Below are 57,671 nucleotides of genomic sequence, written 5' to 3' on the forward strand. Positions count from 1 at the left end.
GACGAGACCGTCGCGCTCGAGTTCATCGATGATATTGGACACTGTCTGCTTGGTCAGCCGCGTCGCCCGCGCCAGATCGGCGCGGGAAAGCGCACCGTTGACCCTGAGGGCATCGATCATCACGCGCCGGTTATGCGCGCTGGTGCCTTCGTGATTGGTGCCGCTCTTGGCCCGGATCGGGCGGCTGTCATTCATGTGCAATTCCCTCTTGACTCCAATAGAATGTTGAAGAAGTAATAAGTCAAGACACTTGACTTAATAAGGAACCGGAGAGTTCCAGGGAACGCAGGAGCCGGGCACCGGCTCTGACGACGCTCCGAGACAACAAACCGGCACGCTTTTCGCGCGTGCCCTCTCGAACACCGATGGCGGAAGACCGCCCTCGGCAATGCGTAAATGTCAAAAACTGGAGGCTGCAATGCTGAAATCCTTTAACAAGACGCTTCTGGGTGCGGCCTTGATCGGCGCATCCTTTGCTCCGCACGCTTTCGCCGAAACGACGCTGAACGCGCTGTTCATGGCGCAGGCCGCCTATAGCGAGGCCGATGTGCGCGCCATGACCGGCGCCTTCGCCAAGGCGAACCCCGATATCAAGGTCAATCTCGAATTCGTTCCCTATGAAGGCCTGCACGACAAGACGGTGCTGGCGCAGGGTTCCGGCGGCGGTTACGACGTCGTCCTCTTCGACGTCATCTGGCCGGCCGAATACGCCACCAACAAGGTGCTGGTCGACGTCACCTCTCGCGTCACCGACGAGATGAAGAAGGGCGTGCTGCCGGGTGCCTGGACCACCGTGCAGTATGACGGCAAATATTACGGCATGCCGTGGATCCTCGACACCAAATATCTGTTCTATAACAAGGAAATCCTCGAAAAGGCCGGCATCAAGGCTCCGCCCAAGACCTGGGACGAACTGACCGAGCAGGCAAAGACGATCAAGGACAAGGGCCTTCTCGCCACGCCGATCGCCTGGAGCTGGTCGCAGGCCGAAGCCGCGATCTGCGACTACACCACACTCGTCAGCGCCTATGGCGGCGATTTCCTCAAGGACGGCAAGCCGGCCTTCCAGACCGGCGGCGGCCTCGATGCGCTGAAATACATGGTTTCCAGCTATTCCTCGGGTCTGACGAACCCCAACTCCAAGGAATTCCTGGAAGAGGACGTCCGCAAGGTCTTCGAAAACGGCGATGCCGCCTTCGCGCTGAACTGGACCTACATGTACAACATGGCCAACAATCCGAAGGACAGCAAGGTCGCGGGCAAGGTCGGCGTCGTGCCGGCGCCGGGCATTACCGGCAAGAGCGAGGCTTCGGCCGTCAACGGCTCGATGGGCCTCGGCATCACCTCGGCCAGCCAGCATCCTGATGAGGCCTGGAAATACATCACCTTCATGACCTCGCAGGCGACGCAGAATGCCTATGCCAAGCTTAGCCTGCCGATCTGGGCGTCGTCCTATGAGGACCCTGATGTCACCAAGGGCCAGGAAGAGTTGATCTCCGCCGCCAAGATCGGCCTTGCTGCGATGTATCCGCGTCCGACGACGCCGAAATATCAGGAACTCTCGACCGCGCTGCAGCAGGCGATCCAGGAATCGCTGCTCGGCCAGTCCTCTCCCGAGGACGCGCTGAAGTCCGCCGCCGAAAATAGCGGCCTCTGATCAAGCATGAAGACCCGGGCGGCGCCTGCCGTCGCCCGGTCTCCAAAACCTATAATGAAGAAGGGTCGCCTCGATGTCGGGCACTTGGCTGACAACCCGCGCGTGGCTTTTGATGCTGCCGCTTCTCGTGGTCATGATCTCAGTCATTGGCTGGCCTCTGATCGATACCGTCGGCCTCTCCTTCACCGATGCCAAGCTCGTCGGCACGGAAGGAAACTTCGTCGGCATCGACAATTACGTGAAGATGATCTCCGGCTCGAATTTCCAGCGCACGCTGATCACCACCGCGTGGTTCGCGATCGTCTCGGTCGCCGCCGAAATGGTGATCGGCGTGCTGGCAGCCCTGCTGCTGAACCAGCAGTTTCGCGGCCGCACCGCGCTTCGCGCCCTGATGATCCTGCCCTGGGCGCTGCCGACCGTCGTCAACGCCACGCTCTGGCGGCTGATCTACAATCCGGAATACGGCGCACTGAACGCCGCGTTGACCCAGCTCGGTCTGCTGGAGGCCTACCGCTCCTGGCTCGGCGAACCGGGCACGGCGCTGGCGGCCCTCATCGTCGCCGATTGCTGGAAGAATTTCCCGCTTGTTGCGCTGATCGCGCTGGCCGCACTCCAGGCCGTGCCGCGCGACATCACCGCCGCCTCGCTGGTCGACGGCGCCGGCGCTTTCGCCCGCTTCCGCTTCGTCATCCTGCCCTATCTGGCCGGTCCATTGATGGTGGCCCTGGTGCTGCGCACGATCGAAGCCTTCAAGGTGTTCGACATCATCTGGGTCATGACCCGCGGCGGCCCGGCCAACAGCACGCGCACGCTGTCGATCCTCGTCTATCAGGAAGCCTTCTCCTTCCAGCGGGCAGGCTCCGGCGCCTCGCTGGCATTGATCGTCACACTCCTGGTGACGCTGCTGGCTGCCGGCTACGCTGCCCTGGTGCGCAAGACGGCCGGGAGCGCTGCCTGATGGAACGCCAGAGCCCGCTTTTTTCCGCCTTCATCCACCTCTGCGCGCTGCTGCTTGCCGCCGTCATCCTGGCGCCGATCCTGTGGCTGTTTATCATGAGCATCTCGCCGGCCTCCGACCTTGCGGCAAAGCCGCTGCGCTGGTGGCCGCAGACGGCGGATTTCTCGCGCTACGGCGTGCTGCTCTCGACGCTCGAAAACAGCGCCGGCGCCGCCTTCACCTCGTCGCTGCGCAATAGCATCGAAGTCGCGGGCATGGCGACGATCGCCGCCATCGCGTTGGCCATTCCCGCGGGCTGGGCAGTATCACGCACGCCGTCGGTCGGCTGGTCGCTGTCGATGGTGATCGCCACCTACATGCTGCCGCCGGTGGCGCTCGCCGTGCCGCTCTATATGGGGCTTTCCCATCTCGGCATGCTGAACAACGTCTTCGGCCTCGCCCTCGTCTATCTCACCATCCTTGCACCTTTCACCACCTGGCTGATGAAATCCGGCTTCGATTCCATCCCGCGCGAGATCGAATCCGCCGCGATGATCGACGGCGCCGGCCTGTTCCAGACACTCAGGATCATCACGCTGCCGCTGGCCGCCCCCGTGGTGGCGACGTCAAGTCTCTTTGCCTTCCTGCTTGCCTGGGATGAATTCTTCTATGCGCTGCTCTTCACGTCGGACCAGCGCGCCAAGACGCTGACCGTCGCCATTGCCGATCTCGCCGGCGGCCGCGTTTCCGATTACGGACTGATCGCGACGGCAGGCGTGCTCGCCGCCCTGCCCCCAGTGCTGATCGGTCTCGTCATGCAACGCGCCCTGATTTCGGGGCTCACCAGCGGCGGCGTCAAGGGATGAACATGACAGAAGAAAGAAACCGGCCGGCCGGACTTGCCGCGATCGACCGCGAAATGGCGCGCCAGCATGCCGATGCCATCAGCTCCTATGAAGCGGCCCAGCCGATGGCGGCGAGGGCCGCTGCTTCGCTGAAAAAGACCGGCAGGCTGCTGCTCATCGGCATGGGCGGCTCGCATGCCGTCAACCGCGCCGTCGAGCCGCTCTACCGGGCCCTCGGCGTCGATGCCGTCGCCTTGCCGCTGTCCGAACAGCTCGGCCAGCCGCTGCCGATCGCCGGCAGGACGATCTTCGTCACCTCGCAATCCGGCGAAAGCGCCGAGGTCGTGCGTTGGTTCAACGAGACCGGCGGCACGGAGGAGACTTTCGGCCTGACACTCGAAGGCAATTCATTCCTCGCAAGAACCGCTCCGTCGCTGGTGGGCAGCGGCGGCACCGAGCTTGCCTTCGCCGCGACCCGCAGCCTGACGGTGACTTTCGCCCTGCATCTGGCGATCCTTTCCGCCCTCGGCGAAGATCCTGACACCGCACTTGCCGCCCTCAAGGCGCCGGAAGATCATGACATCGCCGCCACTCTCTCGGCGCTCGAAAACGTCGCGACCATTGTCACGTCAGGCCGCCGGCTGCAGGGTATCGCCGAGGCGCTCGCGCTCGGATTGACCGAGCTGTCGCGCCGTCCCTGCTTCTCGCTCGAAGGCGGCCAGCTGCGCCACGGTCCGATGGAAATGCTGGGGCCGGAAATCGGCGTCGTGCTGTTCCGCGGCATGGACGAAACCGCCGACCTGGTGACGGCAATGGCGACATCCGCCGTCGAGACCGGCGCCCCGGTCATCCTGTTCGACGCATCCGGGCAAGCGCCGGTCGCCGGCGCGGTGACGATCCGTTTTGCGCCTGCAACCGGTCTTGCCGCGATCTTCGCCATGCTGCCGGTCGCCCAGCGGCTGATGATCGCCTTTGCCGATGCCCGCGTGGAGAATGCCGGAACGCCGGTTCGATCCACCAAAATCACCCGGAGCGAATGAATGCGGCCGCTTGCAGTCATCGGCAACGTCAATGTCGACCTGATCCTTGGCCCGGCCGCCCCCTGGCCAAAGGCCGGGACGGAAATCATCGTCGACCATGACGAGTTGCGCGTCGGCGGAGCCGCCGGCAACAGCGCGCTCGCCTGGCAAGCGCTCGGCGTCGAATTCGAGATCGCCGCCAATATCGGCGGTGATCAGTTCGGCCGCTGGCTGAGCGAAGCCTTCGGCCACCGTTCCGACAAGTGGCCGGTACGTCCTGAGAAAACGACGCTCTCCGTCGGCATCACCCATCCGGACGGCGAGCGCACCTTCTTCACGACGAGGGGCCACCTGCCGCGTTTCAGCCTGGCAGATGTCTTCGCGGTCCTCGACGGCGCACGCCTCGCCGGCGGTTACACCCTTCTCTGCGGCTCGTTCCTGACCGACGATTTGACGGCGGAATATGACGCCTTCTTCGATTGGACCGACAGCCATGACATCATCGTCGCGCTCGACACCGGCTGGCCGCTCGACGGCTGGACGGACGAGAATTGCGCAGCGACGCGCGCCTGGCTCTCCCGCTGCGGCATCGCGCTTCTGAACGAAGTCGAATCGACGACGCTTGCCGGCATCGCCGATCCGATCGAGGCCGCGCGTCACATCAGGTCGCATATGCCGGCGGGTGCGATTGTCGTCGTCAAACGCGGCCCGGACGGCGCTCTCGCGATCGGGCCGGACGGCAGCTTGGTTTCGGTGGCAGCGCCCGTTGTCGAAGTCGTCGATACGATCGGCGCCGGCGATGTCTTCAACGCCGCCTTTCTCGCCGCGCTCGCAAGCGGTGAGCCGCTGGTTTCCTGCCTGATGGCGGGAACCGAGGTTGCCTCGCGCGCCATATCGACTCTTCCCCGCAACTATGGCGGCCCGACATCTCTTCAGGAGCCCGTGCGATGAGCGCGCTCGAAATTCAAAACATCCGCAAGACCTATGGCGACGTCGAGACGCTGAAAGGCATCGACATCTCGTTGGAAAGCGGCGAGTTCCTGGTGCTGCTCGGCTCCTCCGGCTGCGGCAAGTCCACGCTGCTGAACATCATCGCCGGCCTTGCCGAGGCGAAGAGCGGCGATGTCAGGATCGGCGGCCGCTCGGTACTCGGCGTGCATCCGAAGGACCGCGACATCGCCATGGTCTTTCAATCCTACGCGCTTTATCCCAATCTGACGGTGCACCGGAACATCGGCTTCGGCCTGGAAATGCGCAAGGTGCCGGCGCAGGAGCGCGACAGGGCCGTACACGATGCTGCCAAGCTCCTGCAGATCGAAAACCTCCTCGACCGCAAGCCGAGCCAGCTTTCCGGCGGTCAGCGCCAGCGCGTCGCGATCGGTCGCGCGCTGGTGCGCAAACCTGAGGTATTCCTCTTCGACGAACCGCTCTCCAATCTTGACGCCAAGCTGCGCATGGAGATGCGCACCGAGATCAAGCGGCTGCATCAGATGCTGAAGACCACGGTCGTCTATGTCACCCATGACCAGATCGAGGCGATGACCCTTGCAAGCCGCATCGCCGTCATGCGCGACGGCCGCATCGAGCAGTTGGGCACGCCGGAGGAGATCTACAACCATCCGGCGACGCTCTATGTCGCGACCTTTGTCGGCGCGCCGCCGATGAACCTGCTGAAGGCGACGGCGCGCGACGGTGGCCTGGCGCTTTCAGGCTCCGATGCGATCCTGCCCCTGCCCGCCCGTTTCCGCCAGGCGGCCGGCAATGGCCGCGACCTTATCCTGGGCATCCGTCCCGAGGCGCTTCGCACGGACGGCACAGGGCTGTCGATTGAGGCAACCCTTGAGGTCGCAGAGCTGACCGGCCCGGAACTCGTCGTCACCGCCCTTGCCGGAAATCAGCGCCTGATGGCCTGTCTGCCGCCACGCACACCGATCCGCGACAACGAGAAGCTCACCCTCTTTTTCGACGAGGAAGCAATGCATCTCTTCGACCCGGAAACCGGTCTCAGCTGCGGCCGTTAGAGCATGATGCCGAAAAGTGTGATCGGTTTTCGGACGACATCATGCTCTCACTATATAATGTAGAACAGGATTCAGATTTTAGGCCGACCCGGCCTAAAATCATCCTGTTCTAGAGCATGTCGCGCAAAAGTGTGCAGCGGTTTTGCGACAACGACATGCGTAAAAACAAGGACCTAAAGCGCGAGGAGCGAATCTGAAAGATCGCGACGCGCTTTAGCGACGGAACGCTATCCCCGACAGTTGTTCAATTCGCCGCGTCAGTAGGCTTCCGCTGGTAGACGTGAATATAGTCGACGAGCAGAATGGAAGGATTCGGCGTTTCATCGATCGGCCAACCCGAGCCGAGTGCCAGGTTCACCAGCGGATAGAACGGCATGTGGAATTCCTTCGGCGTGTCGAAGCTCCAGATGAACTGACGGTCGAAGTAGAAGCTCGTCTTGTCGGCTTGGATATCGACGCCGTAGGTGTGATATTCGCTGTTCAGAATTCCGTCCTGGACGGTTTGCCAATGGCCGCCGGTCGTGTTCTGGCCGCCTTGGCTCTGACGCCAGATATGAAAGCCCATGCTGAATTCGTAGGGTGCGCGCCCATAATATTCCAGGACGTCGATCTCGGCGGTGTATTTCGAGCGGTCGAGCCCGATAAGCCAGAAGGCTGGCCAGACGCCCTTGCCCGGCGGCAGCTTCATCCGTGCTTCGAAATAACCGAATTGCTGCGAGAATCCTTCGCCTTTCGGGTTCACCGACGACAGCAGGCCCGAGCGCCAAGTTCCATCGGCCTCCTTGCGCGCTTCGATCTTCAGAATTCCCTGATCGGTGGTAAATGGAAAGCCGGGGGCCGGGTCTGTGAAACGGGCGTCACCGAAATCGCCGTTCCAGGGCGTATGGGCGATCCAGCGGGAGCTTTTCTCTCCCCAGGCCGAGACGTCGAGACTGTCGAAACTCTCCTCGAACGTGAGCTGGTAGGCATTGATATTGAGTGGTTCCTGAGCCACGCTGGGTTGGCCTGGCAACGCCCCCAGACCAAGAACGATAAGCAAACCCAGAGCCTTAGAAGATATCCCGTAACGCATTCTGCTCCTCCGAAAACGCCAAACCAATCGTTGGGCTGCACTTGTCTCGATCATGAGATGAGAACTCCGTTTCGTCGCGGCATGAGCCTTTGGACGACGATGGTCTCGATGCCGTCGGGCCTTCCGACAACCTGCCACACGAGCAGCGCGACGGCCCAGAAGATCGCCACTGCCGCCCCGCCGCAAAGCGCCAGGCTGACGATCAGGTTGATGCCGACAGGCATGGCAGCGAGCATCGGCTCCATCCACAGCAGGAAAGCGATCATCGGCACGCTCGCGGCCAGAGGCCTTAAAAAGGCGTGCAACTGAGCGGCAAACGTCGCGCCGATCAGCCGCCGCGTGATGATCAGCGATGCGGCATAGGCGACAAGCACCGCCACGATCCGCGCGCCCAGTGCTCCTGCTACCTGAAAATAGACAATGCCCAGGATAGTGACCGGAACCCTGACGGCGAACTCGGCAAACATCCGGAGAGCGAGATAACGGGTTTTGTTCAGGACCATAGCCAATGGCGGCATCATGTTCGTCGGAAGACCGAGCAGACTGCCGATGCACAACCACTGCAGAATCGGCGCGGCGGATGCCCATTTCTCGCCGACGATGATCCGCACGGCCGGCTCGGCAAGCAAAGCGAGCGCGATGAGGATGGGCGCTGCCACGAAGGTGATCGCGTTCGTCGCCTTCAGATAGGCAGCGATCAGATTACGACGGTCATCGACGGTCGAGAATGCCGCCATCAGCGGACGCAACAATGGCCCGACGAAGGTCTGGTATGGAATACCCGCGATATTGTCGGCGACGCTGAAGGCGCCGAAAGTCGACAAGCCCGTAAAGCGCGGCAAAAGCAGCCGGTCCAGTTGCCAGTTGATCGAACTCAGCACCTGCGAGACGGTGTTCCAGCTGATCATGTCCTGAAAGTGTTTCCACTCGGATAGGCTGAACCTCGGTCGCATCGGCGCAAAGACATAGGAGGTAATCGCCGCGGCGGTCGGGCCCGCAACCGCGCCGATCGCCAGTCCCCAATAGCTGCCGGTCGCAACCGCCACCCCGACACCGAACAGCAGTGTCGACCCCTTGGTGATGAGATCGAGTGCGAATTCGCGTTTGAAATCGAACCGCTGCATGAACAGAACCATGCGCGGGCTGATCACACTGCGCATGGCAGGCGCAATCGAGAGCACGGCGACGAGAGAGAAAAGCCGGGAATCGTCATAGATCAAAGCCATCGGCCAGGAGATGATCATCATCAGCATGCTGATGGCCACGCCTCGAAGCAGGCTGAGGGTAAGGGCGGTGGCAAACATATCGTCCGAGGGCGACGGTTGGCGCATCAGGGCCTGCGTCAGCGGCAGGTCCAGGATTGTCTCGACGATGATCAGAACCGAGGTCGCGATGGCGACAAGGCCGAAATCCGCCGGGCTCAAAAGCCTTGCGAGGATCAGGAGGCTGACGAAATCGAGCAGTCGCGCCAGAAACTTTCCGCTGATGGTCCAGATACTCGCCGTCGCCGTCCTCTGAGATACGCTTGACATGATCTATTTTCTATTCCTCGTCGACAGTTTCGGTCGCAGCGGCAAGACGGGCAGCTCCGTTCCTTGCCCTCAGCCTGGCCGTCTTCTGAAGACCTCGGCGGATCGGTCGCCTTGGTCCGACAGTTGCTGCTCGATCAGGCTGGACAGACGGTCGCGGAAGACGGCGGAAGAGAATTTCAGCGAGTGCGCGCGGATGGCATGCGGATCGATATCGTCCTCCACCTCTTCGAACGCCGCCATCGTTTCCAACAGAGCTTCCGTGGTCTGCTGCGCGAAGCGAAACCCGACCTGCGGCGAGGAAACGGTTTCCCTGGCGCCGCCGGCGTCGAAAGCCAGAACCGGCCGTCCTGATGCCATGGCCTCCACCGGCAGGATGCCGAAATCCTCCGTGCCAGGAAACAACAGGGCACGGCATCGAGACAGGTGGTCGCGCAGAACGTTGAAGGGCTGATGGCCGAGGAACTGGACGGTCGGTCCGGCGATCGACTTCAGATAGGCCAATTGATCGCCCTCGCCGATCACGACCAGTTTTCTGCCGGCCTCGGTGCAGGCGCGAACGGCGATATCCGGCCGCTTGTAGGTGGTCAGCTGTCCTGCATAGAGATAGAATTCGCCCTTCCCCTTCCCCACCGCAAAATCGTCGGTCGCCACCGGCGGATGGATGACGATGGATTCCCGGTCGTAGAAGCGGCGGATGCGGCTTGCGACATAATCGGAATTGGCAACGAACACATCGACCCGCGAGGAGGTCGTCACGTCCCAGGCGCGCAACATGGGTGCGGTGATCGACATCATTGCGCGACCCACCCAGGGCAGGCCATGGCGGTAGACATGGAACTGATCCCAGATGTAGCGCATCGGCGAATGGCAGTAGCAGACATGCAGGGCGTCAGCGCGCGTGATGATGCCCTTGGCAGGTCCGGATTCGCTCGACAGCACGAGGTCGTAATCCTGCAGATCGAACTGCTCGAGCGCGAAGGGCATCAGCGGCAACATCTTGGTATAATGCCGCTTTGCACCGGGGATCTTCTGCAGGAAGGATGTGCGAATGTTCCGCGTCTTCAGAAAATCGCTGATGCGATCCCGGTTGCAGACGAGGGTGAAGATGTCAGCCTGCGGAAACATGCGGCACAGCTCTTCGACGACCTTCTCGCCACCGCGCATCGAGACGAGCCAATAATGCACGATGGCGACGCGAAGCTGCTTGGTATCGCCCACGCTTCCGGCATCAGTGACACGTCTTTTCGCCATGACAGGCGCATCGCCGAGAAATGCCCTCGCGTCGGGAAGAGAGGTTGTTGCCTTAAGGGTCAACTCAATACTCCTTGTATCGCCACACCGTCTGTCAGCTCGGGAACCGCATTCGTCGAAATCAGGCTGTGGTATTCGGAAAGAAGCGCGTCACGCCATTCCTCGTGTGTCGACGCAAGATCCGGCGACAGCCGGAAAGCCCGCTCGCTCATGGCGCGGACCTCGTGCCTCGGCATTTGGCTAAATCGCGTCAAAGTATCGGCAAAGGCGCTTTCGTCAGCCGTATCGCAGGCGATCGCCATGCCGGCTCTTTGCATTTCTTCGGCAAGAAAGGCGCTGCGCGACATGATGACCGGCAGACCGCTCCTGGCCGCTTCGATAGCGACGAGGCCGAATGGCTCGGGATAGCGAGACGGCATCAACAGTGCACGCGCCTTGCGGATGGTCGGGCCGATCTCCGCATGCGACTGCCAGCCGACGGCCCTGACGTGATCTCCCGAAGCCGCAACCAGCGGCATCAGCGGCCCGTCCCCGATCACGCAGAGCCTGACGCCGGCTTTGCGTGTGGCGGCCACCGCGTCCTCTATGCCCTTCTCTTCGTCCAGCCGCCCGATGAAGACGAACTCCTCGTTCGCCTCCGCCTCGATGCGTTTGATGGAGAGCGGAGCGACGGGATTGCGGATCGTCGTCAGGCGTTCGGGCCGATATCCGGCGCCGACGAGGAAGCTTGCCATCTTCTCATGCAGCAGGATGATCCGGCCGAAATCGGCCTGATCCTTCAGCCGTCGGAGGATATTGGAGCCGCGGGCAACCCGCCACAATTTGTGCGAATAACTTCTCTTGTCGCAGGCCGTCGCAATGCAGCCTCCGCCGAGCGGGCGTCGAAGGCAGACTTCCTGCGCCTGATAGTCGAAGAAGGCGCCGTTGGGGCAGGCCGTGAAGAAATCATGCGCGTGCACCACACATCGTCTGGCGACCGGCATCAACGCCCTGAAAATCGCCGGAGACAGGATCTGGTGCCAGCCATGCACATGGTAGACGGTATTGGCGGTGTCGTTTGCGGCAATCCAGTTCGCGACCATACGGACGGCGGCGCCATTGTGAATGCCGGTCACGAAAGCCTTCGCACGCTCGGCACTGAGCAGATCGCGGCTGTTCAGCCCGACCATCAAGACCCCGAGTGCGACGAGCTCCGCATTGGCGGCGTCATCTCCGCAAATATAGGTCACGGGGATGTCGAGGCCCCGAAAAAGCTTGGCGGACAGCACCGCCAGCGCCGTCGCACCGCCTCTGGCGACCGAATAGTCGTCGATGATGACCACGCGATCGATCTTTGTCGTGCCGGGGCCGGGAAACCGGCCGACGTTTGCGGCGGATCGGAGGGCCTCGGGAAGCGACGGGCGCATCACTTCACCGAAACTGCGCCGTTGGCACAGGCCTCCAGCGCCTTGCGGTTGAGGATGCGGATCTTGCCCTGGCCCCCGTCGATGATCTTGCCTTCCCGCAGACGCCGCAGGCATTGATTGACCTTCTCGCGGGACGCCGGCAGCGTCGCGGCCAGATCATTTTGCGAGATGATCAGTTCGTCGCCGCTGTTTGCCGAATCTTTTCCATAAACAGTGGAGAGCCGCAGCAGCGTGCTGGCCAGCCTCGATTGCAGGCCCGACGCCGCATTCGCAATGATCCGAAGTTCAAGCTCTGAAATACGCGCCAGTGCCCTGGAGAAGACCTTTTCGCGAAAGGAGGGATCGCTGGCATACATGTCGCGCAGCAGCCGGCCTTCGAAGAAATGCAGCTCGCAGGCGGAACCGGCACGGTATTCGAGGCTCAACGTCTGCCTGCGCAGAACCTCGAGCTCGCCGATGAGGCCGGATTTCGGAATGATCTCGACGATGAATTCCCTGCCGTCGGGCAGCATCGTGCTTGCGCTGACCACCCCCGAATGAACGCGCGCGAACGTATCGACGAGGACGCCGGCCCCGGCGATGATCTCGCCGCGCCGGAAACGCCGGACGCTCGACCGGCAGGAAAGGAATTCGTCGTCGATGACGATGCGGCTGTTCAGATGAATGCCGCCGTTAGCCGATATCGCCGCCTTGCCGATGCCGGCCCTGCGATCTGATGCGTGTGTCGCCCCATCCATGCGCATAACTCCACTCGATAACCATAGGCAATGCTGCACTGCATCATTTATATTGTCTTAATATGAGAGTCAAATAACATCACGGAGATATGACGTAAAGATAAAGTATACATTTAACTTCAAAACAAAATATACACCGTAAAAAGGACCAAAAATCTCAGAGGAGCCAAAAAACAGCCACGCGATCGAAGATGACTGCCTATTAAAATGGCTTACTGAATAAAAAGCGGCAATAATCAAAGTGATGACATCAAAACGGATAAATAGGCATCAGCAGATAATCACCATGAATTAGATTAGATTGTCGTTTTAAATGAAAATAAGGCCATCAAAGTGTATTCCGAATTCTCGATTGCCCGTTAGTAGCATAAAGAATTTGTTAAGGATTATGACCTTGGTAACAGACAACCAGAGTGCGGCGCAGCAAACTTTGAACGGTTCTTAATCGGAATATTTTGGAGACCACCCATGACATGGGAAGCACATAGTTTCGAGGCTTGGTCGCGTGTCGGACGGTCCGCGAAAGGCGCCGATCTTCATTCGTCCCGGCCTCGTGCGGCAGGCAGATCGTCGAAGCGCGCGCTAGACCTTGTCATCGCCGTCACGGCGCTGATCCTGCTTTCGCCGCTTCTGTTGATCGTCGCAATGATCGTGAAGATGAGCGACCGCGGCCCGGTTTTCTATTCCCATACGCGCATCGGCGTCGGCGGAGCACCGTTCGGATGCCTCAAGTTTCGCACGATGAAGACCAACGCAAGTGCTCAGCTTGCCGAATTGCTGCAAAACAACCCGGCTGCGCGAAGCGAATGGGAAGAGACACGCAAGCTGAAGGACGATCCGAGGATCACGGCCGTCGGTGATATCCTCAGGCGGTCGAGCATCGACGAGCTTCCCCAACTGATCAATATCGTGCGTGGCGACATGAGCCTTGTCGGCCCCCGGCCGATCACGGCCGAGGAATTGCCGCGCTACGGCGAGCATATATGGGCCTACATGGCCGTCCGCCCGGGCCTGACCGGTCACTGGCAGACCAGCGGGCGCAATGATGTCAGTTACGAGTACCGGGTTTCCCTCGACGTTCACTATCTCAACAATTGGTCGCTCGGCCGGGACTTTATCATCATTGCCAAGACCATTCCCGCTCTGTTTTCGCAGCGTGGCTCGTATTGAGCATTCATGGGGAGAGCCGCCGATCATGCCTGGAATCGGAAGACACGCTACTCCCCCGTCCCTCCAAGCTGCCACTACCCGGTTACTCCGTGATCTCGCCATTTTGGATTAGGACGACATGACCTCAAGCACGATCTTCAGCGGTGTTTCTCCGATATCTCTGCCTGCCGCAGCCACCGGCGGGAATTCGCCGCTCACCTTGCGGGATATGCTCTTCTTTCTCAGAATGCGCTGGCTGTGGATTGCGGCGACGACTTTCGCTTTCCTCGTAATGGCAGGGAGCTACGTGCTGACCGCCGAACCGACGTTCGTTGCCAACACGCAACTTGTGATCGTCCCCCAGGTCAGCGGCTCCGAAGCACAGAGGGCTTTCGCGGAAGACGCGTTCATCGAGGGACAGTTGGAGATCGCCAAATCCAGCGATGTCGTCGGTGGAACGGTAACGGCACTTGGTCTCGATACCGATCCTGACTTTGTCGATCAGACGCCTTCGCTGCAGGATAGGGCAAAGAACTGGTTGATGGGGGTTTCTTCCGAACCGGATACGGCATCGCAGGAAGCGGCAGGCCCAGGACCGCGTGACACACAGCCGCAACAGCAGATCGAGGACGCGCGGATCCACGATCGGGCGGTCGCCACGCTGCTGAACATGATGGGAGTACGCCGGATCGGGAGTTCGACGATCATCGAGATATCGGCTGCGGCGTCGACCCCGCAGCAGGCCGTCGATATCGCCGACACGCTGGCCAGGCAGTATATCCAGAAGAATATCGCGATGAAGGCCAATGCGTCCCGGCAATACAGCGAATGGCTGACCAGATTCGTAAGCGAGCAGCAGCGCGGACTGGCCGAAGCTGCCAGTGCCCTGGCCAGCTTCACGAGCAATCCGCGCGATCAGTTCAAGCTTGCGGAGCTGCAGAGCGCGACTGACGCCCGCCGCACCCTCTATGAAAATACCTTGAATCAGCTGACCGAAGCCAGGCAGCGCATCACCTACCCGGTGTCGGATGCCACGATCGTCTCTCGGGCCACCCTGCCTCTTTCGAAAGCCAGACCACGCAGCACGCTCATCATCGCCTTTGCGGCGGCGGTTGGTCTTGGCGTCGGCTTCGCACTCGCCATGATAAGGCACGCCGGCGATCGCCGGATCGTCCGGCCCCATCAGATCGCGGAAGCCGGTGGGCTGCCCTTTGTCACTTTGCTGGCGACATCGAGGACCCGCAATGGTCCCTCTGCGCGTTTCCTCGCCGCCGGTACCGGCAGCAGCGGCACCGCAGCCGCCTATCCTATTATTCCAGGCATGGCGGAGCTGAGCGCGACAGTCGTTGGTCTTCGGCGCAAACGCCGGGTCGTCATTGGAATCGTCGCCGTCAATCCCGGCAGCGGCGCATCGACCATAGCATGCGAACTTGCGGTGCTCTCGTCGATATCAGGAGCGCAGACGCTGCTGATCGATGCAGCTGCGCAGAAATCGTCGCTCAGCAAATCGATCGCACCCCATAGTTCCACAGGCCTCGTCGATGTTCTCGACAATGGCGAACTGATCCAGACGGCGGCATTGCCCCTCACCCCGACGCTGAAATTCCTACCCCTCGGCAAAGTCGAAGCGGTGACGCCGGCCATTCGCCTTAGTTCCCGCCGCACGCAGTTGAGCTTCGCCGACCTGAAAAAGGAGTTCGACGCCATATTCGTCGACATTTCCGCATTCTCTGCTTCGCCGGATGCCAATGCGATCGCGCCGGAACTGGACGGTGTCCTCGTGGTCACATCGCACGGACACACCTCGATCGACGATACCATGCACGTCATCGAGACCCTGCGGAATATCGGCGCGGAGATCCTCGGCGCGATCATCAATCATGCACCGAAAAGAATAGAGTCATGACTTCACCTTCGGCAGAAGCAACCAGGCAGGACAGCCCGATCGGACCGACGCCTGTTCCTTGCGGCGCTGAAGCCATGGCGGGCCGCGCGCGCCGCCCATTGCGACTGGCTGTGGGGATTGCTTCGGCAGGCCGCCCCTCGATACTCAAGGAGACCGTCGATTATCTGACCGCCCTGCCGGACCAGGCCGAGCGGCTGATCGTCTGCGTGCCCGTGATCGACGACGCCGCCGGCCTCGCCGACCGTCTCGATGTGGAAGTCATCGTCGGCAGCCGTGGCCTGACCTCCCAGCGCAACAGGATCATCCAGGCGGCCGCCGCCGATACGGATATTCTGATCTTCCTGGATGACGACTTTATTCCCGCCGCGACCTTCCTGTCGCGGATGGCGGCTGTCTTTGCAGCAAACCCCGACGTGGCGATCGCCACTGGCGAAGTCCTGGCCGACGGCATCCTCGATGGCGGCCTCAGCATGTCAAAGGCTTTGAAGGTTCTTGAAACTGCGGGCGAAAGGGCCGGGCATGTGACGGAGGTCTATAACGCCTACGGATGCAACATGGCGGTTCGCCTTTCACCCGTTGTCGAGCACGCGCTGACCTTTGACGAAAAGCTGCCGCTCTACGGCTGGCTCGAAGATGTCGATTTCAGCCGGTCCATCGCCCGCCACGGCAGGTCCGTGCGTGTCGAAGGCGCTCGCGGCGTGCATCTCGGCGTCAGATCCGGGCGCCAGCCCGGCCGAAGACTCGGCTATTCGCAAGTTGCCAATCCTGTCTACCTGATCCGGAAGGGCACGATGTCGAAGGGCCGTGCTGTCGCACAGATCGGCCGCAACATCCTGGCGAATACGCGGGGCCTATTATTCAATGACCGCTTGATCGACCGATGGGGACGCTTGAACGGCAATTTGCTGGCGCTTTCCGACCTTCTTGTCGGCCGCGTCTCTCCGTCCCGCATCCTGGAATTCGGCAATCCCGCGCCGCGCGAGATGCCTTCGCCGTCGATCACAACGAAACGGAGATAGCAGACAATGCAGCGCACATCCTTGTCCGGTCGCCTCATCTCCATCGTCCTTGCCTTGCTGGTATTTTCCGGCGTGACCGGCTGGAGCGTCGCCCATGCGGAAAACTATACCCTCGTGCCGGAAGATCAGGTGAGACTGCGTGTCGTCGAATGGCGATCGTCGGATTCCCGGTATGCCAGTTGGGAAGCCCTCGGCGGAACATATACAGTCGACGATGCCGGTAATCTGGCGATTCCGATCGCCGGCCAGGTGCAGGCGATCGGCAAGACGACGGAGCAGGTTTCCGATGCGATCGCCACTGCGCTCTCCGAAAAGGCCGAACTGCCGGGAAAGCCGTTCATCGCCGTGGAAATTGCCCAGCATGCGCCGATCTTCGTGACCGGGACCGTGCAGACCCCCGGGCGCTATGCTTTTGAGGCCGATATGACGGTCATGAAGGCCGTCAGCATCGCCGGCGGCTTCCTTCGGGAGCGCGAGGAGAATACCGTCTTCGAGCGGGACCGGATCCAGGCTGCCGGCGCCTACCGAACGGCCATTCTCAACCGGCGCGATCTTCTGATGCGCCAGGCGCGGTTGCGCGCCGAGATCGCCGGCGAACAGAGTTTCGAGATCCCTGCCGAACTCGCCGGAACACCCGATGTGGACAAGCTGAAAGCGCAGGAGTTGAACCTGATGCGGCTGCGACGCGTCGATATCGAAAGCCAGATCGAAGCGGCAAGCGACCTCGCCCGTCTCTACGGCCAGCAGGTCCAGTCTCTCGAGGCCAAGATCAATTCGCAAAAGCGGCAGATCGACCTTGCGCAAAAGGAACTGGATAATGTCAACAGCCTGGTGAGCAAGGGTCTGGTCAGCAATTCCCGGCAGATCACGGTCGACCGCGGCGTTGCGGATGCACAAGGCACCCTGATCGATCTCGAGGTCGCCCTGACCACGGCTCGCCAGGGGCTCAGCGAAGCCGATCGCTCGAAGATTAATATCGTCAACCGGCAGAACAGCGAAAACCAGGAGCTGCTCAACCAGGTCAATCTCGCGATCGGCAGGGCTGCGATCGACATTCAGGTGGCCCAGCTTCTGGGCGAACAGGCTGGCTACAGCGCTCAGCTCGCCCAGATGAATATGGACACGCCGGGTCTCGGCAGAGCGCAAAAGAACTACAGGATCGTGCGTCGCAACGACGATGGCACTTATCGCAATATCGAGGCGGATGAGACGACCACCTTGCGGCCGCATGATGTCGTCGAAATCGGCATCGACACGGACCTCCAGACGCCGTCGCCACCGCTGCAGCTGCAGTCAGCGCCACAGCAGCAAAGCTCGGCAGTCCCGCTGTCTAATGTAGCGGGCGACAATCAGACGGCTCCCGGCTGGATATCCCAGACGGGATCGAATTAGGGGGCGGTCGTGACCATTAACGACAGCTGGCGGCTTTCACCTCGGCATTGCGTTGGAAGGCGGATGCCGGTTTTCGGCAAACCCGATGCCTCCGCCGCTCCGTCTGGATCGGGATCTGAAGCATGTCGATAGAACCGATCGGCTTCATCGTTCTGCTGCTTGGCCTGCTCAGCATGGTCAACGGGGCGCGTTTTGCGATCACTACCCTTTGCCTGTCGACGCTGCTCGGAGCAGCAGCGGCTCTGCAGTTGCCCGCGCTCGGCGGCAGCAGCATCCAGCCAAGCCATCTTCTCGTGCTTTTTCTCGTGGTGGCCGCCCTGTTGCGCCCGGCTCAAACACAGGCGACGCTCGCCAGCATGGCCTATCCGGGTCCCGGTTTCTGGTTTGCCGCCTACATCCTGTTTTCGGTGGCATCGTCTTTCTTTTTGCCGCGCATCTTTGCAGGCGCGACCCTCGTCTACTCCTCTGCGCGAGACACGACGGGCATGATGTCGACGGTGGCCGCTCCCCTGTCGCCGGGTTCGTCCAATCTCAGCCAGTCTGTCTATCTGCTCGGCGACCTCGCCTGCTTTGCCGTCGTCTCGGGGCTTGCCAGGCTCGGCTATGCCCGTTTCATCGCACTGCAGTTAATCATCGCCTCGATCGCATGTTTTACCCTGGCACTGATTGATATCGGAACATTCCTGACCGACCAGTCCTACCTGCTCGATGTCATCAGAAACGCGAACTATACGATGCATACGGCCGAGACAATCAGCGGCTTCAAACGCATCGTCGGCCCGTTCCCCGAAGCAAGCACTTATGGCGCAGTCGCATTAGCCTATTTTTCCTTCACGCTGCTGCTCTGGCTGGAGCGCGTCCAAAGCCGTATGGCAGGACTTGCAACGCTTTTCATCGGCCCGACGATCGTCCTCTGCACATCGACAACCGCTTATATTGCCGGCATTTTCGTTGTCTGCATGTTCGTTCTGTTTTGCCTGAAACGACTGATCAGCGGCCCCGCCAAGACCCCGCATGTGACTTTCCTGGTGATCACGCTGTTTTTGATTCCCTGCGCCATCGTCGCACTCAGCCTTGTCCCCGATGCGTGGAATTCCATCGCCGGCCTGATGAGCACCACCTTGTCGGACAAGCTCCAATCGCAATCCGGTGAAGAGCGCACCGCCTGGAATACACTGGCATTGATCGCATTCGTCGATACCGCCACCTTCGGCGCCGGGCTCGGCACGGTTCGGGCCTCGAGTTTTATCGCTGCGTTGCTCTCCAATGTCGGATTGACCGGCACTCTTCTCTTCGCCGCCTTCCTGTACAGCCTTGCAAGGGCCTCCGGCCGGCACATGTCAGGCGATCGGGAGACGCAGGCGATCGGAAACGCTGCGGTTATGGCATCCATCGCGCAGGTCGCCTCGGCGGCGATATCGGGGAGCGGCACGGATCTCGGCTTGCTGTTCAGCACCACAGCAGGTCTGGCGGCCGGCTGCCTGGCAACCAATACCTCTCCCCGGCGCGCGACCCGATCGCTCGCCAATCGAACCCCGCTGGAGACATCGACATCTCTGATGAGAGCGCCGATGTTTTCAACACGATGACGCCCGCTTTGGAACTCCGCCACGGCGCGGGATGGCAATCTCGTCGAGGCATCGGCGTGCCCGCATTGGGCCGAAGCCGGCCGACCGCACTGCATCTTTCAAGGATCGCCTGTAAAAGCCGTCCATCCGACAAACACCGTCCTGCGAGGCCCGTCGCAGAAGGCTATGCTGCGGGTTTTATGTCGACATCAGCCTTGCGGCCGCTCGCTGGTGGTCGCGACGCTATCTGCAACGGAATTGTTTTCGCGCAGCTTGGCATTGCGCCGCAAAAGCCCCGACAGGAACACGCCTGCCAGATAGCCGATTTCCATGAGCACGAGGATGGCGATACCGGAGAGCATGGCCGCGATCACGGAAGACCCGTCGGCGAAAGCCACGCCGCCGAAGCCGATTGCCACCAGGATTGCAAAAATCGCGAAAGCCCAGGCGCGGATGGAAGCCCCGGCAGCGATCGAAATCACGGCTGCCCCGAGTGTGGTGATCAACATGACAATCCCCCTTCCCTCCGCATTCCGACAAGGGTCCCGGCACCAATCGCCGTACCGCGAAACAACATGTCGAAACATAGCCTTATGACAGGCAAGGCACTCTTCATGGTGAATATCTCAACAATGAAACATACAAATCCGCCGGCAGCCAGACACCGATTCAACACCAGCACGCTGGATGCTGGCCTATATATACCGAACAGGGCCTTCATATGACAGACCCGTCGGCTCAATTCACAACTGGTCCCTCGCCTCGCAAAGACAATACCGATTCACTTGTATTGCGCACAATCGGAAAGGTGATGACATGAACAACCAGTGCGTCGTCTACGTCACGGATGTCGAGTATTCATTTCCGACCATTCTCTCGGCGCTTCAGGCTCGGAAATTCGCAAGCCCTGCGACCGATGTCTGCGTTCTGATGTCGGAACATCTCGACAATTTCGAAGAGCTGAAAGCCCTGCTCGCAAGGAGTGGGGTCATATTGACCGATGCGACCGAAGCGCTGCAGGACTCGCTCGGCAAGCTCGATAGTTCGCATTTCCAAGGACGCATCAGCGTCAGCACAATGGCCAAGCTGGTCCTTTGCGAGATCCTGCCTTCCAACTATACCCAGATCATCTACCTCGATGGGGATACGCAGATCGTCAGCGATCTCGGTGCGTTCGAAAGTGCCACTGTGCCCGAAGGCAGGTTTTTCGCGGCGCGCGATTACACGGCGATCCATGACTTCCTCGACACCGGAAAGGACAGCCACTATTTCAACGCAGGCGTCCTGAAATTCCATCGAAACGGCTGGATCGGGCAGGAGGCGCTCGAGCTTTTCGCTAGAAATCCCGAGGCCTGCGAGGGCAAACATGATCAGGGTGCATTGAATTATGTCTGCGGTTCATCACTCATCCTGGTATCGAACCGCTGGAACTTTCCCAAACAATTCCTTCATCTGGTGAACATGTCCTCCTTGTCGATCGTCCATTATATGGCGCATCCGAAGCCATGGCATGGAACTTTCTTTCCCTGGACCGATAAGGAAAGCCAAGTGTACGTCGACCTGCGCAAAGCACATCCGATTTACAACTCGCTGTATCGCGGAATAACCTTCGATCGGAAGATGCTGTATAAATACCGGTCGATACGGGCGCGCATCGAGCACGCAGTTGAGAAAGAAGGGCCTAATCCCAGGGTCCAGAGTCTGCTGGTTGGCGACTACGCCGTATGATGGTGTATTGTTGGTCCGACTTGAATGTCCGCGTGACTGAACTCAGCGTCGCCGGTCGAGCCGTGGATTTGCAGACGGAAGCGCAAGGTATTCATCCATTCATTCCAGGAATGGATAATCTTCAGGACAGAATATGAGTTATAGGGCTTCCGCCGCCAGTATCTCGCATTACGTGAAAGCCCGTCTGCGCCGGTCGCTCAAGGCTCGGCAGGTTCGCTATGACCTGCTGCGCAACGGGCTCAAGCAGGCGCGCCACGTCGTCATCTGCGTCATCCGTGACGAGGGGCACCGGTTGGCCTTCTTCCTTCAGTATTATCGCGATCTCGGTTTCGAGCACTTCATCTGTATCGACAACGGCTCGACCGACGGCACGGCCGAGTTGCTGTCCGGCTTCGACGATGTCTCCCTTCTTTCGGCTCATGGTTCCTACAAGGCGGCGAGGTTCGGAAACGACTGGATCAACGAAGTCATCAACCGCCACTGCCGGGAGAAGTGGGTCCTGTATGTCGATGCAGACGAGTTCCTGGTCTATCCGCATTGCGACACACGGCCGATCGATCAATTGACTTCCTATATCGATTCCATGGGCGGCCATTCCCTCCGCTCGGTCATGATCGACATGTACAGCCCGCATCCCGTTCTCGAAAACATATGCGAACCCGGTCGCAACCCGCTCGAGGTCTGCAATCTCTTCGACCGCTCCGGCTATGTGGCGCATTTCGACAAACGCAACTGGACGATATGGATCAAGGGCGGCGTTCGCGGGCGCGTCTATTTCCACGACCGGCTCTGGGACGGCCCCGCGCTCAACAAGATACCCCTCGTCTATGTGGCGGGTGAACGTCTGTTTCTCAAATCATCGCACCAGGTCTGGCCGCTCTCCCTGAATTTGGGCGACATGCGCGGAGCGCTCGGCGTATCCGGCGCCCTTCTGCATTTCAAGTTCCTGTCGACCTTCGTGCACAAGGTCGCCGATGCGGCACACCGGTCCCAACATACGGAAGAATATACCGTATACTCCTCAGGCAAGGACATGGATGACTTTGTCTACGACGATACGGGCACCTACAGAAGCTGGAAGGACCTGTCCGATCACGGGCTCATACAGGGTGAAGGCTGGAAATACTGGAAGGATGCTTCCGAGAGCGACGTCTAGAGCAATTCCAGGAAAAGTGCGAAGCGGTTTTCCGTCCGGAATTGCATAAAACAAAAAGTTAGAGCGGTTCTGCGTTTCCATGAAAAGCTGAATCGCTCTAAGCATGCCACGCCAAAATGCGCAGCGATTTTGGGACGACGCGCATGAAGACAAGAGCCAACACGCCAACCCGATCTTTCAGCCTGCTTCGTCTGACTATCAACTCGCACTGTCATCAAACACAAAACCCGCCGGCGGCGGGTTTTGTCGAGGCTTTCTGCCGTTCCGCTTTTTATCGCGGCGCGCCTCAGGCGAGACCCGCCCCCTCGGCATAAGCCTCCAGCGCCTTCCGATTGAGAATGCGGATTTTGCCCTGTGTCCCGTCGACCACTTTGCTCTCGCGCAAGCGCCGCAGGCATTGGTTGACCTTTTCACGCGACGCCGGCAGTGTCGCGGCCAGCTCATGCTGGGAGATGATCAGCTCGTCGCCGCTATTTTGCGCATCCATTCTGTAGAGGGCAGAAAGACGCAGCAGAGTTCTTGCAAGTCTCTGCCTTAGACTCGATCCGGCATTGGAAATGATCCGCAGTTCGAGTTCGGAAACACGCGCCAGCGCCTTCGACAGGATCTTCACCTGAAATTGCGGATCGTTCGCACACAGGTCCCGCAGCAACCGACCGTCGAAGTAATGAAGTTCGCAATCCGACGAGGCCCGATATTCCAGGCTGAGAGACTGCTTGCGGAGCACCTCCAATTCGCCGATCAAGCCGCCTTTCGGAACGATTTCCACGATGAACTCTCGCCCATCGGCAAGCGGGGTGCTTGCGCTCACCATTCCGCGCTGTACCCGGGCGAACATGTCGAGGACGACGCCGGCGCCGGCAATAATCTCACCGCGGCGAAACTTTCGAACACTCGAGCGGCAAAACGGGAACTCGTGATCCAAATCCGCCCGGCCGTCGTAAACAATACCTGCAGACCCGCAAGTAACCGCTTCGCTTGTTCGCGCTGCGTTTCCTCTAGGTCTGTTGTCTCTGGTGCTGATCGCCCCGTCCATACGCACAACTCCACGCAGACTAATCGATTTATTATCTTGAGCGACATTCGTAATAGGTTAAATTAGAAAGTCAAACAATAATAAAATAAAAACTTCGTGTTAAAACTATACATAATTATGACTGATCCTCATGTTTATATATCATAAAATTCATATTGAATTCTATCGCAAACAAATCTTTGAGGCTGCATGACGCTTTTTATACAATTTATGACAATTGCGCGTCCCAAGAATACATCCGACAAGTATAACAACAACGCCGAATTTTAAAATAAAACTAAATAACATTTCTATTATATAGTTAAAATCAAAGGTAATATTTTAATATATGCAAGAATTTCTTTAGAGTATAAAGAATTTACTCATGATTATGACCTCGGTCACAGACATCAAACTTGCATTAAAACAAAGCTTTGGCTGTGATTTCTGGAATTCGTCTAACGGAGACGCAGGTGGCGGGAAAAAATCAGGGCATCAACCCAACCGGACCTTGGCGGGATTTTGCCACGGCTCGACAGGAAAGGCGTCCATTCAATTCGTCACAACCGCGTCTGATCAGCAGAATTCTGAAGCGCGCATTGGACATCATCATTGCGGCAAGTTTCTTATTCTTTCTGTCGCCGCTCCTTCTGTCGGCAGCAGTCATCGTCACGCTAAGTGATTGGGGCCCTGTTTTCAATTCTCATCGCAAGATCGGTTATAAGGGAAAAGAGTTTGGTTGCCTCAAGTTTCGGACGACAGGATCCGACGCAACGACCGACGCGCACGTCACGGTCGTCGGCGATATTTTGAGGCGATCGAGCCTCGACAAGCTTCCGCAATTGATTAACGTGTTGCTGGGTCAAATGAGCCTCGTCGGGCCTCGCGCCATTACCAAAGAAGAGCTGCCGCGTTACGGCGAACATGCCTATGCCTACATGGCCTTCCGTCCCGGCCTGACTGGCCATTGGCAAACCAGCAGGCACAACGACGTCAGCTATCGGAATGGAATTTCCCTCGACGTCGAATATTTGTCCAAATGGACGCTCAGGCTGGATTTCGTGATCATGGCAAAAACGCTGTCGGCGCTGCTTTCCCGGCACGCGTTGCTGCCCAAAGTCGATTCCTAAAGCATGTCGCGTAAAACTGTGTTGCGGTTTGCGATAAAGATGTGCGCAAACCAAAGACCAAGGCGCGGCAAGCGAACCTAAAATACTGCGACGCACTTTAGACACCCTGACATGGCGCAACCGAGCATCCTGCCGCCTCGGTCATGTCATCACCCATGAGGACGCTTGCCCGTGACATGGGAGCGCTCAGCAATGGAGTTCTTTTTCCGGCGCTTTTGAATATGCCACAAGGAGAAGGCGAATAGACCCGCCAGATAGCATATCTCCATCAATACAAGCACTTCGACGCAAGAAACGACCGCCTCCGTCAAGGAGGAACCTTTCAGCATGATCACGCCGCCCAGGGCCGTGACCACCAGAAATGCAAAGATTGCAAAGGCCGAGGCGCGAATGGTCGCTCCGGCGGCGATAGAGACGACAACCACGACGAGCGTGCTCTTCAGCATTAATCTGATCCTCTCTTCACACCTCCTTCAAGCCACCGTCAGCCCTCAATGACATGACAAAACCCAAAGTCGAAACGAAGTCCGATCAAAGTATTTTACCTATTACGGTTAAAATATTGCTAATAGCAGTCCAACAAGTCGACGGAACAATGCCGGAGAATATTCGACTATTCATCCAGCAGGGCCGTTCCGCCGATTAAACCCAAGAAATCCTTGGATGTTGCAGTCAGAAAGATCCAGGTATCGGAGGCTTATACAGGAGCGAGCAATGCAGCTACGGCGTTCTCTCGCCGAACTGAACGTTCATTTGTTGTTTCTGAAAAGATGAATTTGGCCATAGGCTTACGTGCGCAGCAGCCTACGGAAAACTCGGCCCCTGCGATGGACCCGGATATTTATCTGAGGTGATCGGCACGCAATAACGAAACAAGGCCCGCCGCTATAGCGAGCCCTGCTGATGTCCTTGCCGGTTAAGCACCTGCGATGGAATTGCCGGCATCGAGGCCGGTATCGACAAACCTATTTCGAGACCGCGCCGGCCAGTTGCCGTTTTGCGCCGCGTTGGAGACTGAGGTTTTCCAGCCAGGTGACTTGTTTCCTCAATTTCAACGCCGGCTTTTCGATGAATCTCCACGAGAAGGCGGCAAAGCCAGCGACAACAATGCTGCAGACGATGCCGTTCAACCACCAGTTATGCGCCCAGGGGCCGAGCGCTACGAACGCCTGTTGGATCGGATAGCCATAGAGGAAGACGCCGTAGGAGTAGTCGGCCCCACGCAGGACGCCGAGCTTGCGGGGCGAGGTAAGACCAAGGAAGACCGTGACATATCCCATGGCCGGAATGGCAATGAAGTCCCCAAAGGAGGTGAACCAGTAGGCCCACAATATCATTGCCACAGAGGCGAGGAAAATTCGGATATCCCAAAGAACCTTGTCCTTGTAGAGATAGAAGGTCACCCCCACAAGAAAAGCACAAATGAGCAGATTGCCAGACGCGGTAGTCGGCATAGTTGCCCAATCGCTTTCATGTTTCCAATATCTTGCAATACCGAAGGCTATGATCAAAGCCGGCGTGGCGATAAGGGCAATCACCCGCCGCCTGACCACGCCGAGCAGAAAGAGAACGGCGATCACGGCATAGCACTCAAGCTCGAAGGGCACCGTCCAGAGCTGCCCGTTCACCATTGCGGCGTCAGGATTATCCAGGAATACCCCGGGGAGATTGAAGTGAATGTGCCCTGTGACATTCATCAGATATGTAAAGAACTGAGGATCGGTGAAATAGTCACGCAGGTCATACTCAGTGTAGATCGCTCCGAGTATAAAGGCAGCCAGCAATACCTCTACCGCGAGAGCGGGGTAGATCCGGATAAATCGATTGCCGAGAAAGGAAATCAATGTCTTCGATCGTTCAAGACTGCCAGCCACCAGGAACCCGCTCAGGACAAAGAACATGGGCAGCACTGATTTGATAAAAGGACGGAATGACGACTCCCAAAGAAACAGGTCGTCGCCATAGGTGACGCGGGCCGTGTGTATCCAAAGCACTGAAAAGGCTAACAGTAATCGCATATAGTCGAATCCTGTCGGTCGCCCGTTCGCTAGATCAAGCTTTTCGCCGAGAACCATCTGTGCCCCTTTCAGAAGTATTGACTCGATTTGGAATGGCAAGCCGTTGCCGCAGAGCGGCGGCGGCATCATTGCCGGGTCGGGGCCGCGTGTCAGTGACCACAGGTACATCAGTTAAAAATTGAACGAGAGAGCAGCCCTCTCCCGAAGACACGTCTCTGACCATCAACCCATGGCCCTGTGCTTCCCGAGGGCCATGCGACGGTCGGAGTTGGAATCCAGGTGATCGGGCGGCGGATTGGATGAGGAGACTATGAAATTTCTGGCCACCCTGTTCTGTATTGTTCTCGCCCTTATCGGATTGGGGCTGATCGGAGGCGGCGCCTGGCTGCTGCGCCTCGGCGGCTCGCCCTATTACGCAATCGTCGGGCTTGCCTATCTGGCTGCCGCGCTTCTGCTGTGGCGCCGGAAGACGTCAGGCGGGCTGATCGTCTTGGCTGTCGCCGTTTTCACCCTTCCCTGGGCGCTATGGGAGTCGGGTCTCAATTTCTGGGCGCTGTTTGCCCGCTTGATGTCCCCCATCGCGCTGGCGGGCTTTGCCCTTCTCTTTGCACCATCGCTTTCCCCGGCCGCCAACCGGAAGCTTTTTTATGGTGGCGCCGTGGTGACCGCTCTCATCTTTGTCGCGGGTTTCGGTCTCAGCTTCGTGCCGCATGGGATCATCCACCCCTCCGCCGACATCACCGCCTATAAAACCGCCAAGGGTGACAACTCTCCCTCCGACTGGACATCCTATGGCCGCACCACGGCAGGAGATCGTTATTCCCCATTCGATCAGATCAACCGCGGCAATGTTTCCAAGCTCGATCTCGCCTGGACATATCGCACCGGAAAAGGCGATGGCGCCGATCAGAACACGCCTCTGCAGATCGGCGATACGGTCTACACCTGCACGCCGACAGACGTGATCGCAGCGCTCGATGCAGATACCGGCAAACCCCGCTGGACTTTCGATCCCAAGGCGACGGCGCCTTATTGGCAACGCTGCCGCGGCCTCGGTTACTACAAGATGCCAACGGAAGCCCAGTCCGCCGATGGTCTTTGCAACGAGCGCCTGGTGCAGACGACGATCGATGCCCGTCTCCTGGAGATCGACAGCAAGACCGGCGCGCCCTGCAAGGACTTCGGAGACAATGGCACCGTGCAGCTTTCCCAGGGCATGGGCGAAGTCAAGACGGGCTATTATTTCCAGACATCGGCGCCGCTGATTGCCCGCAACCTGATCGTCGTCGGAGGCTGGGTCACGGACAATCAGGAGGTCGGCGAACCCTCTGGCGTCATCCGTGCGTTCAACGTCGTCACCGGCGAGCTCGAATGGGCATGGGATCTCGGCAACCCGGGGATCACCAAACTTCCGCCGGAGGGCCAGACTTATACGCGGGGCACGCCCAACATGTGGACGACGGCCGCATTCGACGACAAGCTTGGCCTCATCTATGCACCGCTCGGCAATACCACGCCGGATTATTACGGCGTCAATCGCCCTTCCTTCGCCGATCAATACAATGCGACATTGGTGGCGCTCGATGTGACGACGGGTCGGAAGAAATGGAAATTCCAGACCGTGCATCACGACATCTGGGACTATGATCTGCCGGCCCAACCGGTCCTGGTCGACCTGCCTGACGGCAATGGCGCCGCTGTGCCTGCTCTGCTGCAGACCACCAAACGCGGGCAGCTTTTTCTCCTCGACCGCCGAACCGGCACACCGCTTGCCGAAGTTCAGGAGAAGCCGGTGCCGCAGCAAGGCGGCGTGCCCGAAGAGAAACTCTCCCCGACGCAGCCCTACTCCGTCGGCATGCCGACAATCGGTGCGGAGCGCGTGACGGAGCAGACGGCCTGGGGCCTGACGATGTTCGATCAGCTGGCATGCCGCATCGCCTTCCGCAAGATGCGCTATGACGGCGATTTCACCCCGATCGGCACGCAATATGCAATCCAGCAGCCGGGAAATCTGGGTGGCCTCAATTGGGGAAGCGTATCGGTCGATCTGCCCAACAACAGGGTCTTCATGAACGATATCCGCGTCCCCAGTCTCTTTGCACTCATCCCACGCGAGGAGTATGTCGACTTTGCCCTCACCACGACTGCTCACGGCCCCTCCGCCCCGCAGCGCGGGACGCCTTACGCCATGGCCACCGAGATGTGGACATCGAGGCTCCGCGTTCCCTGCACGCAACCGCCCTTCGGCACCGTCACTGCAGTGGATCTGAAGACGCGCAAGATCGCATGGCAGGTTCCGGCCGGGACAGCCGAAGAACTCGGGCCGTTCAAGATCAAAACCAAGCTGCCTATGCCGATGGGACTGCCGAGCTACGCCGGCACGTCTGCGACCGCCGGCGGCGTCGTCTTCTTCGCCGGCTTCCAGGACTATTATATCCGTGCCTATGACGCTGAGAACGGTGCCGAGCTCTGGAGATACCCCCTGCCGGTCGGCTCGAGCGCAACACCCATGACCTACGTCTCACCGAAAACAGGCAAGCAATATGTCCTGATATCGGTTGGCGGCGCACCCTATTCGAAAGACGTCGGCGACTACGTCCTTGCCTTCTCTCTGAAAGACGGAGCTTAGCCGCGGATATCGCGTAAGCTTCACCGACTATCTTCAAGTCCAAGCAGCCGGCCACCGGACCGCTTCTTAGCGAAGGCAATCGGATTTGGCGGCGTTGCCGGTCACACTGTGTTATTTTGGTCCGACGAGGAATTGGGACTGACGAGCGTGACGCGAAAACTGGCGGCGATCCTGGTCGCAGATGTGGTCGGCTACAGCCGCCTCGCCGGTGCGGACGAGGATCGCATACTGGCGCGGCTGAGAACGCTGCGCAGCGACCTGGTCGATCCGACCATTGCCGTGCACAATGGCCGGGTCGTCAAGCGTACCGGTGACGGAAGCCTCATCGAGTTTCGCAGCGTCGTGGACGCCGTGCGCTGTGCGATCGAAGTGCAGACCGCCATGGTCGAGCGCAATACCGGCGTGTCGCCCGAGAATCGCATCGAGTTCCGGGTGGGGATCCATCTGGGAGATGTGGTCGAGGAGAACGACGGCGACTTGATGGGCGACGGCGTCAATATCGCCGCGCGGTTGGAGGGAATTGCCAAGCCCGGCGCCATCTGTCTTTCCGAAGACGCCTACCGCCAGGTGAAAGCGCGGCTCGATCTTGCCGTCACCGATCTCGGCAAAATTGAGCTCAAGAATATCGCTGAACCGATGCAGGTCTATTCGCTTCAGATCGGAACTCCGCGGCCGAACCCGGTACCACAGGTGCGGCCCGCAATCGACATGCCGTCAGTTCCGGCCGTTCCCGACAAGCCGTCCATCGCCGTACTGGCGTTCAACAACATGAGCGGCGATGCCGAACAGGAGTATTTCTCCGACGGTATTAGCGAGGACATCATCACCGATCTCTCGAAGCTGTCCGAATTGCACGTGATCGCCCGCAACTCATCCTTCGTCTACAAGAATGTAACAGCCTCCGTGCCTGAGATGGCCAAGGCGCTCGGCGTCCGCTATGTCCTCGAGGGCAGCGTTCGCAAGGCTGGCAACCGCGTGCGTGTCACCGCCCAATTGATCGACGCCAGCAACGGCGGACATATCTGGGCCAGCCGCTTCGATCGCGACCTCACCGACATTTTTGCGGTTCAGGATGAATTGACGCAGGAGATCGTGGCGGCGCTCAGGCTGAACCTCACGCATGGCGACCAGGATCGATTGGCCCAAGGGCGCGCACTCAATGTCGACGCTTACGAGTTGCTGTTGCGCGGCCGCGAGCAGGCATCGGCCCATACCCGAACCGGAAATAGAGCCGCCCGCAGCCTGGCGGCCGACGCCATTGCCATCGATCCGCAATATGCGGCCGCCCAGGCCCTCATTTCCTTCACCCACGTGCTGGACTACGTCAACGCCTGGAGCACCGATCCGGAAGGCTCGCTGCGGATCGGCATGGATCTCGCGCAGCAGGCCGTGGAAATGGCCGAGGAACAGCCCAACGGCCGCTTCGCACTGGGCATGGCTTGCATGTGGAACCGGGAACTGGACCGGGCGCAGGCGGAGGTGCAGCAGGGCCTCGCGCTACAGCCCAACTCCGCCGAGCTCCTGTTGCTGATGGCCCATATCCAGATATTCTCCGGCGATCCCGCCGGCGCCCTGGAAACACTCGATGCATCGATGCGGTTTGACCCGCACCATCCGGAAATTCTCTTCCAATTTCGCGCCGATGCGCACTTTTCTCTCGGCGAGTATGAACAAGCGATTGCAGCCATCGAGCAGCGGCTCCAACAAAACTCCCAGTCGGAGACCGCCTACGCCCTGCTTGCCTCATGTTATGGGCACCTCGGCCGGCCGGAGGAGAGCCGGCAGGCCTGGAAAAAGGCACTCAGGATCAATCCTGATTTTTCTGTCGAGCGCCGCCGGCGGGTTCTTCCATTCCGAAACCCCGAGGACTTTGACCGCCGTGTGGAAGGACTGCGTAAGGCAGGACTTACAATAACGAGTCTTGGTCCTTGCTGAGGGGAGGAACTGTCGGGCCAGTACGGCGGACAGCTCCGTCTATGGGCGGACGCGCGACAAGCCTCTCAGATCACGCCCTCTCCACGGGAGCTTTTGACCGGCAAACGTGATGCCGCTTTGGGCAACTGTAATGGCAACGGCACGGCACCTGCTGTAAGATATCGGTTAGCGGATCGGACACCCGGAAAGAGCTGGTATGGAGCGCCGTCTTGCAGCAGTCCTGATTGCGGATGTGGTCGGTTACAGCCGCATGAGCGAGATCGACGAAGAGGGAACGCGTATCCGCTTCCACACCGACCTCCACGAACTCTTCGAACCGAAGATCGCCACGCACCACGGCCGCCTGATCAAGACCATGGGCGACGGGATCCTGGTTGAGTTCCATAGCGTGGTGGATGCCTTGCGCTGCGCCGTCAAAATCCAGCAGCAAAAGGCGGAACGCAATGCGGCCCTACGGCCCGAGCAGCGGATGCTTTTCCGCATCGGCGTCAATCTCGGCGATGTCATCGTCGAAGGGGAGGACATTCACGGAGACGGCGTCAACATAGCCGCGCGGCTGGAGAGCCTTGCCCCACCCGGCGGAATTTGCATATCCGGCACCGCATTCGATCACACCGTACACAAGGCTGAGGTCGGCTTCTCGGCTCTCGGTGAGCAGCAACTGAAGAACATAGCCGATCCGGTTCGCGTCTACCGTGTTCTGTTAGATCCCTCCGAGGCAGGCAAGGTCGTCGCCTCTCGTCGGCCGCGCCGCCGGGCGATCATTCTGGCCACGCTTGCAGCGCTGCTGATCGCGACCACTGCGATTGTCTTCGCATGGCAATGGCCGTTTGTGCCGCAACGTCCATCTGTCGCCGTCCTTCCTTTCGCCAATTTGAGCAGCGACGCCGGCCAGGATTATTTCACCGATGGCATTACCGACAGCCTGATTGCCGATCTGACGATGCTTTCGGATCTTGACGTCATCGGTCACAATTCGGTGTTTGCATACAAAGGCAAGCCTCTCGTTTTGGCCGACATCGGACGCGATCTCGGCGTGCGTTTTGTCGTTGAGGGCAGCGTGCAACGGATCGGCGATCAAATCCGCGTCAATGCGCAACTGAGCGATGCCGCAAGCGGCGACCATCTATGGGCCAACCGATTTAACCGCGCCGCGGCGGATGTCATGGCTGTGCAGGATGAGCTCAGTCGGCAGATCGCCGAAGCGCTCGGCCTGAAACTCACTCAATCCGAGGCGGAGCGGATTACCCGTCCGCCGACCGCCAATCTCGAGGCCTACGACTACTACCTTCGTGCCGAGCAGGCGACGCGCACCGGCCGCCGTTCTCGGCTGCTCGAGGCACTGGCGCTCTTTGACAAGGCGGAGGCGCTCGACCCCGGTTTTGCAGAGGCCTTCGCAGCCGACGCGCACGCGACCGCTTATGTCTGGCGAAGCGCGTACGACGACGTTCTCCAGAGCGCGCTGGCGCGAAAAAGGGCCTACGAGAAGGCAAGTCGCGCGCTGGCGCTCGACCCGGTTCTTTCATCGCCATACGCCGTTCTTGCCGTCATGCAAGTCGTGGACCGCCGCTACGAGCAGGCGGTTGCCTCGGCGCAGCAGGCAGTGTCGCTTGGGTCTGCCGATGCCGAAGCTCATATGGCGTTGGCATACGTTCAACTGTTCTCCGGTAATCATGCCGAGGCCGGCGCGGCCGTCGAGACAGCGCTCAGGCACGATCCGAACCTCTCCGCCATCAATCGATACACGGCTGGCCTGGTGTTTTATTTGCTGCGCGACTACACGAAGGCCATCGACAACTTCGAACGCGCGCGCGATGGTTCTCCGGGAAACGGCGATTTCGTTACCCCACTCGCTATGGCCTATGCCCGTGCCGGTCGCCTCGACGCCGCCCGTGCGACTGTCGCCGAAGGACTTCGCTTTCTGGCTGGGCGCGATTCCCTGGCGGGCTGGCATATCAGCAATGCCCATTTCCGCAACGAGCAGGATTTGGCGTTTATCCTCGATGCCCTACGCGAGGCCGGCCTGCCGGAATGGCCATTCGGTTTCAAGGGCAATGAGCAGGAACGGCTGCACGGTGACGAAATCGCAAGCGCCGTCATGGGCAAACTCCTCCGGGGCAAGACCGAACCCTCAGGAAGCCCTGCACTCATGCAAATCGAACGTGACGGCAAGGCGGCCTTCCGCTCGGCGACGCAGATGATCACCGGAACGGTTTTCGTCAATGGCGACATGCTCTGCGAGCAGAGCGAAAACGCATTTGGACGAGCCGATTGCGGACCGGTCTACAGACCTGCAAACTCGCCCGCTGAAACCAGCTATGCTTACGTGAACTCCACCAAGGTCTTCTATTTTTCGCCCGTCAAATAGCCGCGCTCCACCCGCGATCAGTGATACTGATCCCGTTCGAGATCGGCTGCGACCTTCGGCCAGTTTCTATCGGCTTTCGGCACTGCTTCGGCCACATGAGCGGCAAACCCTTCCGCCGATCCCTTGTCGTAGATCAGGTAAAGCTTGCCGTCGATGATCTTGAATGCCTCTGGATCGACGTTGATCGTCACCGATCCGAGAGCCACCTCGCCCGCGCAGTAGCCGCCATACTGAGGCGCATATTTGATCGGCTCGCTGATGAACATTTCACGGTGTTTGGCATTGGCAAAAAGCCACGGCGTCCCCAGCCATTCGTGGGAGAATTCCTCGGAGCCCTTCACCGCTTTGCCTTCGGTGAAATAGGCGACGGGGTCATATCCCATGATTGCCACCCCGCCGAAGTACCCCGTGTTAACCGAGTCGTCGGCGAAAGCCCGCGATCCACCGACAGCTGCCAAAGCCACAACGAACACCGCCACAGAGCGACCAATTCCTCGCGCACCGCTTCTGGTCCCTGCATGCATCTGTGCCTCCTATTCAATCGTGGATTTCCATGCACTTCGCGTATTCTTTCTCGCCGATGCGGCTGGCCGGAGGGCAAGGCGCACCATGCCGCTTGAACAGTCGCACGATGTCCGAGTTGCCCTTCCAGATCGCTCGCGTGATTGGCGTGTAGCCGTGAACCTCCGCACGACCTACGTCAGCCCCCTCAGCGAGAAGAAACGTGGCGAGAGCGACGTGGTTTTCCTCACCGGCGACCATCAGCGGTGTCACGCCCGCTTTATTGGCCGCGTCGTCGAGCGTCGCGCCATGGTGGAGAAGCAGTTTGCTGATCGGCAAGCTGCCGGAAAAGGCCGCGGCATGAAGCGGCGTAAAGCCGCCTGAATTCCGAGCCATGACATCGGCGCCTTTGCCGATCAGCAATTCGGCTATGGCGAGCTGGGCTCCGAGCGCGGCATTGATGAGAGGTGTTGCCTGATCGCGTGTCCGGCTGTCGACTTCGGCACCGGTAGCCAGAACCTGCTCGACGACGGCGGTGTTTCCAGTGGCAACGGCATCGAACAAGGGGCTCCCCGCAGCGGCCACCGTCGCTGTGAAAATCAACGCCACCGATGCAAGCAGCCCACGCATGGCCCAGCTCCCGAAGGTTGCCAAGGAAAATAGCACAAGCCGCGGGTTTTGGGTAGGCATCGAGGACTGTAGGAGGTTGAATTCCCCTGCATCAAGCTATCGGCAACGCGCCGGCCGGACAGGATGCAAAAATCTATCGTGACCACCGGGCGATGATTTCGTCGGTATTTGCCAGCGCCTTGCGGACTGCGTTGCGCGCCATGTTCGGTCGCTGCAGTCGAATGCTTTTCTCAATATTTTCATGAAGTTTCAGCGCGTACCGCAAATTGTCTTCCTCCCGCGTCACATGGGCGAAGAGGTGGTTCAGCGCCGATTCGATCAAGACGCCGAGCGGTACCAGCAGATCATTTCCCGAGGCGCGCAAGATCGCGATGTGAAATCGCGTATCGGATTCTGTTCGCTGTTGGAGCGATGTCGCCTGATCCATGTCATGCAGGGCCTGACTGATCTCATCCATCTGCTCCTCAGTCCGGCGCTCCGCAGCAAGTGCCGTCGCTTCCGGCTCGATCATATGTCTGAGTTCTTGCACGGCCCTCAGAAACGACTCGCGATCGGGAGATGCGGCGTACCAGCCCAAGACATCTCGATCCAGCAGGTTCCAACGCTCCCTGGGTTCGACCCAACTGCCGATTTTGGGGCGAGAAGAAAGCAGGCCCTTGGCCATCAGCATCTTGATCGCTTCGCGCACCGCCGATCGGCTGACGTCAAAGACTTCCGACCATTTTGCCTCATTTGGCAGAATCGTGCCCGGCGGATAGTCGCCGCGCACGATTCGCAGACCGATCTCGCCTGCTAAAGACACATGAACACTCGCCCCAGTCATGCGGGGAGAATTTGGGCGCCTTGTGGTGGCCGAGCGGTCAACCGTCACCACCTCGACCGCAGCCGTTGGCTTTCCCGATTTTTTGTCAGGCATTTATTTCTACTGCCTCAGCATTCTTTCGACTGTCTGCACGTATGATCAAAACAATCGTAATAACGAGGAAGTCGCCTGCGATTGACGCCGGCACAAAGCGCGGAATTCAGGGCGCGTCAAGCCCAGCGGATCTCTCGATCCGTCTCTTAAGGACAGTCGGCGCACCCTGGAACCGGGTGCGCCAAACCGTGAACCTACTTTTGAATGCAGGTGTCGACTGTATCCTTTGTGCACTCATCGAGCCCGGTGAAGACCGGATCTTCAACCGGCTTGCCGGCAATCAGATCCATCATCACCGACGGTGCCTTGTAGCCCATCTCGAACGGTCGTTGGCCAACGAGCGCCGTCACCAGTCCTTCCTTCGCAATGGCGACCTCGTCGCCGATCGTGTCGGCGGCACCAATGACGAAATCGTTGCTGGCGATCTTGTCGGCCAGCGGCTTGAACAGGTCGCGATAGGGTTGCGGTGCACCGAACAATGGCCAGCCACCCATAATGCCGAATGCGTCCAAATCGGGATTGGCCGCGAGGATATCGGTCATTGCCTGAACGCCCTTGGCACCGTCGTCATTGGTGAACACCGGGCAACCGGCGACCTCGGTCCAGCCACCCTCGCCTTTCAGCTCGGTCAAGCCTTTCTGGCCAGTAAGCGTGTCGCGCATTCCTTGTGCGCGGCGTAGAATATTGTCCGCTCCCGGATTGCCTTCGATCGTGCAGATCTTGCCGCCCTTCGGCTTGCCCTTCTTGATGTATTCGCCGATGCGGGCGCCCATCAGATAGTTGTCGGTGCCGAGATAGGTCTTGCGCAACGCTGCATCCTCGGCGGCAAGATCGGCATCAAGCGTCATCACCGGAACCGTCGGATTGGCCGTCTTCAGGGTCTGGGCAATGAGCTTTGCATTTGACGGCGAGATTGCGATTGCAGCCGTGTCTGCCTTGCCCAACATATCCTGAACGATCTGCGCTTCGCCGGCTTCATCGGATGTCGATGCCGGACCGGTGTAGAAGCATTCGTATTCCGCCGTGGGGTTCTCCTTGTTCCATTTCTGGCAACCTTGATTGATTGCTTCGAAGAACGGATTGTCGAGGCCCTTGACGACGATGACGAGTTGCTTCTTGGCCAAGGCCTGCCCGGCGGTCAGTGCTAAAACTGCGGCTGTAAGTAGTAATGCCTTCCTCATAGTTTCCTCCCTTGAAACAGACGGACACCGCGTGCCCGCCATACGAAATCAACCCGGATACCAGACGATGCGAGGCTCCTCCTTTGAACGCTCGTATTGCCAGGCCGAGTTGATAAGCATTTCGAGATCGTAGTTTGGCTGCCAATCCAGCAGGTATTTGGCCTTGCTGTTGTCCATCCAATTGGAATGGAAGCGGCTCGGTATGTCGACAGAGCCGAAATTGCGCGTGCGCAAGAGATAGGCGGCGACTTCAGCATAGTCGACGGGGCGATCCATGCAGATATTGAAGAGCTGCCGCTCCGCCCGCGGGTTGTCGATCGCTGCCAGTATTGCCGAAACAAGGTCGTCGACATGAACGAAGTTGCGTTTCAGCGCACGACCGTCAGCATCGAGCAGCAGCGGCACCGTACCCATCGCCGCATAGCGCCGCGCCGCGTCTTCCGGAACGAGCGTCTTCCAGTCCGGACCGCCAAAGACGTCGTCTCCAAAAGACAGCGAATACTTGAAATCGTCCTTTTCCATGATCCAGGGCGCGCGCAGACAACAGCCATTGAGGCCATACTGGATGCCAAACTGCTCCAGCATGACCTCTTCCAGGACTTTGGAGAGCGCATAGCTTCCCGGATAGGCACAATGGCGGGCGTTCTCGGTGATCGGGCCGTCGTGGCGATAGTGGAAATGTCCCACACCCGCATCACCACCGATCAGGATGAACTGGCGTGCGGTGACGCTCGTACGGAACTCCTCGAGCAGCCAAAAGAGACCTTTGACCGTGACATCCATGATGTCTTCAGGCGTTTCCTTGCATGTGGCGAGATGCACGACATGGGTAACGTCATCCAGCGCCTTTGCCACGACATCGCGATCGGCGATCGAGCCTTGGAAGACATCGACACGGTCGGTCGCCTCGTACAAACGATTATGACAAAGCGCACGAATACGGGCTTTGGAAAATCTCGGATCGTCAAGCAGCCCAGCAATGAAGCGCCGCCCGACCTTGCCCGTCGCACCGGTCACAAGGATCAGCATGCTCTTTCTCCCCCATTGATAGCTAATATCCGGGCGCCACTTTCGTCAAATGATATTTGTCTGACAAAACAGATTTTTGCGACAATAAGGTCAATGGCCGGGACAATGAGTTGACGCTGTCGCAGGGTTTTGCGTAAATGCTCCCAATCGCTTTTCCTGGGAGGGTATTGGAAAAGCGAATTCGCCGGAGCCTTGCATCGAAGACATGCAGGGTGCGGTGCGATGGATAGCCCGCAGGTTTTGGGAGGCGAGGAGGCTGGTGGCGGTTCTTGAGCTCAGCAATATTTCCAAACATTTCGGTGCCATCCAGGCAGTCAACGATGTTTCGTTTTCGCTCGAAGCCGGGCAGGTTGTCGGCCTGATGGGCGATAACGGCGCTGGCAAGTCCACCCTGGTGAAGATGATTGCCGGCAACTTCCGGCCGAGCCATGGAACCATGCGCCTCGACGGCGCCGATCTCGTGCTTCATCGGCCGAAGGAAGCGCGCCAGCATGGCATTGAGATCGTTCACCAGGACTTGGCGCTCTGCAACAATCTGACGGCGGCAGCGAACGTGTTCCTCGGACGAGAATTGCGCCGCGGCGTATGGCCTCTTCGCATCCTCGACCACAAGGCCATGTACAAGCGCGCCGGCGAGATATTTCGCGAGCTCAAATCCGAGACGCGGGCGCGCGATCTCGTCAAGCAAATGTCAGGTGGCCAGCGCCAAGCGGTCGCGATCGGCCGCACGATGCTGTCTGAAGCGAAAATCGTATTGATGGACGAGCCGACCGCAGCCATTTCCGTGCGCCAGGTCGCTGAGGTTCTGAATCTTATCCGCCAATTGCGGGACCGGGGCATTGTCGTTGTCCTGATCAGCCACCGCATGCCCGACGTCTTTTCGGTCGCCGACCGTGTGATCGTGATGCGGCGAGGCAGAAAAGTAGCCGACAAGCAGATTGCGGCAAGTTCGCCGGAGGAAGTGACGGGACTGATTACCGGCGCCATCGAACAGGTGTGATCGATGCTATCCGTTGCAACAGGAAGGAAGAAGGTCGACGATGGCGATTACACTTGACCAAACGATCGGACAGAAGCAACGGAGCTGGCTTGCAACGATCATGAGCGGCCAGACATTCTGGGTGCTGATTGCAGTCATTCTAGCCTGCATTTTTCTGTCGATGGCAACGGACTCCTTTGCGACGGCGAAGAACATCTACAACATCACCCGCAACGTCACCTTCGTCGCAATTATCGCGCTGGGCATGACGCTGGTCATCATCACCGGCGGCATCGATTTGTCCGTTGGCTCCGTACTTTGCCTGTGCAGCATGGTGCTGGCGGTCGTCATGCATGCGGGATACAGTATTGAAGTCGGCATCGCCGCCTCGATCGGTACGGCTCTGTTGGTCGGAGCTTTCAACGGCGTCTTGATTGCCTATCTCGGCTTCCCACCTTTCGTCGTCACGCTCGGGATGCTATCGATTGCGCGCAGCCTTGCGATGGTTGCATCGAACAACACTGTGGTTTTTGAGTTCGGACCTGATCACGACAAACTATTGGCGCTGGGTGGCGGCGCCTGGGTTTTTGGCATCGCCAATCCAGTGCTTTACATGGTCGTGCTGGCACTCATTACCGGTTTCGTGCTGCGCTGGACCAAGTTCGGCCGCTATGTCTTTGCGATCGGCGGCAATGAGCACGCCGCGACACTGACAGGCGTTCCCGTGCCGAGGATCAAGGTCATCGTCTATATGATTTCTGCCCTCTCGGCGGGGGTTGCCGGCATCATTCAAACCGGTTGGCTCGGCGCCGTCACCACAAATATCGGCGCCGGGATGGAACTTCAGGTCATTGCCGCTGCGGTTATCGGCGGCGCCAATCTGGCCGGCGGCGTCGGCACCGCCTTTGGAGCCTTGGTCGGCGCCGCACTCATCGAAATCATCCGCAACAGTCTTGGCCTGCTTGGCATCAACGCGTTCTGGCAGGGCTGCTTTATCGGTGGGGCAATCGTGCTCGCCGTCCTTTTCGACCGACTTCGCAACTTGCGGCAGGGCGAGTAGACGAACCCCGCTCTTAAGAGATTTCTGCGGCTCGCGCCCTCGCCAGGAGCGGCCGTACGTTCAAGCAGTCCGGCCTTGTTCAGTCCGCTTTATTGTTTGCCCGTTGCCATTGAAAAAGTGCACCTTCGAGCCATCGGCGGTGAGCCCTATTTGGATTCCCGCCTTCATGTCACCACCGTCGTGCAGGACGAGGCAATCATGCCCAGCCGGCAGCTTGACGTGAAGCAGTGTTACCGCCCCGGTATATTCACAAAGCCCGACGGTTCCGCGCAGCGTCCCCTCTCGAGGCTCCACGACGCTCAGATGCTCCGGCCTTATCCCGATGGTCTCGACGGCGGTATCCGCTGCCGTTGCGCCTGTCAGCAAAGGCGCGATATCCGAAGGCAGCAGATTCATTTTTGGGCTTCCGATGAATTGCGCCACGAAGATATTTGCCGGCCGCTCGTATATTTCCCGGGGGGAGCCGACCTGCTCGACACGGCCATCGCGCAGAACGACGATCTTGTCAGCGAGCGTCATCGCCTCGATCTGGTCATGCGTTACATAGATCATCGTCGTGGAGAGCCGCTTGTGCAGTGCGGCGATTTCAGAGCGCATGTGCACGCGCAACTCTGCATCGAGGTTCGACAGCGGTTCGTCAAACAGGAAGACATCGGGATTTCCGACGATGGCGCGGCCGATCGCGACGCGCTGCCGCTGACCGCCGGAAAGCTCACGGGGGTAGCGATCGAGCAATGCTTCGAGCTTCAGCGTGGCGCTTGCTTCATCGACGCGCTTCTGACGCTCCTGTGCCGGAACTTTGCGGACCTTCAGCCCGAAGCCCATATTGTCCCTGACGGTCAGGTGCGGATAGAGGGCATAGGATTGGAAGACCATGGCAACACCACGTTTCGAAGCCGGCACTTCGTTGACCACCCGGCCGCCAATCGCAAGTTCACCGCCGCTGAGATATTCCAGCCCCGAAATCAGCCGCAGCAAGGTGGACTTGCCACAGCCTGACGGACCGACGAATACGACGAACTCGCCCGGATCGATCCTGAGATCGACGCCGCGGATGACCTCGACGGCGCCGAAGCGTTTCTCGATGCCTTTAAGCGATACACTGCTCATGAACGAAAAATCCTCATCCCTTCACGCCTGATAGCGCAAAACTTTCGATGATCTGCCGCTGGGCGATCAGATAGACGATCAGGATCGGCACCACGGCAAGGCTGGTAGCGGCAAGCTGCAGGTTCCACAGCGGCAGGCCGTAGCTGTCGTTGAAGTTCGATAAGGCCAAAGGCAGCGTGAACATGTCGAGCGAGCTCAGAAAGATCAGCGGCTCCAGGAACAGGTTCCACGAGAACAGAAAGGTGATGATGGAAACCGCAGCCAGGGCCGGACGCGCCATCGGCAGCGCTATCTTCCACCAAACGCCGAAACGTGAGAGGCCGTCCATCTTGCCGGCTTCTTCCAGCTCCTTGGGCAGGGCCAAGAAATACTGGCGCATCAGGAACGTTGCCATCACCCCATGAGGGCCGAAGGTGGGCAGCAGGATCAACGGCCAGTGAGTATCCACCAAACCAAACCAGCGCATGAGGAAGAAGTTCGGAATGATCGTCACCTCCTCCGGCACCATGAGCGCCGAGATCAGAAAAAGCATCAGCAGCCCGGCACCGGCAAACCGCATGCGCGCCAGCGCATAGCCGGCCAGGGACGAGATGACGAGGGTGAGCGCCGTCACCACGATCGCGATGTAAAGCGAGTTGAAATACTGCCGCGCGAACGGCTGGTATGTGAACACTTCGACGAAATTCTGCCAGCGCCAGACGCGCGGAATAAGCGTCGGCGCGCCGAATATCTCGGTCACGCTCTTGAAGCCCGCAGACACCATCCAAACGAATGGGAAAACAAAAGGAATGGCGGCGATCAAGAGTGCGATCGTCCAGCACGTGCGGTAGAGGATCTGGACTTGGCGCTGGGTCACTCCGATCCCTTTCTCCGCAGCATCACTTGTACCAGGGTCAGCGCCATGATCATCACGAACATGATCATGGCGAGCGCCGAGGCATAGCCGACATTGAAGAACTTGAAGCCCTGCTGGTAAATGTAGAAGGCAAGCACAAGGGTGCCGTTTTCCGGGCCGCCGCCGGTCATCTGGTATATATGATCGAAGACCTTGAAAGAGCCGATTGTCGTGATGACCATGATGACCAGCGTGGTCGGCGCCAGCAACGGCCAGGTGATCATGCTGAAGATCTGCCGGCGTGAGGCGCCCTCCAGGCGCGCTGCCTCTTCATAGTCCCGCGGGATCGCCTGCAGCGCCGCAATGTAGAGGATCATGTTGAGGCCGACCATCTTGATGACGCGGGTGACGATGACCGCCGCCATGGCCCAGCTCGGTTCACGCAGCCAGTTTGGACCGGTGATCCCGACCAGCGCCAGTACCTGGTTGATGAAACCGCCTTCTCCCTGCAGTAGAAATTTCCATACGATCGCCCAGGCGATGGCCGAGGTGATGACAGGAGCGAAAAACACCGTGCGAAAGAACACGACCCCGAAAAACGGCCGGGAAAGGGCGAGCGCCAAGGCGAGTGCGAGCGCCATGTTGAGCGGCACGAGACCGATCGCGAAAATAACCGAATTGCGTACCACAAGCCAAAAGTCAGGGTTTTCGAGGAGCGCATTCTGAAAATTGGCAAGGCCTACGAAGGTGGCCTGCTGACTGAGCAGGTTCCATTCGGTCATTGAATAATAGACCACTGCGCAGAGCGGACCGAGGAAGAAGATGAGGAAGCCGATGAAGGTGGGGCTGACAAACAGCCACGCCTCCATCATCTCTCTCATCTTCAACGTCAGCCAGGTCTTATGGCCGGTTCGAATGGAGTTATGAACGGTATCGGCCATCTTCGTTCTGATCAAAGCAGCGGCTGGATTGCCGCGCAGATGCCCTTGATGGCGGCATCGACATCGGCATCCGGCTTCCACAGGGCATCGACGCGAGGCGCCATGGCGGCAAGGATCTGGGGCGCTTTTTCGTTGGCCGAGACCACCCGGCCCCTTTCTATCGCGGCAGCCACATTCTTCATCATCTCGGGCGGCACGAGCTTGTTGCCGTTGATGAAGGCATCGGCCTGCAGAACGCTCTTGCGGGCCGGCGGGAAGAACTGCGCCATGGTGGCGACATTTTCCTTATTGGTCATATGCGCCACGAATTCCGCGGCGATTTCCGTATTCTTGCCTTGGGCGAACACAACAAGACCGGCCTGGCCGATAACGGGTGACTCACCACCTGGGCCGGTGGGCAACGGTGCGATGCCCCACTTGAAGCCGGCTTCCGCCATCTTCGAAGCACGGGAAATCTGGTTGACCGTCATCGCCGAATTGCCGGAGAAGTAATCGCCCTGTTCGCCTGGCGGAACGATGGACTTGTCCTTGAAGACCATGTCATGCAGCTGCTTGACCGCTTTGACGGCTTCTGGCTTGTCGAAGCCGCATTCCTTGTTCGACCAGATATCGCCGCCATAGGCGCGGATTGGCGGCAGAAGGGCATGGGTCATGCGAGAGGCATAGCCTTCTCCATCCTTGAACTCGAAGCCCCATTTGCCGGGATTGGCTTGCGCGAGCTTCTTGGAGACTTCCTGGAACTTGTCCATGTTCCATTCGCCCTTGGCGGCGAGCGTCAGCGGGTCTTCGAGCCCAGCTTTGTCGAACATGTCCTTGTTGTAGTAGATCATGAAAGGCGAGGTGGAGAACGGAATGCCGTAGACCGTTTCGTCCTTCTGCCAGAGGCCCATGGCCGGCTTCGAGAAATCGTCGAAATCATAGCCTTCCGCCGCCTTGAGCGTCGGGCCGAGATCCTTCAGGAGATTGGCGTTTTCGAAAGCCGGAGCGGCATCCTCCATCATCCAGGCTATGTCGGGAGCATTGCCGCCGGCGATCTGGAAGGTCAGTTTCTGCGTGTAGTCGTTGACCGGCACGGTCTCGAACTTCACATTGACGTCGGGATGTGTGGCTTTGAAGCTCTCCGCGATGCCATTCAGCATCTTCAGATGAGCCTCGCTCCCGGTCCAGACCGTCATGCGGAGATCCGTCGCGAAGACGGCAGACGTCGATATGCACAATGTCAACGCGGATGCTGCGATACCTGCTAATGCGGCCTTCATGGTTTCCTCCCTTTTTGGTCGTTGGCAGTCAGCCTTCACCGACTGAATGCAAACGGCATTCGCCTGGAATTTTGGCTGCAAGCTGCGGCGGATGGTTCCGCCGCATGATCTCGAAAACCTTGCCGCAGGCCGCTCACCCGGCAGCGTGCGGAAGGCTCCCGGGCGCGTCTCCGATCGACCATCCTCCGTCGACCGGAATATTTGCACCCGTAATGTAGCTGGCAGCATCGCTGCACAAAAAAACAAACGCCCCAACCAGGTCCTGCGGCTGGCCCGGCCTGCCCACAGGGATCTTGGCGGCAACCGCTTCGCGGAACGCCGGGTCGCCGTAGCGCGCGGCATTGGCTTCGATCTCGATCGCACCCGGCGAAACCACATTCAGCGTGACGCCGCGATGGCCGGTTTCGCGCGCAATCGACCTGATCGCAGTCAACTGCGCCGCCTTGAGCGACGCATAAACAACCGTTTCCGCCCGCGGCCGCACCGCCATGACACTGCCTGTGGCGACGACCCTGCCCCAGCCCCGCTCGGCCATCGGTGGAACCAGCTTTGCCGTCAGCGTCAGCAGCGCCGAGAAATTCGATGCCACATGGGCGTTGACATGCGCCTCATCCAATTCCTGCCAGGGCCGCCGATGTTCGATGGCGGCATTGGCAATGAGGATATCGATCGGGCCGTATGTTTTGAGCACTTCATCGGCAAAAGCCCGCGTCGCACGCCCGTCGGTGAAGTCTGCTTCCAGTACCGGCGCTGTGCCGCCTGTCGCCCGGACGACCTCGCTCGCGCCCGTCTCATTACCGAAATGATGCAGGATCAGTTCCGCTCCATGCTCCGCAAGGCCAAGCGCAACAGCCCGGCCGATGCCGGAACTGGCACCGGTTACCAGCACGCGCCGGCCTTTCAGTGAGAAGCGCGCGGCGCTCATCGCTCGGCATCTTTCAACTTGTCGGCCACCTCGAGCGAGGCAATGTCGGCAGCTTCGAAATGCTCCCGGATTTTTTGCTCGGCGAGGTCGGCATTACCAACTGCAATTGCGTCGTAGATCGCCTGATGCCGGTCAATCGTTGCCCGCCAGTCAGCGTCGCTGCGATTGGCGCGACGTGAAAACAATTCCGACACCTCGCGCTGCACGGAACGCATGCTCTCCATGTGCACGCGGATCATGTAATTGCCAGTCGTCACGGCAAGGCCAAGGTGAAACAGGATATCGGCGGCGGTAAAGCCGGAAGGCTCCTGCACGGAAGCCAGCATGCCCGCCAAGCCCTGCCGCATGATCTCCAGACCTTCCGGATCGCGACGTTCGGCGGCGAGCCGGGCAATTCCCGTCTCGACGACGCGGCGCATTTCATTGGCTTCGCGCAGCCGCTTGAGACTGGAACGCACCGCGTAGCCGTAGATTTTGTCCATCGAGTCGCCGCTAAGCGCCTTGGCGCGGGCAACCTTGCCTTGTTGGGTGAAGATCAACCCGGCTGCCGTCAGCTGGCGAAGCGCCTCACGGGCAATCGGCTTCGAGACACCGAACTCCCTGGCGATCTCCCCTTCGGGCGGCAACGGCTCGCCAGGCGAGATGCGCCCATCAAAGAGCGCGGCGGCAATCGCATCGGATACCCCATCCGCCAACCGCGAAGGGTTCGGCGGCTTGGAGGTGAAAACGGGTTTCCTTTCGGGAATTTCGGTCATTTCGATCCTCATATTCACAAAGCTAACATGCAGTTTCCAACTTAGCAACTAGGTTTATCAGTTGCCAAGTCACCAACATCTAGCTAGGAATAACAGACACGCCCCAAAGCAGCGAGCAAAACCAAGAGCAGCGAACAAAACATTGGGAACGAAAGAGCCGATGGATTCTGTGCAACGTTCGACCGGACCGGCGATCCTCATTTCAGATGTCGTCGCTCATCCGCTCAGCCAGACGCTGCCCAAACCGACCGTCACGTCCTGGGGTACCTATCACAAGGTCTCGATGGTTCTCGTCGAGGTGCGCACCGATGCCGGCATCGTCGGCGTCGGTGAGGTGCTGGCCCGGTTTTCGCCCAAGGCCTATGCGGAACTGATCGAAACCTCTTTAAAACCACGGCTGATCGGACAGGACGCACGCAACATCGGCGCACTCTGGCAATCCATGCGGCGCTCGCTGTCAGGCCGCGCCGGCGGCATGCTGATCGAGGCGATCGCCGGCGTCGACATTGCTCTGTGGGACATCATGGGCAAGGCCGCGGGCATGCCGATCGCCAAGCTGCTTGGCGGCATCGGCCGGGAAACGATCGAGGTCTATGCCGCCGCCGTAAACTGGGTCGACGATGCTGAGGCGGATCGCGAATTGGAGCGCTATATCGGTGAGGGATTCCCGCGCATCAAAGTCAAGATGGCCAATCCCGTCAAGGAAGCCTGCCGGCGTATCGAACGGCTGCGCAAACGCGCCGGCGACGATATCGAGCTCTGTGTCGACGCCAACTGGGCCTATGATCTGGACCAGGCGATCGAAGTCGGCAGGGCACTTTCGGCCAACGGTTACTTCTGGTTCGAGGAGCCGCTGGCGCCGGAAAACGAGCAAGGCTACGAAGAACTGCGCAAGCGCTGCGGCGTACCGCTCGCAGCCGGAGAGAGCAACTTTACCGCCGATCAGGCGCAGCGTCTCGTCGCCAACCGCACCCTTTCAATCCTGCAGCCAGATATCGCCCGTGCCGGCGGCATATCCGAAACACGGCGCATGGCCGACTATGCCGCCCTTCATGATGTGGCCTACGCCCCGCATATCGGCATGTCCGGCATTATCTGCGAGACGGCCAGCGCGCATCTTGCGGCCGCCCTTCCGAATTTCCGGGTGATGGAATGCGAATGCGATCTTAGCCCCTTCAAGCGCGACCTGGCCGATCTGGCGCCAGGCTGCCTGCGCCAGAAGAATGGCCAGCTCGACGTGCCGACACGGCCGGGTCTCGGCATCGAAATCGATTGGGAAGCCGTCAAACGGCTCCGCATACAGTGAGGTCAACGCCACAATGACGACATCAGCCCCCTCTTCCACAGCCGACATGATGGAAGCCATGAGGCTCGGCATGCTTCGCGCGGATCCGGCGCTCAGCCGTTTCGATCCTCTGCCGCGTATCCTGTCCTTTGACGATTTTTCGCGCGGGCATTGCGGCTGGTCACAGTTGGTCGGCAATTACGAGGACAGCCTCGACGTCATGCTGCCGGGCTTTGCCCAGCACTCGAGCGCCATGCTCTCAACGCTCGGACATTGGGATGCAGGATCCCACGGCGGCATGGATTCGTCCTATGCGCTAAAGATCGCCACGAAGGCAAAACCGGGTGCCCAGAACGTTGCAATCAAGCGTCACACCTTCCGCAAGCGCGGGCCGATCCGTTTCGAGATTTTTTTCACGTTCAAGCCGGAGGCGACGGAACTGAAACTATCGGAAACCGACGTGCGATCGATCGGCTTCCTGTTCGACCTGCAATGCGGCGATCGGGACGGAGACGGCGAGCGGGTTATGCCACATCTGCGCTTTCTCAATGCACTCGACGGCAAGCACCTGCAGAAATGGCAGTACAAACGTGAGACCACGGTCTTCACCGCCATTGGCCGGGAAGACAAGACCGTAAGCCACTATCACCTGGCGCCCGAGGGCTGGCTGGACCTGCCGGATGGTGAACAACGGCTCTGCTACAATGAGATCCCGACGAAGGTGAACTGGAGCTATATGCGTTTCGATTTCGACCTCGCCTCCATGAAGGCCACCGGCTTGCAGTGCAACGACCGGAATTTCGACGTATCCGGCTTCGAGTCGATCCGGATTCCGGCGATGAAAAATCTCTGGTGCATGCTGAACTTCTGCCTGTTCGCCGAGACAGATGTCGCCAAGCGCGCGTTTCTCTACGTCGATTCCATCTGTATTTCAGGGGATTTTTGATGCTTCCCGAAAACATCACGGCGGTAATAACCCGCAATGAGTGCTGGAGCGGCGACGCCGCGAGCGAACCCTATGAGGCCGGCTGGGCGCATGAAGCCGTGTTCTTTATTCGGGCATTGAAGCCCCCCGTCGGCGCTGCACCCAAGGGCTGGGTGGAAATCTCGCCTGACGGCATGCACTGGGTTCGAGAAGGAACGGAATTCGCCATGCCCGGCGAACAGGACGGCGTTGCCGTGGCCCGGCTCAACGCCTTCGGCAATTGGCTGCGCGTTGCAACCCGCTTTGCCGATGGCGCCGAATGCACCGTGCTGGTGACCCTTCATCTGAAGGCTTGATTTGAGAAACGCGGGTATCGCTTCCCCGCTTTCTCTTTCCGTCAGCCAAGATAGGCGCCCTGGGCCAGAAGTTCCCTGCGCAAATCCGCGTAGTCGACATGTCGGGGGCTGGCCCTGTTGCCGACCGAAAGTGCTGCGGCAACACCGGCCGCCTGGCCGAGCGCAAAACAGGGCGGCATGACGCGAATGGCGCTGAGCGCCTCATGTGTCGCCGAAACCGCGCGGCCGGATACCAGCAGGCCCTCATGAATGCGCGGCAGCATCACCCGGTAAGGTATCTGGTAGATATTGGCGGCATCGAGCCCGTCACCACCGGTACCACCACCCGAGCCTGTGGGGTCGTGAATATCGAGCGGATAGCCGCACAACGCCACGACATCTTCGAAGGCGCGGCCGGAATGCAAATCTTGCAGCGTCAGTTCGTAGGCGCCATCGATCCGTCGGGTTTCCCGCACGCCGATCTGGGTTGCCGTGTCTCGCAGCTCCACCTGTTCGAAGCCGGGCAGATTGTCGCGGAAGAAATCGAGCAGCGCTACGGTCTGCTCCCGACCTTCGACTTCGGCAAGCGAGAGCTCAAGGGCGTCAGCCCCATTGCGGCGCAACACGCGGCCGGTATTGATGCGCCAGACGCCCGGTTCCATGGTCCTGTAAAGGCCGATGCCGCGGCGAGGCGCGGGAAAGCGGCCCTCTGCCGTCGCCTTGGCGACGATCGAGGCGAAAGGCCGAAAGTCCTGCGGATGCGCGCGAATATAATCCTCCACCACCTGGTCATCGACGTTCTGCACGCGGAAGAACAGCGTCTGCGGCTGGGAAAGGCCGTCGCTTTCCCGCCCCTGACGGGTATGGACTCCGGCATAATGGGCGACATCGCCGTCAGCCGAGCAATCGACGACGACCTTGGCACGAACGCTCCTCAGCCCACCCTTGCCGGCGCAAACAACACCGAGCACCCGGGGATTGTCCGCATCATGGTCATCGACGATGGCATCGACGACCATGGTGTGCAGCAACAATTCCACGCCCGCCTCGACGCACATGCGCTGCGCCGCGACCTTCGCCGCCTCAGGCTGGAAAGGGGTCACCTTGTCGTGGCCGTAGACGATGAAGCCGCAATAGGCCGAGCCTGCCGGGATCGTACTCGGATGCAGCGCGCCGCCGAGCGCCATCATCCGCTGAACGAATTCTTCGTAGATACCGCGGATCAGTTGCTGGCTGCCGTCGAGCGAATAGGAGGTCATGCAGGGGCCGACGAGGCCCGCCGTGAGGTTGCCGCCGAGGAAGCCGTAGCGCTCCACGAGGCGTACCCGCACGCCAAGACGTGCCGCCGCCACCGCCGCCGATAATCCCGATGGTCCGCCCCCGATGACGAGCACATCGACATCATCGAGTTCGGGAATATCGGCCGAATAGGCGTAACGGCGAGCTGTCTGCTGCATAGTTTTATCCCCTCCCTAGTCTAGAGCATTATGCCGAAAAGTGTGCGCGGTTTTCGGACGACATCATGCTCTATTCCCTTGATTTAGATCAGGATTCAGATTTCAGGCCGATCGGGCCCAAAATCATCCTGATCTAGCGGAACATCGATCCGCCATCGACATCGAGCGCAGCACCGTAGGTAAAGCTGGCTGCATCCGAGCACAGGAACATGATTGCAGCCGCCATATCCTCCGGCCGCCCCATGCGCCGCATCGGCAGATTGCCGGCGATGCGGTCCTTCAGTGACTGGTCGATATGGGAGTGCATCGGGGAATCCGTCGGCCCGGGGTTCAGCGCGTTGATGCGGATCTTCTTGCCCGCAAGTTCCCGCGCCACCGACTTGACCATCGACAGGGTCCCGGCTTTCGATGCCGCATAGGCGGTATCGGCAATCAGCCCGCCGCCGCCATGCACGCCAGCATCCGAGGCGATACAGACGATGTTGCCGCCATCGGGATTGTCGAGCATGCGTTTGACCGCCGCCTGTACGACGAAGAAGGTGCCGAGCAGATTGACATCGAGCACGCGGTGCCAATGCGCCCGATCCTGCTCGAATATACGCTTGGCTGTGATGATCGCCGCACACGTCACGACGTTATCGAGACGCGCGAGATTGGCGTCGCAATAATCGAAGGCCTTGTCGATGCTCTCCTGATCGCTGACATCCACCGTCACGGTGTGAACAGCCGCGCCGCCGTTGCGCAGCTCCGCACCGTAGCGCTTCAGCCCCGCCTCATCACGATCGGCCATGACGACTTCCGCGCCCTTGCTGGCGAAGGCCCTTGCAGTTTCAAGACCCATTCCGCTCGCGGCGCCCGTGATAAGGACGCTTCGGCCCGCAAAACTACTGTCGGAAAAAGTGGCGTAAGCTCGAGACATCGTCGCAGCGTCCTTCATTAACGGCAGGCCCAACAACCAGTCAGCAGGCTCGCGCTCTGTTAGTAACGTAGCAACTATGTTATATAGTTGTAAAGCGCAATGTGGAGGCGATACACCGTCTGGAAAACAGAGTTTCGCGTGGCAAATACTCAGGACGGCGGGAGACGGCGGGAGCAAACCGTTGATCGCGCTGCGGCGAAATTCGACTCCCTATTTTTTGCGTAGACGTCGGCAATACCTCAGAAGGTTCGCGGCCCGCCGAGGGTAATCAGTAGGCTAACTTCGGTTCTCCAAGCGGTTTGTTTTGCGCCACTCTTCGTACTCTCCGCGGGCATCGTCATGCAGCGGATAGTAGCGCTGCAACGACCCGCCCTCCATAAGCTTCACTCGCGAGAACTCCTCCCAATCGTGATGCCTTTGCGATTCTTCGATTACCTTCGAGGCCATTGCGACCGGAAGCACCACAACCCCGTCGTCGTCGGCGACGATGATGTCGCCGGGGATGACGGTGACACCGCCGCAGGCAATCGGAACGTTGACGGCATTGGGGTAGATGCTGGTCTGCACATGGTAGTTGGGCGTCCAGCCGCGCAGCCAAAGGGGGAGATCCAGCTTCTCGACATTGGGCCGATCGCGCATGCAGCCATCGATCACGATGCCAGCGCCGCCTCTGCCTTTGAAATAGGTCGACATCATATCGCCGAAGACGCCCGAACTCATATCGCCGCGCGCGTCGACCACCACCACATCGCCCTCCTGCGCGTGATAGAGCACGTGCCGGTGCAACTGCGTCTCCGGATCGGCATATTCTCCCTCGGTGAAGAGGTCCGGCCGTTGCGGCATGAACTGGAGCGTCAGCGCCGGCCCGACGATCGACTTCCCGCGGTTCTGCGGTACGGGACCGACCATGTGCGGATTGCGGAAGCCCATGTGGCCAAGCGTGCCGGCAACCGTTGCGGCGCCGATTTCCTTCAATGCGTCGATCATATCTTTGGGCGGTCGCGTAATGTCGGGAGTATGCGTCATTTTAGACTCCGGTGGATGAACTACCAGTTCGTAACAGAACCGTCGCGGCGCTTCAGGTGAGGTGCTTCCCAGAACCGAAAGCTCTCCGCCTTGACCGCCTCTTCGTTGACCTCGACGCCGAGCCCCGGCAGATCGCTAACCGGATAGTCGGGGCCGTCGAGCCGTGGTTGCACGGGGAAGAAGTCGGAATTGTCGAAGCCGAGCTTTGCTTCGGGCGCCCTGGTCTCGAGCCAGGCGAAATTCGGCACCGCGGCGGCGAGATGGATGGTCGCGGCCGTGCAGACTGGGCCGAGGGGATTGTGCGGCATCAGGTCCACATAGTGTGCCTCGCTCCAGCCAGCCACCTTCATCGCTTCAGTGAGCCCGCCAACATTGCAGACATCGAGCCGGTTGAACTGATGGATGCCACGCTCGATGTAGGGCAGGAACTGCCACTTGCTGGCAAATTCCTCGCCGATGGCGAACGGGATGTCGGTCATCGTGCGCAGGGATTCGTAGGCCTCCGGTGTCTCGTCGCGTATTGGCTCCTCGAGGAAATCAAGCACGCCGCGGCCGAGCTTGTTACAGAAGCTCGCTGCCTCTGCCACCGACAACCGATGATGATAGTCGATGCCGAGGACGACGTCGTCGCCCAGCGCCTCGCGCGCCTTGTTTAGCATGCTTGCTGTAGCGCCGATCGATTCGCGCGGCTCAAAGATATCCTTGCTGTTTTGCCCGATGGGGAAGAAGCGGATCGCCTGCCACCCCTGTGCGCGTAGTTCGCGGGCTCGTTCGATGGCAACATCGCCCTCGGCCTCGTCACCGGTGGAGGCGAAGGTAGGAATGCGGTCGCGCTGCTTGCCGCCCAACAGATCGTAGGCCGGCACCCCCAGCGCCTTGCCCTTGATGTCGTGAAGGGCAATGTCGATGGCGGAAATCGCCGCCTGCAGAACGCGCCCGCCTTCGAAGTATTGGCTACGATAGACTTCTTGCCAGATCCGACCAATCTGCATCGCGTCGCGGCCGATGAGAAACTCGCGATAGTGCTCGATCGCGCCGGCCACGGCCTTCTCGCGACCGCTCAAACCGCTCTCGCCCCAGCCGAAGATGCCGTTGTCAGTCTCGACCTTGACCAGCATCTGGTTGCGCGTTCCTACCCATACTGGATAGGGCTTGATCGCCGTGATTTTAAGCTTCGTAGTCATCCACGCCCTCGTTTCACACGCATCCGCTTGGTCTCAGTTGGCCTTGAGGGCCATTTCTGTTTCGCCGTCGAACAGATGCATCCGCTCCTGGTCGAACTCGAGCCAAATCTGCTCGTCGGGCGCAACGGAAATAGTCGGCGGCACGCTGACGTTGACGATGGCGCCAGACAGGAACGCCTGTACGAAGGTGACGTCTCCGGTCGGCTCCACCGTATAGGCCTTGGCAGGGATGCTTCCTGGCACCGCACTCTTGTGCAACTTGATCGCCGAGTGACGTGCGCCGAGCACGACTTTCTTGGTTGTTGCCCTCGCGACCTTCTGAGCGTTTTCTGGCGAGAGCTCGAAGTGCCAGCCCTCCGCGCTGGTCAACACAGTGTTGCCGCTTGCCGTTGATGCCTCCAGCGGAACAAGGCTCATCGCCGGGCTGCCGACGAAGCTGGCGACGAACATGTTCACCGGATGGGCGAAGACCTGCGCCGGTGAATCGTATTGCTGCAGGTAGCCGCCGTTCATCACCGCCATCCTGTCGGCCATAGTTACCGCTTCGAGCTGGTCGTGGGTCACGTAGATGATCGTCGCCTTGAGGTCCTGGTGGAAACGCTTGATCTCTGAGCGCATCTGCACGCGCAGCTTCGCGTCGAGGTTGGAGAGTGGTTCATCCATCAGGAATACCGCCGGATCGCGAACGAGGGCACGGCCGAGCGCCACGCGCTGCTGTTGCCCGCCGGAAAGTTCGCGTGGCTTGCGCTCGAGCAACTGCGTCATGTCGAGCACGCGCGCTGCTTCCTTGACCTTCCTGTCGATCTCGTCCCTTGGCAGTTTGCGCATCTGCAGCGGAAACGCCAGGTTTTTGTAGACCGATTTCTGCGGATAGAGCGCGTAGTTCTGGAACACCATTGCGATGTCCCGGTCCTTGGGGTCGAGGTCGTTGACCACCCGGTCGCCGATGACGATGTCGCCAGATGTGATGGGGATGAGCCCCGCCACAAGATTGAGCGTGGTTGTTTTGCCGCAGCCTGAAGGGCCGACGAGCGCAACGAATTCGCCGTCGTTGACCGTCAGCGAAACATTGTTGACAGCTTTGAAGCTGCCATAGGTCTTGACCAGATCGTTAAGGACCACGTGGGCCACCGGCAACTCCTCTAGTGCTTGACTGCGCCTTCCGTGAGGGCGCGTACGAAGTATCGTTGCAGGACGAGGAACAGGACCACGACGGGCACGCTCATCATAAAGCTGGCCGCCATCAGGCCCGGAAAGTCCGTCGTATTCTCCGAGAAGAAGCGCTGGATGCCGACCGGCAGTGTCAACTGCTCGTTCTTGGAGAGGAAGGTGTAAGCGTAGATGTATTCATTCCACGCGCCGATAAAGGAATAGATCGCCGTGGCGATGATTCCTGGCGTCGAGAGCGGCATCACGATCAGGACAAAGGCCTGGAACCGCGTCGCGCCGTCGATGCGCGCCGCCTGCTCGAGCTGCACCGGGATGTTGTCGTAGAAGCCCTTGAGAAGCCAGATTGCCAGCGGCAGGCCAAATGTGAGGTAGGTGAGGACGAGCGACGCATGCGTGTTCACCAGCCCGATCGCGCGCATCAGGATGAAGAGCGGCACGAGAAAGATCACCGCCGGGAACATGTTGCGAAGCAAGACGGCGAAGAACAGAAAGTTTCGGCCCGGGAAGGTGAAGCGCGAAAACGCGTAGGCCGCAGGTACTGCCACGATGACCGAAAGGATGGTCGTGGCGGTGGAGACGAAAAGGCTGTTCCAGAAGAAGCGCAGGAAGTCCTGGCCGACGCTGTTTTGCGGATCGAGCAGCTTCTCGTAGCTGGCAAGGGTGGGTTGGTCGGGCCACCATTGCGGCGGGAATTGCATGGCCGCGAAGCCGGACTTGATCGAGGTGATCAGCATCCAGATCATCGGCAACGCGGTGTAAAGCATCATGAACACGAGGAAGATGCGTCCGCCCCACCGCCATCCGTCGATGCGCATACGGCGACGGGCCTTACCGCGAAGAGCAGTCTCGGCAATCGTGCTCATGCGCTCCCATCCTTCCGCTCGTTGCCGCTCAGCGCACGGACGTAAAAGTAGCCGAACGACATCAGGATCAGGAACAGCAGCACCGAATAGGCCGATGCCACCCCCCAGCGCTGGCGGCCGAAGGCGAGCTCATAAATGTGAGTGATCCAGATATGCGATGCGTTCGACGGCCCGCCGCCGGTCATGATCCAGGGGATGATGAATGAATTGAAGTTGGCCACGGCCAGCAGAAGGATCGTCACGGTCGAGACGTTTCTCAAATGCGGGAAGGTGACGTGCCAGAACCGCTGCCATGCATTGGCTCCGTCGACTTTTGCAGCGCGCAGCAACTGATCGGGAACCGTCTGCAGGCCAGCCATCATCATGATCATGGCAAACGGAAACTCCCGCCAGATATTGACGACGATCAGGGAGGGCAGCACCGTGCTGACGCTGTCGATGAAATTCGGCGGCCTGTCGGCCAATCCGAGGCCGACCAGCACCGCGCCAATGATCCCGAAGTCCGAATGGTAGATCCACTTCCAGATATAGGACGCGGCGACCGCGCTGATGACCCAGGGAATGATCAGGATGGCCCGCAGGATACCGCGGCCGACAAAGTCGCGATGAAGCGCCAGGGCGCAGGCAAACCCCAGGACAAATGAGATCAAAGTGGATCCAAATGTCCAGATCAGAGTGTTCGAGGTGACTGTCCAGAACACCGGACTTGTGAGGATAGCGGTGTAGTTGTCGAGGCCGATAAAAATCTTGTCCCGGAGCTGCAGGCCAGGCGGTGTGTTGAAGAACGACAGCTCGATCGTGTAGTAGATCGGATAGGCTATGACGATGAGCATCACGGCGATCGCGGGAAGCACGTACGCGTAGTCAGCGCGATGCTCCCAAATCTTTCGCAGCACGCCAGACCCCTCGGGTTGCAGTTTTCGGCGCGCCTCGGCCTTGCCAGTCAAGATGGTCACTGTGCCCTGCCCTTATTCTTCGGAAGAAACCGGCTGCAATCGAGGCGCAGCCGGTCAGATCGGCAGGTGTGGACTAGAGTCCGCCGTCCGTCAGGTCTTTTACCTTCTTGGCTGCGTCGTCCGCTGCCTGGTCGACGGTCATGGCACCGGTGAGGGCATTCTGCAGCATGTCCGGGACGATGATGTTCATGATCTCGGGGGACTGTGGCAGTGCCGGGAACGGGATGCCGTACGGCAGCATCGAAGTCGTGACATCAAGGAACTTGATACTGTCCAGACGTTCCTTCATCCATTTGGTCTTGAAGCCGTTAAGGTTCCCCGGGTTCGAGCCTGCATAGGCCATTTTCAGCGACCATTCGGGGCTCGCCCACATGCAGCTGATAGCCTTTGCAGCCGGCTCGTCGACCTTGCCGCCCTCGACATATTCGGGCTTCAGGATGTGAATATTCGAGCCGCCAAACACGACGGCACGCTTGCCGTCGGGGCCAGTCGGAATCAGGCCGTAGCGCATATTGTCGATGACGGTCTGCGCTTTGACCTTGTCGCTGCCCGTCGTCTTTTTCTGGAGGTCGAGCATGACGTTGTAGTCGGACGGGTGCGAGACCATCATGCCGAGCTGGCCAGCGAGGAAGAGGGGCTGGTTATCCGCCTGCTGATTGGTGAGCGCTGAAACCGGAACCGATTTGTCGCGAACATACATATCGTAGGAGGCTTGCAATGCCGCTTTGCTCTGGGGGCTATCGAGCTGGACCTGCTTATAGGTCGGGTTGGCGGTAGCTTCGTCGAAGACGCCGCCGCCATAGGCCCACAGCTGCGGCATGAAGCGATATGGCGTATTGCCGGCATTCTTGCGCGCCACGAGGCCGTAACCGGCAATGCCGAGCTTGTCGTGGATCTGCTTGGAATATTTGACGACGTCGTCCCAGGTTGCCGGAGCCTTGTCAGGATCGAGGCCTGCACGCTTGAAGACGTCGGCGTTCCAGATGAACGCCATCGTCTCGTTATTGGTTGGGATGCCGTAGGTCACCCCCTCCCAGGTCACGGCCTTCATCGCACCGGGCCAGAAATCCTCGGTCGAATACCCTACATCCTCGGGTTTAAGCGGTTCCAGATAGCCCTTTGCGGCGAACTCGGTGCCCCCCAGGATTTGCAGGCGGACCGCCATGGGCGCTGCATTGCCAAGAAGCGCGGTCCGGAACTTGTCCAGCAGGTCGTTATAGGTGAGGGCTTGGTCCTCAAGCTGGATGTTTGGATAGGTTTTGCGGAAGGTCTCGAAGAAATCCTTGTAATACTGGCGCAGGAGGTCGGGGTCGCCCTCGAACACGCCCTGATACCAGAAAGTCAGTCGCCCCTTGTAGTCGAGCGGGGTGACCTTGGCGCAATCGGCCGCCGTGTCAAAGTCCTGTGTGCCGGCAATGGAGCGCACATATTCCGGCGACCACTTGCTCAAGTCGACCGGCGCACCCAGCGCAGACGCGGACATCAACGATACCATCAAAGCAGTGGAGACAGTGCCGCGCAGGACGGCACAGCCGAGTGAAATCCTCGTCATAGGGTATCCTCCAGGTTCTCCCATGCCGCTCTGCGTCGAGGCGAGCGGTCGTTCCTCCCGGTCGCGGGATTTTCCACCCAATGTATCCCTTCGACCTGATCATACGTTTTCAGATCGTAGATTGCCTGTCAACAAGAGAAATCGTACATTGTTTATCGAAACATCGCGTGATATCCGAACAATATATGTATTGATTGGGGGCAGTCTTGGCCGAAACAAGCGATTTTAAAGCACAGCCACCCGCAGGGATCGACGCTATCGGGGCCTCCAGCGAGGGCGCCTCGCTTTATCAACTGATCAGGGAAGACATCATCGAAGGGCGGCTCGCTGCCAACGAACGGCTTGTGGTCACCGATCTCGCCCGGCGCCACGGCACTTCGACCAACCC

52 protein-coding genes (2 of these 52 running past the window's edge) are annotated in these 57,671 nt (G+C 59.5%); 23 read left to right on the forward strand and 29 right to left on the reverse strand.

Going from position 1 to position 57,671, the window contains the following annotated elements:
- Positions 1–195, reverse strand: partial view of an ROK family transcriptional regulator gene (locus tag HX898_RS16370; protein ID WP_171598559.1) — the start only. The gene continues 1,011 nt to the left of window position 1, outside the view; the window shows 195 of its 1,206 coding nt (coding positions 1–195); its start codon is at positions 193–195; its stop codon lies off the left edge, out of view.
- Between the two features lie 223 nt (positions 196–418).
- On the opposite strand from HX898_RS16370, the gene HX898_RS16375 reads away from it, so the two are divergent.
- From HX898_RS16375 to ugpC, 6 genes are all read left to right on the forward strand, one after another.
- On the forward strand, positions 419–1,657 hold the full coding sequence (locus HX898_RS16375) for an extracellular solute-binding protein (protein WP_180195099.1): 1,239 nt from the start codon (positions 419–421) through the stop codon (positions 1,655–1,657).
- A 73-nt stretch (positions 1,658–1,730) separates the two neighbouring features.
- A complete protein-coding gene (locus HX898_RS16380; protein ID WP_180195100.1) occupies positions 1,731–2,615 on the forward strand; it encodes a sugar ABC transporter permease in 885 nt (294 codons plus the stop codon).
- On the forward strand, positions 2,615–3,460 hold the full coding sequence (locus HX898_RS16385; RefSeq protein WP_180195101.1) for a carbohydrate ABC transporter permease: 846 nt from the start codon (positions 2,615–2,617) through the stop codon (positions 3,458–3,460). Before HX898_RS16380 ends, HX898_RS16385 begins: the two co-directional genes overlap by 1 nt.
- Positions 3,457–4,479, forward strand: a complete 1,023-nt coding sequence (locus HX898_RS16390) for an SIS domain-containing protein (RefSeq protein ID WP_180195102.1) — start codon at positions 3,457–3,459, stop codon at positions 4,477–4,479. The genes HX898_RS16385 and HX898_RS16390 overlap by 4 nt, the downstream gene beginning before the upstream one ends.
- Positions 4,480–5,409: a PfkB family carbohydrate kinase gene (locus HX898_RS16395; RefSeq protein WP_180195103.1), complete on the forward strand. Its 930-nt coding sequence runs from the start codon at positions 4,480–4,482 to the stop codon at positions 5,407–5,409.
- Entirely contained in the window at positions 5,406–6,479 is a 1,074-nt protein-coding gene (gene ugpC, locus HX898_RS16400; protein WP_180195104.1) for a sn-glycerol-3-phosphate ABC transporter ATP-binding protein UgpC, read from the forward strand. Before HX898_RS16395 ends, ugpC begins: the two co-directional genes overlap by 4 nt.
- Positions 6,480–6,723: 244 nt before the next feature.
- On the opposite strand, the gene HX898_RS16405 is transcribed toward ugpC, so the two are convergent.
- The 5 genes from HX898_RS16405 to HX898_RS16425 form a co-directional block, all read right to left on the reverse strand.
- Positions 6,724–7,551 carry a glycoside hydrolase family 16 protein gene (locus tag HX898_RS16405; RefSeq protein ID WP_138330151.1) on the reverse strand — a complete coding sequence of 276 codons (828 nt, stop codon included), beginning with the start codon at positions 7,549–7,551 and terminating at the stop codon, positions 6,724–6,726.
- 50 nt (positions 7,552–7,601) lie between these two features.
- Positions 7,602–9,083 carry a lipopolysaccharide biosynthesis protein gene (locus tag HX898_RS16410; protein WP_180195105.1) on the reverse strand — a complete coding sequence of 494 codons (1,482 nt, stop codon included), beginning with the start codon at positions 9,081–9,083 and terminating at the stop codon, positions 7,602–7,604.
- Positions 9,084–9,152: 69 nt separating this feature from the next.
- The gene (locus HX898_RS16415; RefSeq protein WP_180195106.1) at positions 9,153–10,397 is read right to left on the reverse strand and encodes a glycosyltransferase family 4 protein; all 1,245 of its coding nucleotides are present in this window, start codon (positions 10,395–10,397) and stop codon (positions 9,153–9,155) included.
- Positions 10,394–11,743 (reverse strand): glycosyltransferase family 4 protein, encoded by a 1,350-nt coding sequence (locus HX898_RS16420; protein ID WP_180195107.1) that lies wholly within the window; start codon positions 11,741–11,743, stop codon positions 10,394–10,396. The genes HX898_RS16415 and HX898_RS16420 overlap by 4 nt, the downstream gene beginning before the upstream one ends.
- Entirely contained in the window at positions 11,740–12,477 is a 738-nt protein-coding gene (locus HX898_RS16425) for a Crp/Fnr family transcriptional regulator (protein ID WP_180195108.1), read from the reverse strand. Before HX898_RS16425 ends, HX898_RS16420 begins: the two co-directional genes overlap by 4 nt.
- A gap of 468 nt (positions 12,478–12,945) precedes the next feature.
- On the opposite strand from HX898_RS16425, the gene HX898_RS16430 reads away from it, so the two are divergent.
- From HX898_RS16430 to HX898_RS16450, 5 genes are all read left to right on the forward strand, one after another.
- Positions 12,946–13,647 carry a sugar transferase gene (locus tag HX898_RS16430; RefSeq protein WP_011653258.1) on the forward strand — a complete coding sequence of 234 codons (702 nt, stop codon included), beginning with the start codon at positions 12,946–12,948 and terminating at the stop codon, positions 13,645–13,647.
- A 118-nt stretch (positions 13,648–13,765) separates the two neighbouring features.
- Positions 13,766–15,532, forward strand: coding sequence for a GNVR domain-containing protein (locus HX898_RS16435; protein ID WP_180195109.1), 1,767 nt, complete (start codon positions 13,766–13,768; stop codon positions 15,530–15,532).
- Positions 15,529–16,551 carry a glycosyltransferase gene (locus HX898_RS16440; protein WP_180195110.1) on the forward strand — a complete coding sequence of 341 codons (1,023 nt, stop codon included), beginning with the start codon at positions 15,529–15,531 and terminating at the stop codon, positions 16,549–16,551. Before HX898_RS16435 ends, HX898_RS16440 begins: the two co-directional genes overlap by 4 nt.
- A gap of 6 nt (positions 16,552–16,557) precedes the next feature.
- The gene (locus HX898_RS16445; protein WP_180195111.1) at positions 16,558–17,943 is read left to right on the forward strand and encodes a polysaccharide biosynthesis/export family protein; all 1,386 of its coding nucleotides are present in this window, start codon (positions 16,558–16,560) and stop codon (positions 17,941–17,943) included.
- Between the two features lie 122 nt (positions 17,944–18,065).
- Positions 18,066–19,532 carry a hypothetical protein gene (locus HX898_RS16450; RefSeq protein WP_138330144.1) on the forward strand — a complete coding sequence of 489 codons (1,467 nt, stop codon included), beginning with the start codon at positions 18,066–18,068 and terminating at the stop codon, positions 19,530–19,532.
- Positions 19,533–19,720: 188 nt separating this feature from the next.
- Here HX898_RS16450 and HX898_RS16455 read toward each other — a convergent pair whose 3' ends face one another.
- A complete protein-coding gene (locus tag HX898_RS16455) occupies positions 19,721–20,020 on the reverse strand; it encodes a hypothetical protein (protein ID WP_138386750.1) in 300 nt (99 codons plus the stop codon).
- A 307-nt stretch (positions 20,021–20,327) separates the two neighbouring features.
- On the opposite strand from HX898_RS16455, the gene HX898_RS16460 reads away from it, so the two are divergent.
- Positions 20,328–21,239 (forward strand): glycosyltransferase, encoded by a 912-nt coding sequence (locus tag HX898_RS16460; RefSeq protein WP_003562063.1) that lies wholly within the window; start codon positions 20,328–20,330, stop codon positions 21,237–21,239.
- A gap of 133 nt (positions 21,240–21,372) precedes the next feature.
- On the forward strand, positions 21,373–22,395 hold the full coding sequence (locus HX898_RS16465) for a glycosyltransferase family 2 protein (protein ID WP_180195112.1): 1,023 nt from the start codon (positions 21,373–21,375) through the stop codon (positions 22,393–22,395).
- A 286-nt stretch (positions 22,396–22,681) separates the two neighbouring features.
- Here HX898_RS16465 and HX898_RS16470 read toward each other — a convergent pair whose 3' ends face one another.
- Complete coding sequence (locus tag HX898_RS16470) at positions 22,682–23,431, reverse strand: Crp/Fnr family transcriptional regulator (protein ID WP_138386747.1); 750 nt, start codon at positions 23,429–23,431, stop codon at positions 22,682–22,684.
- Between the two features lie 452 nt (positions 23,432–23,883).
- On the opposite strand from HX898_RS16470, the gene HX898_RS16475 reads away from it, so the two are divergent.
- Positions 23,884–24,540 (forward strand): sugar transferase, encoded by a 657-nt coding sequence (locus HX898_RS16475; protein WP_180195113.1) that lies wholly within the window; start codon positions 23,884–23,886, stop codon positions 24,538–24,540.
- 149 nt (positions 24,541–24,689) lie between these two features.
- On the opposite strand, the gene HX898_RS16480 is transcribed toward HX898_RS16475, so the two are convergent.
- Together HX898_RS16480 and HX898_RS16485 are read right to left on the reverse strand one after the other, a co-directional pair.
- Entirely contained in the window at positions 24,690–24,986 is a 297-nt protein-coding gene (locus HX898_RS16480) for a hypothetical protein (RefSeq protein ID WP_180195114.1), read from the reverse strand.
- A gap of 519 nt (positions 24,987–25,505) precedes the next feature.
- Positions 25,506–26,615 (reverse strand): acyltransferase, encoded by a 1,110-nt coding sequence (locus tag HX898_RS16485; RefSeq protein ID WP_246697929.1) that lies wholly within the window; start codon positions 26,613–26,615, stop codon positions 25,506–25,508.
- 253 nt (positions 26,616–26,868) lie between these two features.
- On the opposite strand from HX898_RS16485, the gene HX898_RS16490 reads away from it, so the two are divergent.
- From HX898_RS16490 to HX898_RS16500, 3 genes are all read left to right on the forward strand, one after another.
- Positions 26,869–29,187, forward strand: coding sequence for a membrane-bound PQQ-dependent dehydrogenase, glucose/quinate/shikimate family (locus HX898_RS16490; protein ID WP_180195116.1), 2,319 nt, complete (start codon positions 26,869–26,871; stop codon positions 29,185–29,187).
- A 147-nt stretch (positions 29,188–29,334) separates the two neighbouring features.
- Positions 29,335–31,122 carry an adenylate/guanylate cyclase domain-containing protein gene (locus tag HX898_RS16495; RefSeq protein WP_180195117.1) on the forward strand — a complete coding sequence of 596 codons (1,788 nt, stop codon included), beginning with the start codon at positions 29,335–29,337 and terminating at the stop codon, positions 31,120–31,122.
- A 196-nt stretch (positions 31,123–31,318) separates the two neighbouring features.
- Positions 31,319–33,490 carry an adenylate/guanylate cyclase domain-containing protein gene (locus HX898_RS16500; RefSeq protein WP_180195118.1) on the forward strand — a complete coding sequence of 724 codons (2,172 nt, stop codon included), beginning with the start codon at positions 31,319–31,321 and terminating at the stop codon, positions 33,488–33,490.
- A gap of 17 nt (positions 33,491–33,507) precedes the next feature.
- Here the strand turns inward: HX898_RS16500 and HX898_RS16505 are convergent, their stop codons facing one another.
- The 5 genes from HX898_RS16505 to HX898_RS16525 all read right to left on the reverse strand — a co-directional run bounded on the left by HX898_RS16505 (position 33,508) and on the right by HX898_RS16525 (position 37,747).
- Complete coding sequence (locus HX898_RS16505; RefSeq protein WP_138330133.1) at positions 33,508–34,014, reverse strand: YHS domain-containing (seleno)protein; 507 nt, start codon at positions 34,012–34,014, stop codon at positions 33,508–33,510.
- Positions 34,015–34,027: 13 nt separating this feature from the next.
- A complete protein-coding gene (locus tag HX898_RS16510; protein ID WP_138386740.1) occupies positions 34,028–34,621 on the reverse strand; it encodes an ankyrin repeat domain-containing protein in 594 nt (197 codons plus the stop codon).
- A gap of 133 nt (positions 34,622–34,754) precedes the next feature.
- Positions 34,755–35,537: a FadR/GntR family transcriptional regulator gene (locus HX898_RS16515; RefSeq protein WP_138330129.1), complete on the reverse strand. Its 783-nt coding sequence runs from the start codon at positions 35,535–35,537 to the stop codon at positions 34,755–34,757.
- Positions 35,538–35,731: 194 nt separating this feature from the next.
- Complete coding sequence (locus HX898_RS16520) at positions 35,732–36,718, reverse strand: substrate-binding domain-containing protein (protein WP_012758783.1); 987 nt, start codon at positions 36,716–36,718, stop codon at positions 35,732–35,734.
- 48 nt (positions 36,719–36,766) lie between these two features.
- Positions 36,767–37,747: an NAD(P)-dependent oxidoreductase gene (locus tag HX898_RS16525; protein WP_180195119.1), complete on the reverse strand. Its 981-nt coding sequence runs from the start codon at positions 37,745–37,747 to the stop codon at positions 36,767–36,769.
- A gap of 259 nt (positions 37,748–38,006) precedes the next feature.
- On the opposite strand from HX898_RS16525, the gene HX898_RS16530 reads away from it, so the two are divergent.
- A complete protein-coding gene (locus tag HX898_RS16530; protein ID WP_012758785.1) occupies positions 38,007–38,747 on the forward strand; it encodes an ATP-binding cassette domain-containing protein in 741 nt (246 codons plus the stop codon).
- Positions 38,748–38,787: 40 nt separating this feature from the next.
- Positions 38,788–39,786: an ABC transporter permease gene (locus tag HX898_RS16535; RefSeq protein ID WP_017961842.1), complete on the forward strand. Its 999-nt coding sequence runs from the start codon at positions 38,788–38,790 to the stop codon at positions 39,784–39,786.
- 60 nt (positions 39,787–39,846) lie between these two features.
- On the opposite strand, the gene HX898_RS16540 is transcribed toward HX898_RS16535, so the two are convergent.
- The 6 genes from HX898_RS16540 to HX898_RS16565 form a co-directional block, all read right to left on the reverse strand.
- The gene (locus HX898_RS16540) at positions 39,847–40,896 is read right to left on the reverse strand and encodes an ABC transporter ATP-binding protein (RefSeq protein WP_180195120.1); all 1,050 of its coding nucleotides are present in this window, start codon (positions 40,894–40,896) and stop codon (positions 39,847–39,849) included.
- A 13-nt stretch (positions 40,897–40,909) separates the two neighbouring features.
- Complete coding sequence (locus HX898_RS16545; protein WP_138330124.1) at positions 40,910–41,752, reverse strand: carbohydrate ABC transporter permease; 843 nt, start codon at positions 41,750–41,752, stop codon at positions 40,910–40,912.
- Positions 41,749–42,672, reverse strand: a complete 924-nt coding sequence (locus HX898_RS16550; RefSeq protein ID WP_180195121.1) for a sugar ABC transporter permease — start codon at positions 42,670–42,672, stop codon at positions 41,749–41,751. The genes HX898_RS16545 and HX898_RS16550 overlap by 4 nt, the downstream gene beginning before the upstream one ends.
- Positions 42,673–42,683: 11 nt before the next feature.
- Positions 42,684–43,931, reverse strand: a complete 1,248-nt coding sequence (locus HX898_RS16555; RefSeq protein WP_180195122.1) for a sugar ABC transporter substrate-binding protein — start codon at positions 43,929–43,931, stop codon at positions 42,684–42,686.
- A 133-nt stretch (positions 43,932–44,064) separates the two neighbouring features.
- The gene (locus tag HX898_RS16560) at positions 44,065–44,856 is read right to left on the reverse strand and encodes an SDR family oxidoreductase (protein ID WP_138330119.1); all 792 of its coding nucleotides are present in this window, start codon (positions 44,854–44,856) and stop codon (positions 44,065–44,067) included.
- Positions 44,853–45,611, reverse strand: a complete 759-nt coding sequence (locus HX898_RS16565) for an FCD domain-containing protein (protein ID WP_138386737.1) — start codon at positions 45,609–45,611, stop codon at positions 44,853–44,855. Before HX898_RS16565 ends, HX898_RS16560 begins: the two co-directional genes overlap by 4 nt.
- Before the next feature lie 160 nt (positions 45,612–45,771).
- On the opposite strand from HX898_RS16565, the gene HX898_RS16570 reads away from it, so the two are divergent.
- The 3 genes from HX898_RS16570 to HX898_RS16580 are packed head-to-tail and all read left to right on the forward strand — an operon-like array spanning position 45,772 to position 48,177.
- Positions 45,772–46,917 (forward strand): mandelate racemase/muconate lactonizing enzyme family protein, encoded by a 1,146-nt coding sequence (locus HX898_RS16570; RefSeq protein ID WP_180195123.1) that lies wholly within the window; start codon positions 45,772–45,774, stop codon positions 46,915–46,917.
- 58 nt (positions 46,918–46,975) lie between these two features.
- Complete coding sequence (locus HX898_RS16575) at positions 46,976–47,842, forward strand: DUF6772 family protein (RefSeq protein WP_138330663.1); 867 nt, start codon at positions 46,976–46,978, stop codon at positions 47,840–47,842.
- Positions 47,842–48,177 (forward strand): hypothetical protein, encoded by a 336-nt coding sequence (locus HX898_RS16580; RefSeq protein ID WP_180195124.1) that lies wholly within the window; start codon positions 47,842–47,844, stop codon positions 48,175–48,177. The genes HX898_RS16575 and HX898_RS16580 overlap by 1 nt, the downstream gene beginning before the upstream one ends.
- 41 nt (positions 48,178–48,218) lie before the next feature.
- Here HX898_RS16580 and HX898_RS16585 read toward each other — a convergent pair whose 3' ends face one another.
- From HX898_RS16585 to HX898_RS16620, 8 genes are all read right to left on the reverse strand, one after another.
- A complete protein-coding gene (locus HX898_RS16585; protein WP_180195125.1) occupies positions 48,219–49,613 on the reverse strand; it encodes an FAD-dependent oxidoreductase in 1,395 nt (464 codons plus the stop codon).
- Positions 49,614–49,746: 133 nt separating this feature from the next.
- Positions 49,747–50,550 carry an SDR family oxidoreductase gene (locus HX898_RS16590; RefSeq protein ID WP_180195126.1) on the reverse strand — a complete coding sequence of 268 codons (804 nt, stop codon included), beginning with the start codon at positions 50,548–50,550 and terminating at the stop codon, positions 49,747–49,749.
- A 258-nt stretch (positions 50,551–50,808) separates the two neighbouring features.
- The gene (locus HX898_RS16595) at positions 50,809–51,558 is read right to left on the reverse strand and encodes a ribonuclease activity regulator RraA (protein WP_138330107.1); all 750 of its coding nucleotides are present in this window, start codon (positions 51,556–51,558) and stop codon (positions 50,809–50,811) included.
- Between the two features lie 20 nt (positions 51,559–51,578).
- The gene (locus HX898_RS16600; RefSeq protein ID WP_138386732.1) at positions 51,579–52,742 is read right to left on the reverse strand and encodes a mandelate racemase/muconate lactonizing enzyme family protein; all 1,164 of its coding nucleotides are present in this window, start codon (positions 52,740–52,742) and stop codon (positions 51,579–51,581) included.
- A gap of 33 nt (positions 52,743–52,775) precedes the next feature.
- Positions 52,776–53,873: an ABC transporter ATP-binding protein gene (locus HX898_RS16605; protein WP_138386731.1), complete on the reverse strand. Its 1,098-nt coding sequence runs from the start codon at positions 53,871–53,873 to the stop codon at positions 52,776–52,778.
- Between the two features lie 11 nt (positions 53,874–53,884).
- Positions 53,885–54,775 carry a carbohydrate ABC transporter permease gene (locus HX898_RS16610; RefSeq protein ID WP_138330101.1) on the reverse strand — a complete coding sequence of 297 codons (891 nt, stop codon included), beginning with the start codon at positions 54,773–54,775 and terminating at the stop codon, positions 53,885–53,887.
- Positions 54,772–55,731: a sugar ABC transporter permease gene (locus tag HX898_RS16615; RefSeq protein ID WP_138330099.1), complete on the reverse strand. Its 960-nt coding sequence runs from the start codon at positions 55,729–55,731 to the stop codon at positions 54,772–54,774. Before HX898_RS16615 ends, HX898_RS16610 begins: the two co-directional genes overlap by 4 nt.
- A gap of 73 nt (positions 55,732–55,804) precedes the next feature.
- Positions 55,805–57,283: a sugar ABC transporter substrate-binding protein gene (locus HX898_RS16620; protein WP_180195127.1), complete on the reverse strand. Its 1,479-nt coding sequence runs from the start codon at positions 57,281–57,283 to the stop codon at positions 55,805–55,807.
- 206 nt (positions 57,284–57,489) lie between these two features.
- On the opposite strand from HX898_RS16620, the gene HX898_RS16625 reads away from it, so the two are divergent.
- A protein-coding gene (locus tag HX898_RS16625; protein WP_138330096.1) for a GntR family transcriptional regulator crosses the window boundary here: on the forward strand, positions 57,490–57,671 show its beginning. Its footprint extends 529 nt past the window's final position; 182 of the gene's 711 nt are visible here — the first part of the coding sequence; the start codon lies at positions 57,490–57,492; the stop codon falls past the right edge of the window.

It is taken from the genome of Rhizobium sp. WYCCWR 11128, assembly GCF_013416305.1.
GTDB classification, from domain to species: domain Bacteria; phylum Pseudomonadota; class Alphaproteobacteria; order Rhizobiales; family Rhizobiaceae; genus Rhizobium; species Rhizobium indicum.

Excerpts from the sequence above, each read along its gene's own strand:
- HX898_RS16375 (WP_180195099.1), top strand. The coding sequence starts at position 419 with ATGCTGAAATCCTTTAACAAGACGCTTCTGGGTGCGGCCTTGATCGGC.
- HX898_RS16380 (WP_180195100.1), top strand. The coding sequence starts at position 1,731 with ATGTCGGGCACTTGGCTGACAACCCGCGCGTGGCTTTTGATGCTGCCG.
- HX898_RS16385 (WP_180195101.1), top strand. The coding sequence starts at position 2,615 with ATGGAACGCCAGAGCCCGCTTTTTTCCGCCTTCATCCACCTCTGCGCG.
- HX898_RS16390 (WP_180195102.1), top strand. The coding sequence starts at position 3,457 with ATGAACATGACAGAAGAAAGAAACCGGCCGGCCGGACTTGCCGCGATC.
- HX898_RS16395 (WP_180195103.1), top strand. The coding sequence starts at position 4,480 with ATGCGGCCGCTTGCAGTCATCGGCAACGTCAATGTCGACCTGATCCTT.
- ugpC (WP_180195104.1), top strand. The coding sequence starts at position 5,406 with ATGAGCGCGCTCGAAATTCAAAACATCCGCAAGACCTATGGCGACGTC.
- HX898_RS16405 (WP_138330151.1), bottom strand. The coding sequence starts at position 7,551 with ATGCGTTACGGGATATCTTCTAAGGCTCTGGGTTTGCTTATCGTTCTT.
- HX898_RS16410 (WP_180195105.1), bottom strand. The coding sequence starts at position 9,083 with ATGTCAAGCGTATCTCAGAGGACGGCGACGGCGAGTATCTGGACCATC.
- HX898_RS16425 (WP_180195108.1), bottom strand. The coding sequence starts at position 12,477 with ATGGATGGGGCGACACACGCATCAGATCGCAGGGCCGGCATCGGCAAG.
- HX898_RS16430 (WP_011653258.1), top strand. The coding sequence starts at position 12,946 with ATGACATGGGAAGCACATAGTTTCGAGGCTTGGTCGCGTGTCGGACGG.
- HX898_RS16435 (WP_180195109.1), top strand. The coding sequence starts at position 13,766 with ATGACCTCAAGCACGATCTTCAGCGGTGTTTCTCCGATATCTCTGCCT.
- HX898_RS16440 (WP_180195110.1), top strand. The coding sequence starts at position 15,529 with ATGACTTCACCTTCGGCAGAAGCAACCAGGCAGGACAGCCCGATCGGA.
- HX898_RS16445 (WP_180195111.1), top strand. The coding sequence starts at position 16,558 with ATGCAGCGCACATCCTTGTCCGGTCGCCTCATCTCCATCGTCCTTGCC.
- HX898_RS16450 (WP_138330144.1), top strand. The coding sequence starts at position 18,066 with ATGTCGATAGAACCGATCGGCTTCATCGTTCTGCTGCTTGGCCTGCTC.
- HX898_RS16455 (WP_138386750.1), bottom strand. The coding sequence starts at position 20,020 with ATGTTGATCACCACACTCGGGGCAGCCGTGATTTCGATCGCTGCCGGG.
- HX898_RS16460 (WP_003562063.1), top strand. The coding sequence starts at position 20,328 with ATGAACAACCAGTGCGTCGTCTACGTCACGGATGTCGAGTATTCATTT.
- HX898_RS16465 (WP_180195112.1), top strand. The coding sequence starts at position 21,373 with ATGAGTTATAGGGCTTCCGCCGCCAGTATCTCGCATTACGTGAAAGCC.
- HX898_RS16470 (WP_138386747.1), bottom strand. The coding sequence starts at position 23,431 with ATGGACGGGGCGATCAGCACCAGAGACAACAGACCTAGAGGAAACGCA.
- HX898_RS16480 (WP_180195114.1), bottom strand. The coding sequence starts at position 24,986 with ATGCTGAAGAGCACGCTCGTCGTGGTTGTCGTCTCTATCGCCGCCGGA.
- HX898_RS16485 (WP_246697929.1), bottom strand. The coding sequence starts at position 26,615 with ATGGTTCTCGGCGAAAAGCTTGATCTAGCGAACGGGCGACCGACAGGA.
- HX898_RS16490 (WP_180195116.1), top strand. The coding sequence starts at position 26,869 with ATGAAATTTCTGGCCACCCTGTTCTGTATTGTTCTCGCCCTTATCGGA.
- HX898_RS16500 (WP_180195118.1), top strand. The coding sequence starts at position 31,319 with ATGGAGCGCCGTCTTGCAGCAGTCCTGATTGCGGATGTGGTCGGTTAC.
- HX898_RS16505 (WP_138330133.1), bottom strand. The coding sequence starts at position 34,014 with ATGCATGCAGGGACCAGAAGCGGTGCGCGAGGAATTGGTCGCTCTGTG.
- HX898_RS16510 (WP_138386740.1), bottom strand. The coding sequence starts at position 34,621 with ATGCGTGGGCTGCTTGCATCGGTGGCGTTGATTTTCACAGCGACGGTG.
- HX898_RS16515 (WP_138330129.1), bottom strand. The coding sequence starts at position 35,537 with ATGCCTGACAAAAAATCGGGAAAGCCAACGGCTGCGGTCGAGGTGGTG.
- HX898_RS16520 (WP_012758783.1), bottom strand. The coding sequence starts at position 36,718 with ATGAGGAAGGCATTACTACTTACAGCCGCAGTTTTAGCACTGACCGCC.
- HX898_RS16525 (WP_180195119.1), bottom strand. The coding sequence starts at position 37,747 with ATGCTGATCCTTGTGACCGGTGCGACGGGCAAGGTCGGGCGGCGCTTC.
- HX898_RS16535 (WP_017961842.1), top strand. The coding sequence starts at position 38,788 with ATGGCGATTACACTTGACCAAACGATCGGACAGAAGCAACGGAGCTGG.
- HX898_RS16540 (WP_180195120.1), bottom strand. The coding sequence starts at position 40,896 with ATGAGCAGTGTATCGCTTAAAGGCATCGAGAAACGCTTCGGCGCCGTC.
- HX898_RS16550 (WP_180195121.1), bottom strand. The coding sequence starts at position 42,672 with ATGGCCGATACCGTTCATAACTCCATTCGAACCGGCCATAAGACCTGG.
- HX898_RS16555 (WP_180195122.1), bottom strand. The coding sequence starts at position 43,931 with ATGAAGGCCGCATTAGCAGGTATCGCAGCATCCGCGTTGACATTGTGC.
- HX898_RS16560 (WP_138330119.1), bottom strand. The coding sequence starts at position 44,856 with ATGAGCGCCGCGCGCTTCTCACTGAAAGGCCGGCGCGTGCTGGTAACC.
- HX898_RS16565 (WP_138386737.1), bottom strand. The coding sequence starts at position 45,611 with ATGACCGAAATTCCCGAAAGGAAACCCGTTTTCACCTCCAAGCCGCCG.
- HX898_RS16570 (WP_180195123.1), top strand. The coding sequence starts at position 45,772 with ATGGATTCTGTGCAACGTTCGACCGGACCGGCGATCCTCATTTCAGAT.
- HX898_RS16575 (WP_138330663.1), top strand. The coding sequence starts at position 46,976 with ATGAGGCTCGGCATGCTTCGCGCGGATCCGGCGCTCAGCCGTTTCGAT.
- HX898_RS16580 (WP_180195124.1), top strand. The coding sequence starts at position 47,842 with ATGCTTCCCGAAAACATCACGGCGGTAATAACCCGCAATGAGTGCTGG.
- HX898_RS16585 (WP_180195125.1), bottom strand. The coding sequence starts at position 49,613 with ATGCAGCAGACAGCTCGCCGTTACGCCTATTCGGCCGATATTCCCGAA.
- HX898_RS16590 (WP_180195126.1), bottom strand. The coding sequence starts at position 50,550 with ATGAAGGACGCTGCGACGATGTCTCGAGCTTACGCCACTTTTTCCGAC.
- HX898_RS16595 (WP_138330107.1), bottom strand. The coding sequence starts at position 51,558 with ATGACGCATACTCCCGACATTACGCGACCGCCCAAAGATATGATCGAC.
- HX898_RS16600 (WP_138386732.1), bottom strand. The coding sequence starts at position 52,742 with ATGACTACGAAGCTTAAAATCACGGCGATCAAGCCCTATCCAGTATGG.
- HX898_RS16610 (WP_138330101.1), bottom strand. The coding sequence starts at position 54,775 with ATGAGCACGATTGCCGAGACTGCTCTTCGCGGTAAGGCCCGTCGCCGT.
- HX898_RS16620 (WP_180195127.1), bottom strand. The coding sequence starts at position 57,283 with ATGACGAGGATTTCACTCGGCTGTGCCGTCCTGCGCGGCACTGTCTCC.